Genomic DNA, 57,671 nt, shown 5'->3' on the forward strand with positions numbered 1-57,671 from the left:
GTGGCTGGCCAGCCTCCCCTGACCACCGCCTGAACTCACTCGGCTGGCGAGCAAGTTGCCGCCAGCCGAGCATCAGTCCAGGAACTCTGCGCGCGATTGGGCTCAATTGCGAGATCAAGCGGCGCACCGAGGTCGTCGGCATCTTGCCCGACGCTATCGTCCCTCGTAGGCGCGCTCCTGCTCGAGCAGAACGACGAATGGGCCGTCCAGCGCGCCAGATACATGACATTGGAAACCATCAGCCAAATGAGCGATGATCCGCTCATCAGCCTGCCAGCGGTGGCACGCTACTCGTCCCGGCCCCCATGCCGGAGAGCGCGGCGACCAAGCCGTCAGCTACACCACCACATCCTGGGACACGATCTGAGAATGGGTTTAGCCAAAGACTTGTCTCATGTTGCGCTCACATTCAATTGTCCGGATTGCTCCTATCCGGCAGTAAGGAAAGGTTCTACACTAAGAACGATCGCGCACTTCAGATGCCACGGGTGCAACGCCAAGGTGCGGATCACTTATCAGCAGAAGCTAGCAATCTTCGAAAAACACAGGCTATCGGCCGCCCAGGGGGCGTTGCGACAACTCAACTCTGCTTTGCGCTAAGCCTAGGCGGCTTCGCCTAAGGGTCAAGCGCGGCATTAAGCGGTGGCGGATGCGGCGGCCTATGCTGGCGCTTTGGAAAAGGTTTCGGGATCCGACACGCCAAAGATTGTCTCCGCAGCGACAGCGTCAGCGACCACGAACGGCTGGGGACCGTCGGGCGCTGGCAGCTCAAGGAACAAGTCGCTTTGCCAATCATTGGGTTCCAACGGGCCGAACGTAAACAGGTTTTCAACATGGGAGAAGACAAGTTGCGAGCGACTGAAGGAGGGCAGGTCCAAGTTTTAGCCGATGAACCGGCATTGCGCAGGCACAGGCGCGCGAGCTGACCGAAATGATCGCACCGACTATGCATCAAGATCGAGAGCACATACACGACCAGAGCAACGGAACCACGGCTGGTTGGCTGTCGAGGGCGGTGTCAGCTTCTTCCTGTTCCTCCCACATTGTGATGCCCACCCGGCTTTCGTGACCGCTATCGTCTAACCCATTTGCCGTCGGTCTCTCTCTCGAAATCCTTGTCGCCCTGTCTGCTCGGATCACCGGACCCCCGAGCAGGCGGCTCGGAAGCCAGCCAGGACGATTGTGTCGCCATCGTTCTTGTCCATGGCGCCAGCAGTGTTTTCCGCTGCACTCATCTTCCAAGTTTCTAATGCAAGATTTTGAATGAGCGTGTCGCTCACAATCGGTGACGGAATGTAGAAAGCCCGCGCCTCCGGAGAGACGACGTGAGCTGCGAGCTGACTCTGCGGAGGCACGGAAGCTGAAGTCTAGTCAGAACGAGCCGAGAAGCCGCAATCGTCCGGCTAAAAACCGAATCGAATATCGGCCCAGCAGCATAACCATGGAACCTTTCGAAGCCGCATGCCTTGTCCCTTCCTTATAGAAGGAGATGCGAAATGAGCCTTGATATAGGAAAGGTCGCCATAGCGTTGCTTGGCCTGCTTGCCTACAAGAATAGGGACAAGATCGGCGAGTTGATCGCTGGTAGGAAATCGACAGATCCCAATGCTAGCGCTGGCTCCCCTGGCGGCCTCGGCGACATCCTGGACCGTCTCAGAAATGCGGGTGCGGGCGATCAGGTTGATTCGTGGGTAAGTAAAGGATCAAACCGGCCCGTTCAGCGCGATCAGGTTGAGAAAGCAATCGACCCGCAAACATTGAGCGATCTGGCTGAGCAAACCGGATTGTCCCATGACGAACTTCTCGACCGGCTCACAAGAGAATTGCCCGACGCGGTGGACAAGCTTACGCCCGACGGCCAAATGCCCGCGGGCAACGGTCCAGATCTCTTGGACGAGGTACCAGGAGCTGGCCGTACTTAGCGCCATCTGCGACAGAGCAGGCTGAAACTAGGAGACGCCGGCTTCGGGGCCACCGACCTGGCAGCAATGTGTGAGGGAGAAGTTGCTGGCCTTCACCGCGCGGGTTCCAAGGCCTATCGCAAAAAGTCCCGCCGTACATGCCAGGACGGCGGGACCGATCGGAGCGCCTTTGCACCGGGCATGGGGGATGCGGGGGCGGAATTGCCCGGTGCGCGCGTACCGTTCAGGAACGTTAGGCTCTCACCGGCAGTGCGTCCACCAACCGACGGTTGGAGCGACAACGAAGAAGATGTCGATAGCCGTTCGTCATCATCCAGCGGGGGCGCGCAAGATCGGCCCGACTTGGCGCGTCGGCGGGCGCAGTGGACCGGGCCGCCGCCCGATGCTCACAGACGGGCCGATCAATGGCTTCCGGCTCTATGGAAGGTGCTCTTGCCGACCCTCAAGCCGGGCGACATCGTCGTCATGGCCGTCCGGCACGCCGTCAGCAACGCCGGCGCCAAGCTCTTCTTCCTGCCGAAATACTCGCCAGACCTGATCCGATCGAGATGCTCCTCGCCAAACCAAACACGTGCTGAGAACGGCCGCCAGACGCAACACCGACGCCGTCTGCGAGCATCGGGAAAATCCACGACACTCTCACATCAAAGGAATGCGCCAACTCCTTCACCGAGGCCGAGTATGCCGCAACCTAATCATCACGCTCTAAGCACGGCATGGGTTATGGCCGAGTCCGTCACGCGAACTCAATCCTCCCTGAATGCCCGTTGGATTTGATCTGCCAGAGGTTTTACGAGGTAAGACAGCATTGTGCGGCTGCCGGTCGAGAAGAACACCTCGACAGGCATACCGGGCGACAAGGTCAGGCCCTTCAGCCTTGTAAGCTCTGTGCGCGGCAGGCTGACACGCACAGTATAGAAGCTCGCGCCGTTTCGCTCATCGATGCTGAGATCGGGGGAGATCTCACTGACGACACCATTCAGCTCAGGCGTTATCCGCTGGTTGAAGGCCGAAAGTCGCAACGTTGCGCTCTGCCTTGGCATCAGCTGATCGATGTCTTGCGGTGCCACACGCGCCTCGACCGTCAGATCGTCTGTCACAGGGACAATCTGCATGATGAGCTCTCCCGCGGATATGACGCCGCCGACCGTATGCACGCCAAGCTGATGGACCACGCCAGTTTGCGGGCTGCGTATATCGATACGCTTGAGCTGATCTTCGGCCGAGACCTTTTGCTCGACCAACTCGGCGAGCTTTGCCTGGACGTCACGGAGCTCGGCTGCCACCTCGCTGCGCAAATCCTGGCCGATCTGAATGATCTGCAAGCGGATTTCGGATGTATGGCCCTTCGATTGCGCGATTGCGGCAGTCAGCTTCCCATGTTCGCCTTCAAGCCGGACTGCGTCACGCTCAAGTGTCGTTATGCGATCGATTGAAACCAGCTTGCGTTCCCAGAGCTTGCGCATGCCGTCGAGCTCAAGCCCGATCAATTTGATTTCCTGGCTTTTAGCATCCCTTTGCTCGCTCAAGCCGGCGACTTCTTCGGCGAGCTGAGCAATGCGCTCTCTCAACTGAGCCTTCTGGCCAGCGCGTGCCTGGCGACGAAATTCGAACAAGGACTGCTCGCCGGCCATCGCACGCCGGATCTCAGGATCGTCCTGCCGCGACGTCAGCGAAGATGGGAAGGCGATGGTGTCCGTGCCATCGCGCTCGGCTTCGAGGCGGGCCAGACGGGCCTCGAATTCGTCCAAGCTCTTGGTGACCATGGCTAAATCGGCCCGGGTCACGGTTTCATCGAGACGGATCAAAACCTGGCCCGCCTTCACGGCGTCGCCTTCTCGCACGAGGATCTGACCGACCACTCCACCCGTTGGATGCTGCACCTTTTTAACGCTGGAATCGACGACCAGCCTTCCCGAAGCAATGACGGCTCCAGAAAGCTCCGTGACCGCGGCCAGGCTTCCGGCCCCGCCAACCAGGAGCATGCAAACCGCGAGGCCGCCGAACAGATAGCGTCGAATGGTCCGGTCGATCGCCGATGCCGCGTGTTGCGTCATCAGTGTGTCGCCTCCTCAGGGCCGGAGACGACCTTCAGGGGAACGCCGCCCGAACGGGTTACCTTGCTCAAGACCTCATTCTTGGGGCCAAACGCCTGGACACGGCCGTTAGCCATGACGAGTACCTGATCCAGGCTTGCAAGCGCGCTCGGCCGATGGGCGACCACGACAGCAATGCCGCCTCGCGCCCGCACGCCCTCAATTGCCGCCGCCAGCGCGGCCTCCCCTTCGGAATCGAGGTTGGAATTGGGCTCGTCCAAGATAACGAGGAACGGATCGCCATAGAGTGCCCGTGCGAGCGCAACCCGCTGTCGCTGGCCCGCCGAAAGCGCCGACCCGGCCTCGCCGATCCGCGTTTCGTAGCCTTCCGGCAGATGGACGACAAGGTCATGAACGCCGGCCGCGCGCGCAGCCGCCAGTATCTTGTCCGAAGAGGCTTGAGGTTCGAAACGTGCGATGTTCTCGGCAATGGTGCCATCGAACAGTTGCACATCCTGCGGCAGATAGCCGACATGGTTGCCCAGCTCTTGCGGCAACCACTGGTCGAGCGTTGCTCCGTCCAGCCTGACGGTCCCGCGGGCTGGAAGCCATATCCCGGCTATTGCTCGGACAAGCGATGATTTTCCGGACGCACTCGGTCCGACAATGCCAAGGCCGGCACCCCTTTCTAGCGCGAACCCGACATCCTGCACAACCACACGACGCTCGCCGGGTGGCGTGACACAGATGCTTTCTACCGCAAGAGCAGATACAGGTGCCGACAGCGAGACACTCGCGGCAATTTCAGGAAGCAGGGCCAAAAGCTGGCTCAGCCGGGTCCATGCCTGGCGAGCACTGACGAAACCCTTCCAATGGGCGATAGCCAGTTCGACCGGTGCGAGCGCCCGGCTCATCATAATCGAACTAGCGATCATAATACCGGCTGTCGCTTCTTGATGAATGACCAGATAGGCGCCGATCGCCAGTATACCCGACTGCAGCATCATGCGCAGGATCTTCGAGATCGTGCCGAGCGTCCCAGCCAGATCGCTGGCTCTTGCGTTCGTGTTGAGAAAGTCGGCGTTGACGCTTGACCAGCGCTCGGCAATGCGCGCGCCAAAGCCCATCGCCTGCAGAGCCTCTGCATTGCGACGCGTCGCCTCCGCAAGCGTATTGCGCGCTGCCGCCTGGCTGTTTGCCCTCTTCGCAGGCTCCCTGGTGCGAACTTCGGCAAGCACAGTCAGGCTAGAGAGAATGATAGCGCCTGCCAGCGCCGTCATGCCGATCCAGAGATGGAACAGGAAGCATATTGCCAGATACAGCGGCATCCAGGGCAGGTCGAAAAGCGCAGTCGGACCAGTGCTCGACAGAAACGAACGCACCTGGTCAAGATCCCGCAACGACTGAAGGCCGTCGCCTGGGAGCTTGGTGCGCAAGGGCAAACGCATAAGGGCGGTATAGACTTGCCCGCTCAATCGCGCATCCAAAGCCATCCCGATGCGCACAAGCAACCGCGACCGGATAAGCTCAAGAACGCCTTGGAAAATGAACAGCATGCCGGCAAATACGGCAAGCCCGACAAGCGTCGGCACACTGCGGCCGGGTACGACCCGATCATAGACCTGCAGCATGAAGAACGAGCCGGTCAGCGCCAGAACATTGACGACGCCGCTCATCAGGGCAATTCCAGCGAACGCGCGCCGGAAAGAAGCCAAAACCGCAGCGAGGGTTGTTCGTGGCGGCTCGGACGAATGGGAATGCGACATCGCCTTCACATCGGTTCAAGTTCAGTCCCGGGCGCAAAGATCGTGCCCGCAATCAGGCGTGGTTACGACATCTCCATACCGCAGCCAGCGTCAGGTTTTGCGCCTAGATATGCCAATCGTTCAGCGCGTACGCGTGGATGTAGTCGATCTGCATTTCCGCAGGTGTCGCAAGCCCGTCGGCGGGCGCTCCCGCGAGGCCACCAACCGCCAGATCGACCAGCATATACATGGGGTCGTGCATATCGGAAGGCGTTGCGGCACGAGCAACTTCGACGTCGTCGAAATACCAGACGAGTTCGTCTTCTGTCCACAGCACTCCGTAAGTGTGGAACCCTTCGGTATCTGCGGCATAGGCCGTCGAGGACACTGTCGTATGAGTTCCCGTCTCGTTGGAGTGGCTTGTCAGAATGAGCTTGTTTGGATCCTGACCGAGCATTTCCACGACGTCCAGTTCCGGTGGCCAGGAGCCGTCAGCCGGGAGAAGCCAGAAGGCCGGCCATACACCTTGCTTTTCGGGCATGTCAGCCCGAATTTCGAAATAGCCGTAGGTTTGTGCGAAGGACTCATAGGTCGTCAGCAAACCTGACGTGTATTTGTAATCGTTTATGTAGGGCTGGATTGCCGCGGGAGCCCGGGCGGCGGTAATCGAGAGAACACCGTCCTCAACGCTGAACGGGCTGACGGAACGCGTCGGGGCATAGTTGGTATCGATATACCATTGAAGCTCCTTGTTGCTCGTGAGCGAGCTGCCGTTCGCGGCGCCCCACCAGAAGTTCGAGTCCCAGGTGCCGCTCGAGCCATTCCACAGGTCGAGCGTGTTGAACTCGTCCGAGAAGGTGAGTTCCAGATGCGACCTGTCTAGGGCCAGATCGAACTGGCCTGGGTTGAACTGGTCGATGGTCTTATTGGCGAAAACGAGAAACTCGTCATCGGACAGGTTAAGTCTGACGTTCGCCCCCGACTGGACCATGTTGGCGTGCACATCCTCGAAGGAGGTGAAGCCGAAGCTCCCGACGCGCGCGGTATCATCGGCGCCAAAGTCGAGGATCAGGTCACTGCCGTTGCCGGGGGTCACGACGAAAATGTCCGCACCGGATCCGCCCTTGAGAACGTCATCGCCCTGCAATCCGTCGAGCGTCTGTTGGCCGGAGCCGCCGGTAATGATGTTGTTTAGCTCGTTTCCGAAAGCATAGTGTTTGTCGCCGGTGACCGTCAGGTTCTCGAAATTCGCTGGGAGCTTGTAACTCATCCAGGTCGAGATGGTGTCGACACCCTCGTTGGGCAGCTCGACCGCCTTGTTTTTGGAGGAATACAGATAATAGATGTCATCGCCCTTGCCGCCGTACATCGTCACGGTGACGCTACCGTCGGCGTACATTGAGTCGTTGTAGATGCTGCCATAAAGTGTCGGGCCGGAATTCGTCGCCGAATACCACTTTACGGAGGATCCGCTGTAGGGGAGTGGAACACCCTTGGCGTTCAGTACGTTGGCCATTTTGGTCCTTTCTCCTCTTTCTCGCCTCGATATCGGGCCTAACACCTATTGAGAGCAAAAGGAGCCATTACCATTTAGCCTTCGAGTTTGGAGGGTTACCAAAAGCTTAATATTCAGCGGAGCCACTTGCCGCGGGGGCCGCCTCACCCCTTCAAGGGCACAAGGCGTGGCACCCGGCGCCTGCCGCTCTCCTTCGGCCGGTCGCAATCTTAGACGTATGGCCGTTGCGCACGACGCAAGCTTGTTGTCAGGTGCATGACGCGGTGCGTCAAATGCAGCTTTGGCGATGGCGGGCGCGCTGCATTGTTGATATTGTCCGCACGGAACAGGCGCGCAAATGACACCGGATTCAGAAAAGGCCGAGGCGGTCGAGCAGTTGCTTGATACACCTGACCTTGCAACCGCACTGGAAAGCGAACAGTTCAAAAAATTCCTTGACCAGGTGCCGATCGCCATTGCCGTTGCGAACCTGGCCGCTGAGGAGCGCGTAGTCTACGCCAACCCGGAATTCGAGAAACTGTCAGGCCTGACGGCCGCCAGGCTCACACGAGCAAACTGGGCAGCCCTTTTGGGCAAAGGCCTCCACGAGCAGAAGAACCGGCCACTTGCCGAGGCCGTGGTCGAGGAAACCGATTTTGTCGGCACCTACAGGCTGGAACGCAACGAGGATAAGCCGACGATCGTCGACGTTTATTCCAATGTGATCGAGGACGACAACGGCAAGATGTGCTTCCGGCTGGTGGCGCTGGTCGACGTATCGGCCCATGGCGAGGCGGGAGATGAGCGCTCGGTTGAGGAGCTTGTCAGCGAGAAAGACACACTGCTGCGCGAACTGCAGCACCGGGTAAAGAACAACCTGCAGATGATCACCGCACTGATCCGGCTGGAAAGCCGCAACGCGACCGAGGCCGACCGGAGACGGTTTGAGCGGCTTGCCGGTCGCGTCGACGCTCTGGCGATCCTCTACCAGACGCTAACGGCCGACGAGCCGAAAGAGGAGGTCGATCTTGGCGTCTATCTCAGCCAGATCGCGTCCGCGGTGATGAGCTCGCATGCAGTCGAGGGGATCCGCCTGGATATGAAGGTGGATACATATCCCGTGTCAATAAACGTCGCCATGCCGGCGGGACTGGTCGTCAACGAATTGCTGACCAATTCACTAAAGCATGCGTTCCGGGGGCGCGACGGCGGCACGATAACACTGCACAGCGTCGTCGATGGCGACGGCTGCCGGGTTATAGTGGCGGACGACGGAATCGGCCTGCCGGAAGGCGAGACGTGGCCCAAGCCAGGCAAGCTCGGAGCGCTGATCGCGCGCTCGCTGACCGAGAACGCCAAGGCGCAGTTCGCAGTCGACTCTAGCGCCAGCAAAGGGACGAAGGTGACCATCATCTTCAAACGATCGGCGGCAGCAAGCTAAACGATTGCCGTCGAACATGGCAGGCTGGCGGCTGGCTTCATGTCGCGGCTTTGGGCAGGTGCCTGCAAATAGGCCCGGACGCGCCTCGCGGCCTGCTTCACATGGTCGAAATCTTCAATCGAAGAGCCGCCAGCTGCATTCCGCGGGAGAAGCAGGATGGAGTAAGCCGGGCGTTTCCCTCGCTTGGCTGGTCCAGCGTGACCGGCTTCAAGACAGCGGCAGGTAGCGCAGCGAATATTCTCCAATCAGCTCCATTGTTCGCCAACAAGACTGCTTGTTCGCGCAACACCATTTTTCCGGACTTACGCAGCCCGGGACCTGAGCGGAATTTACACCATTGCGGTCGATTGGCCGATGCTCGCCAAGCCTTGACAATTGTTCTATGCTCTCCTTGGCACGCTTGGTGGTGATTGCGACACGGAAGGCTGTTGTCCTGTGGGGGGTTCGATGTTCGAAGTCGTCGGAGACTGGCGGAAAACGGGCTCGAGAAGCTGGTTAGCCCTAAACACCCTTGGCTTGATCATCGCGCTGTCGGTGCTGTTTTTACCCGGACTGGAAAGCGCGAATGCACAGACGAACTGGACACTTGATCCAACCGCTTCGGTGCTCACCTACCAGTCGGTCAAGAAGAACACGATCGTTGAAACCAACAAGATCAGGAACATCGCCGGCACCCTTTCTTCGACGGGTGAGGCCAAAATCACATTCGACCTCAATTCAGTCGATACCGGCGTCGACCTTCGAAACGTCCGCATGCGGTTCCTTTTCTTCGAGACATTCAAGTATCCGGCCGCCGAACTGACCGCAAAAGTGGACCCTGCGGCGTTTGCCGATCTTGCGACGAAGCGAAGGATGAAGGCAGTGCTTCCATTCCGACTCAACCTGCACGGGGTCGACAAGGATCTCGAGGCCAATGTCGTCGTGACCTTGATCAGCGACAGCATGGTTTCCGTCGCTTCGGAAGCCCCCGTCGCCGTGCATGTCGAGGACTTCGGACTGCTGCCGAATGTCGACAAGCTGCAGCAGGCCGCCAATGTGGCCAACATTGTTCCGACCGCTTCGGTATCGTTCGATTTCGTGTTCAACGCCGATGGTAGCAAGCCCGCGGCCGTCCAGACCGTCGCGGCAAGCACCGCCGACGTCGGGCCTGTTGCCACTGATGCTGCGAAGGCGAACTTCAGCGACGAGGAGTGCCTCAACCGGTTCGAGGTGCTCTCTCGCACCGGAGCCATCTATTTTCGGCCGGCGAGCGCACGGCTCGACACCCAAAGCCGTCCGCTACTGGAGGAGGTCGTTGGCGTCGTCGGCAAGTGCCCGGGCCTGAAGGTGGAGGTTTCCGGCCACACCGACTCCGATGGGTCGTCCGCCGCCAACAAGCTCCTGTCGGAGCGGAGGGCCCAGGCCGTAGCTGACGCCATTGTTGCCGCAGGTATTGCTCGCACGCAGATCATGGCGATCGGTTATGGCGAGGAGCGGCCGGTTACTGGCAACGACACGCCGAAGAACAAGGCGCTCAATCGGCGGATAGAGTTTTCCGCCACCAAGCTCGTCAACTGAGGAAGGGCCTTTGTTCCGGCGGGGCTTCGATCTGATTGCTTGGTTTATTGGTGTCCTAGGCGCGATCGGGCTGGTGATGCTCTCGCTGTTGTTGACCTTGACGGCGGCCAACGCCGAACGTCGTGCTGCTCTGGTCCTTGGCAACTCCCAGTATCAGCATGCGCCGGCGCTGACCAACCCGGTACACGACGCGCAGGCTGTTGCCGAACGTCTCAAAAGCCTGGATTTTGAAGTCGTCTCCGGGTTCGATCTGACCAAATTGCAGACCCAGACGACCATTGCGCAGTTCGCAAAGCAGGTTCGCGGCGCCGACATTGCCCTTTTCTTTTACGCCGGCCACGGCTTGCAGGTTTCAGGCAGCAACTACCTGCTTCCGGTCGATGCCGCACTGGAAGACGAGACCTCGCTCGACTTCGAAGCGGTGCCGGTGGATTTCGTTTTGCGGCAAATGTCGCGCGAGACCAGCATAAGGCTGATTTTTCTCGACGCCTGTCGCGACAATCCCTTGGCCGAGGTGTTGGCAAAGACCGCAGGCGTCAAGGGAGCGAGAAGTGGCCTTGCCGAAATCCCGATCGAGAATGGCGGCACTGGCACGCTGGTCGCCTTTTCCACCAGTCCCAATCAGGTCGCCTATGACGGATCGAGCGAACACTCGCCGTTCACGTCGGCGCTGCTTGCCCATATCGGGGCCTCGAACGTCTCCATCACCGACGCAATGAACAGGGTTACCGCCGACGTGTTCAAAGCAACGGCCGGCAAACAGCGCCCGTGGATCAATGTCTCGCTCACCACCGAGGTCGTGCTGCACAAGGTGGATCTGAACGCGCCACTGATCGTCGGTGAGGCGACCGCTCCGCAACAACCGCAAGGCGCCTCGGGCGGGCGCAACGCCGCCGCAAATCCGTCTGGGGCTGACGATGCCCAGCTTGCGCTCAATGTGCTGCGTCAGAAAATCCCGAGACTGGCTTCGGACGAGCCGATCTTTTTCGACCAACCTGTCGATTTCGGAGATCCAGCAATCGACGGCAAGAGTATCGCCGAGCTGATCACAGGCAAACCACTCTTCACTCCCGTGGAAGGGCTCGACAAGGCGGTGTGGGAGGGCAAGCACTGCAACGGCTGTCATGAGTGGAATGAGGATCGGCTATGCGAACAGGCGAAAAATTTCGCCGCCAACGATGTCTCCGTTCTACGCCTGCAACATCCGCTTGGGACACGCTTCAAGGTGGCGCTGGCCAAATGGGCGCAAGGCGGCTGCAAGTGAGATCTGGGCCCTTCGGTTCGAAAACCCTGGTCAAACAAGACCATGGAGCTGCGTCTATTGGAATGGTTCGGGTCTAATACGCATCAGCCGATTGGCGCTGCGCCTCGATCTCGGCCAACTGCAGGCCCATTTCGACAAAGGCGGAGAGAACGGCAAAGCGGTCCGCCAGTGCGACGCGCGCCAGCCCTGCTAGAACACCGGCATTGACTGCATGGGCGGCAGGATGTCGCTGCAAGGCCGTTGGCGCGGCTGCGCCGACGACAGATCCGGCAACGCCAAAACCATTGTCACGCCATTCCGCAGCCAAGGCAATCCAGGCGCCCGGCGTAGCCGGCGGGGTTGCCGCAGCCTCGCTTACTGCGGCGCGGTGGCGGGGACTGTCCGGTTCGCTGACCCAGTCGCGAACAAGCGCGAGCAGCTCTTGATCTGTCTTATCGAGCAGCTCGCTCAGATGCCCCAGGCATTCATGGGCCCACCAGACCGCAGCCCGATCAGGAAGCAGGTAGGCACAAAACGTGATCGCCTCTTCGGGAATGGGCCCGGCGAGGAGATCGCGGCAAAACTCGATCGAACGCTGCTCGGTTGGAAGGGCTCTCATGTCTCTGGCGACAGCGGGACAAGCCACAAAAAGATCCCGTGCCGTTTTGAATCGGAGCCCATTGGCCATGACGCCACGCCTTCATCGAGGACCAGTCGGTACTCAAGCCCCCGGCGTGGCGCCGGTCAAGTCTCAACTCGTGGGGACGGGAGATCGGCCGACACAGCCAGGCTCGGCGTTTATTGACAGACAAACGCGTGGGAATGTGGTATATTCACGGTTGGTAATATCGGATGCTCAACAGGAGTAACCGCTATGCGGTGGGCCAGTTCACCCTTGGTGTTGGCGGTCGTGGCTTTCTCGACCCATGTTTCCGCCGACCCTGTCCAGAAATCAGAAGACATCGTCAAGTTTTTTGCTGGCGCGGCCGACCTCGGCAAGTCTCGGGGGATTTGTGTCGGCACGGAGGAGCAGTGTAAGAGCAAGACCAAGGCAAAAGAGGGGCCGGCCGACAAATCCAGTCTCGACATGCTGATCAATTTCGGGCTGGATTCGGCCGAACTCGACGCGACCGCACGCGCTGAACTCGAGGAGTATGCCAAGGCCCTGAAGGACAGCCGGATCAGTACTTTCCACTTCGTCGTCGAAGGCTACACCGACGCTTCCGGTCCGGCGCACTACAATGAGCGGCTGTCGCAGCGACGAGCGCAATCGGTGACGTCCTTCCTCACATCCAGTGGCATCGAGGCTGACCGCATCAACGCGATCGGGTTGGGCGAAGCGCATCCGCGTAGCCCGAATCCATACGACGCCGTCAACCGCCGCGTGGAAATGCGTATAAAGGCCGAGTAGCGTACGGATGCCGCCTGAAACTGTGCAGCAGTGCGTCAGGAACTGAGTGGCAAGCGCAGCGGCAGTCAGGCGAATAGGCTTGGAACGACCCCGGTCAGTTCTTGAGCACGCCGCCCACCACCACACCGGAGCCGAAGAGCAACGCCTTGGTCAGGAAGTCGTTATCCTTGGGCGGCGGAGGATCGTCCCGCCGCCCCACGGTCTTGCGGAAGCGCCGTTTCTGAACGACCTGCTGTTGTTTGCGGGGTTTCTGCGCCACCGGCCGCTGGGTGCGGACCTTCTGCGCAACCTGCTTTTTCGGCTGCGTCGTACGGGCTTGATCGGCAGTATATCCGGCACGCACGGCTTCCATCGTCGGATCTGTCCGAACCACGAGGAATGCAAGTTGCTCGCGCGGCAGATAGGTGGTCGGCCGGAAGACCATTCTTGGCTTGCCAGATGCCGATCGCCCGGCGGGTCTGCGGACCTATGTTTCCGTCGATGCGGCCAAGTTCGTTGCCCAACCCCTCGATGCGCAGTTGCAGGTCGATGCGGCTTTGGCGGTCAAGACCGATCGCACTTTCTGTCAATTCGGTGCCCGCTGTTTGCTTACCTGGTCCGAAACGCCGACCGATGTGCGCACCGCAAATCCGAGCTGGCATTCGCCTGGTCCTCATCGCGCGCCGCGATCTGTTAGTTTTAGGCTTTGGGCGTGTTCAACTTATCGATGCTCAGCGGCTCCACAGTGGCGAAGCGACCGTTCGGAAACTGGTCGATAATGAGCATTAACCCAACGATGGGGTGGTGATGACCAATGCGCGAAATTCGAATATCGGCGGGCTGGCCGCCTTCGCGACGGGCATCGTGTCGTTTCTTTCGCCCTGCATGCTGCCGCTGGTGCCGGGCTATGTTTCGTATGTCGTCGCCGGTCTCGCAAGGGATGCGGCGCCGGTCGGAAGGCCCGCTTATCGGCGGCGGGATCGAGCCTCCATTTCGTGCGCGATCGTACCGCTTGAGTATCCGTCGTCGCTATTCTATATGATGCGTGATGATTGATGCGCGCCAAGGAGGGCGATATGAGAACGACACTGGCGATCGATGACGATGTCCTGGTCGCGGCCAAGGCCATGGCCCGGCAGCAGGATCGCAGCCTCGGCGAGGTCATCACCGATCTCGCCCGGCGCTCGCTGCGCCGGCCTCAAGCCGGCGGCGAGCGCAACGGGATTCCTCTACTGTCGCCTCGGCCGGATGCACCTCCTGTCACGCTTGAGACGGTCAATGCCTTGCGAGACGAACTGCCTTGACGTTCCTGCTCGATGTCAATGTGCTGATCGCACTGATAGATCCTGGCCACGTCGCCCATGACGACGCGCATGGCTGGTTCGAAGTGACCGGTAACGCCGCATGGGCTACGTGTCCCATCACCGAAAACGGCGTCTTGCGCATCGTCGGCAACCAAAGATATCCTAATTGTCCCGGTTCGCCCGCCATCGTTGCGCAAATCGTTACCAAGTTGCGGGCTCTGCACGGGCACAGCTTCTGGCCCGACGATGTGACCCTGGTTGGCTCCGGCGACATCGATGCAGCGAAAATCCTGACCTCGGCACAGGTCACCGATACCTATCTTCTTGCGCTCGCCAAGGCGCATGGCGGCCAACTTGCGAGCTTTGACCGCAAGCTGTCGGGGGCGGCGGTGAAGGCCGGGAAGACTACACTGCACCTGATCCCCACAAGGTAGACCGCGGGGCTCTTTCTGTCAGGGTACATACCGGCAAAGGATCAGCCGTTGGTGGCCTTAGCCGGCGTGAAGGACAGCTTCTTCGAGGCGGAGATCTTGATGGTCGCGCCCGTCGACGGGTTGCGGCCCTCGCGTTCAGGTGTTTCCTTCACCTTGAACTTGCCGACACCGGGCAGGCTCGGCTCAGCACCGCCATCGGCCGCATCAGCGATCGCCTTGAATTCTCTCGGTGCCGGACGCTTCTACTCGAAAATAGCCGGCCATTCTTGCAGAACGTGACGAATACAACCGCCGTGGCGTACGTGATCTTGGCCACGGTTCGATAGTGCGCAGACCAGAAAAACATCTGCCAACAAGGTCGAAGTACAGCACTCGTTGGACCGAAAACCGGTCGTCTGCGTGCACCCAAGCGGTTACGATTTGCCGGGGCCATGCACAGGCTCAAAGCGCATTCTGAACAGAGCTCAGCATCGCCGTGATCACCTGTTTGTACTTTGCGAACTCGGGCGATGTCTGCCGGACCTCCATGGTGGTCGTCGTCTGCTGGCCCGCCGTGGTTGTGGCTGGGCTCAGCTTGCGACCCATCTTTCTTTCGGCCCAGTCCGCGACATAGCTGGCGGTCTTGCCCGTCAGAAAGGGATTGGCCTGAATGACGGCTGACCCGAGCACGGCGCTCAATTGCGCCGAACCCGATGCCGACAGCACCTGATGCGCGCCCTCCATGCCGAGAAAGTGGCAGAGATAGAGCCGGCCGGCTGTGATCTGGTGGCCGCGCGCCCGAAGATAGGCTTCGCCTTCTCGCGCCAGATTGCGAACCATCTCGCGCGAGATCGTGGCGTCGTATCGCAGGGCGAGCAGGTCGGCAGTCGAGAGTGTGCGTGCAAGTTCGGGGCGGTAAGTGTTCATCATCCGGATCCAGGTCTTTGTGATGAATTGGCCGGCGCCGGTCGCTGAAGAATTTGGGTTCTTGGCACGGGCGCTGCCGCCACTTTCGACATGAACGATACGGTCGGTGAGCGTTTCCACGGCGGAAAGATCCGAAGCGACCGCGGTAACCGTGCCCAGTGGGTCGATCGCCGCGCCATTCTGATAGAGTTCGAAATGCAAATGCGGTCCGGTCGAAAGGCCGGTCGTGCCGATATAGCCAATGATGTCGCCAGCCTTCAACTTGGTGCCGACGCCGCCCTCGATTGCGAATTTCTGCATATGAGCGTAGCGCGTCTCGCGCCCGTTTCCGTGCGAAATCTTGACCAGATTGCCGTAGCCGCCCCCATCGCCCTGGAAGCTAATTTCGCCATCAAAGGCGGCTGCGATCGGCGTGCCGACCGGCGCCGCCCAATCGACGCCCTTGTGGATGCGAACGGTGCCTAGAATTGGATGCTTGCGCGGCCCGAAGGTCGAGGTCAAGACCCCGTTGACCGGTGTGACCATGCCGTTGGTGACCGTCAGCGAGCGGACCTGATCGTCGCCTGTCACGCATGCAAACTGGCCATCACCCTGCTGGAAGACGAAACAGTCGAGACTTTTTGTCGTGCCCTGGACACCAACATACAGCACGCGGCCGGCGCCTTCGTCCTTGCCGCGCGGCGTCTGAGAATAGATCAGCACAAGACGCTGGTCCTCGCTTGCAAAGGCATCCAGATCCTGTCCTCTCGACAGATACATGATGGCTTCGCCGATCACGCCGGTTGGAACGCTGTTGCGTGCCGCAGTCGAGTAGATCGCGTCGAGCAGACGATACTGCCTTTTGTGGCCGCCTTCTGCCGGCGCGCCCGAGTAGTTGAACAGGTCTTCGCGTACCCAAGGGTCAACGCCCGATACCAACACGCCCGCGGCATTACGCGTCAGCGTCCCGACAAAAACGTTCTTGGCGTAGATCGACACCTGCATAAGGGACATTGTTGTCGTCTCGCGGTTGGGTCGGTATCCACGCAGGGCGACGACATAACCCGGTTCCAGGCCGTCCCGGCTAAAGAGCGCCTTCAGGGCCTCGCCTGCCAGCCTGGCGTCCTCGGCGGAGAAATGCGCATCGAGCGCAACGCTGTCCAGACTGCGACTGTTGAGGATCTTCACGAAAGTGTCTTCGGTGGCCTCGAACCGCTGATATTCATTCTTGACAGTTGCGACGCTGGTGTTGTTTTCGATCTGGGTCTTCTGGAATGCGGGAAGGGCTGCGTCGCCTGCATCGATTGTTTCACCCCAGCCGGCTTCGGGATCGTCGGTGTCGGCCTGTTGATCCGAAGCCGGCGCGGGCTCACCCGCGCCAGGAGATGGCTCAAGATCGTTCTGCAGATCGCTGGAGGGCGCGGGGGCGGTCTTTCGTTGCGCCTGGAAGAATGCAAAATCCTCCTGCGTCGACGGTATCGTCGTCATGAATTTTTCGCTGGCGCTAAGCATGACGTCGGACAGGATCTCGATCTGTGGCGAAACCCCTGCCGGGTCGAGTTCTGCCGGACGCGGAATCACGCGGCCTTTCGTTGCTGCGCCGTTATCGGGTGCGAGCGTGATCCACATAGGGTCCCCCGCCAGGCCGATAATCGCAGGCACATAGACAGATGCATCGGCCGGCACATCGTCGGCTCCTTCTACCGCGCGCAACTCCTCGTCTTCGTCGCCAAATGACCAATAGTCCGCGGTGAGGTAGAAGCCGACGGCGATCGAACACAGGAAAATCAAGGCCAAGCCTGCAATAAGCCTGCGCCAAAGCGTGCGCCGGCGAAGGGCGGCGCGCGCCTGCTTTTTCGCCTTGAAGCTGGTGTCGATCGCGTGCGTCACGGAGTGCTTCCGGTCAGGAAAAACGTCCACCGCACCTGTTCAAGTGTGTCGACTTCAACAAATCGCGCCGCCATATGGCCGCGCTGCCAGCACTCGTCGATGCCGCGTATCGAGAACCGTCGACGCTCGATGCACATTTCGGTCGACCCGGTCAGGATCGCGTGGCCAAAAACGTCCGTGGCGTAGATGTAGATGTAGCGGTTCGTCAGTTCCTCGCGAATGACGTTCACGCACTGATTTGCGCCGATGGTCCACCAGCCATCGGTCTGGTCGGCATTGTCGATTGTCTGGCCGATAGCGAGGTTGACGAGGTCGAGTGTCTGATTGCAGACCGTGAATTCGGCGCGCGCTTCATTGCATGAGAGCACGGCCAGGAGTGCCGCGCCCGAAACGACCGCAAGCCTCATGCGGCCTGTCAAGATAAGCAAGGCTCGAAACCGATCGCGCTGCTTTACGGGCAGGCCGTCAGACGAGCGGGGCAAACGCGAGCGGCAGAGTTCCATTGCACGCCATACTACCCGCCGAGCCGGAAATATTTGGCACTGGCCGAGAACTGAGATCCGTTGGTCTCGATTTCTTTGAGAATTTTGGGCAACAGTTGCGAGGCCGGCATTGGCGTAGAGAACGCAGCCGCCTGAATGTCCTGGGGGCCGGTGATCACCATAATGATCTGCGGTACGGCCTTGCCTGCAGCCCTGTCGGCGGCCCCGAGGCCGATCGGGATGCTGAAGGTGGCCTTGTCCGACTGTACGACCATGCGGTCGTCGAGGTTGAACATCATGCCTTTGTGGTCGATCAACAGCACGCTGGAAATGAGCCCGCCATGCGTCACCAGCGTGCCGCTGATCGGCGTACCGTTAGGCACCGATGTTCGATCGAGAACCAGCTGCGGCTTGACGACTGCAGTCTGGCCCAAAAAGCGCAGGAAGTTGGTGACTTCGCACTGGGGCGGCTCGATGAGGCGCACGCTTATGTCCGGTTCAACGTGGAACTTTGCCTGGAAATCAGTCAACATTTGTTCGAATGGATGAACCGCCGTTCCAAATCCTTCGATGGCCGCCGTCTTGTCGGTTATCGACGTGACGGCCGCATAGAAACAGTCGCCGCCGCTGAAGTCGCGAACCCACGAGACCCGTTGCGCTACGTCGTCGATCACCGGAGGAACTTCCGGCTTGGGCACGTTCAAGGCGACCGTGGCCTGGTCTGGCTGTCTGGCGGCCGGCTGGTCGGCCTGCTGGTCCTTTGCGCTCATCGCATCTGCCTGGCCTGCAGCCGGCTCGGGAAAGGGCGCGGCCGATTTCGCCTCCGCCGGCTGGTTTGCCTGTCGTTCAGGCTTTTGGCTCACCGTGACATCGGGCTGGGGGGCTGGCGGCGTTAAAGCTTTTTCGGCTGGTGGAGCGATTGGAGCGATCTTGCCAAGCGGGGGAGGCGTTTTCGGGCTGTCGCCGGCCGCGATGTCGGGCTGAACTGCCGGCGACATTTTTTCGGCCGGCGGCTGTGCCGCGCTTGCTGACGATTTCGGTGTTTCCCTGGCTTGCAGGGGGATCTTGGCGGGCTCTGCCGGCTGCGGCTTTTGGCTGTCGGCGACGTCGGGCTGCGGCGCTGGCGGGGTTGACGTTTTTTCGGCTGGCGTTGGAGCTGGAACGAGCTTGTCAGGCGGCGGAAGTGTTGTCGGGCTGGCGTTGGCAGCGGTATCGGGCTGAATTGCCGGCGCTACGTTTTCGGCCGGCGGCAGCGCTGTGCTAGCTGATGGCTTCGGGGCTTCCCCGGTTTGTGGGAGTATCTTGGGCGACTCTGGCGGTTGCGGCTTTTGAGGCGCAGCCGCCTCTGCCTGATTTTTAGTTGGCGATGCGGTGGTCTGCGTTCGCGGCTGCGCGGGTGGAGCTAGCTCTGGCGGCTTAGGAGCGTTCGCAACATTATCCGTCGCGACCGGCTTTGATGCCTCTGGTGCGGGCTCAGATGGTTCTGGGGCGGACAGCGATGTGGTGCCGGCGCTCGGCGTGGTAGGCGTCATAAAACCGCTAATATAGAGGCCGGCACCCGCGGCGAGAGACAGCGTCGCGAAGGCAGAAATCGCGATGGTTCGGGTCTTTGTGGATTTTCCAGGCCCGCCACGTGCGACCGCGCGTGGCGGGCTGGCGACTGCTGAAGGCCGCGGTTCCGACAGCAGCGCAGGACGGACATGTGGGACGAAGCGCTGCCCACCGGAAGCTGCCGTCAAAGGCGCGTTGCGCCCCAAATCATAGGAAGGCTGGGCCTTGGGCTCAGGCGCAAGGGTTTGCCCCGCTCGTGGCAAACCCGGCCGATCGCGGGTCGGGATGAACGTTGGTGGCGTTGTGCCTTCGTCCTCGTCACGCGTCATTCTGGCGATTTCCGCCATGCTCGCCGGGCGGTCTCGCGGATCCGGCTGCAGCATGGCTTCAACAATGCCACGAAAATCGTCGTCGATGTCGGACAGGTCGGGCACAGTCCGGCGCTTTTCGATGATCTCGAATTGGGACCCGCTCATGTCGATCGGCTTGCCGCGCAGAACGGCAACCAGCACCAGCCCCAGGCTGTAGATGTCGGATTGCTCGCTGACATCGCCGCTGTACAGCCCAAGCTGTTCGGGCGAAACGTAGTTGTACTTTCCCGCGAATTTTCCGCCGATCAGGGTCTCCCCGCCGACGGTCGCCGATCGCGCAATACCGAAATCGATGATCTTGGCGTGGTCGACTCTACCCCCTGGCAAGATGATGTTATCGGGCGAGAGGTCGCGGTGAATTGCTCCCGCTTGATGCACGGCGCTCAGACCCGACGTGAGGCGATGGCAGAGCTTGCGTACCTCTTCAGTTGGCATCGGGCCACGTCGCATGATGTCGTATAGCGACTCGCCGTCGACAAATTCCATGGCAAGGTAGGGACGGCCGATGCCTGGATCGATGGTGAAGACGTGATATCGCACGACCGCATCATGCGACAGGTGATTGAGGATTGACGCTTCCTTGCGGAACAAGGACAAGATCGTCGGGTCGCGGGCAAATTCGGGCAGGACGATCTTGATCGCGACGTGGTCGCCAGTCTGGATGTTGTGGCCACGGTAGACCTCGCCCATGCCACCGAATGCGATCCGCTCGTCAAGTTCGTAGATGCCGCTGAGTTGCGTGCCGACGGCGGTATTGGCCAGCTGCGGCGATATTCGCGTCTTGTCGTCGGCGCTCATCAGCCTCAACCCTCCGCTCTGGACAGATCAGGGTAGGGGGGGTGTCCGTTGTGCCCGTTTGCGAACTTCACCAGCACAATGGTGACATTGTCTGTTCCGCCCCGCGCCAGCACCATTTGCAGCAGATTTTCGCAAGCCGCCTGAGGCGTCGCAGACACCACCACGGCCCCGATCTCGGCGTCGGTCAAATGCGCCGTCAGCCCATCGGTGCACAACACGAAGATGTCTCCCGGCATAATTTCGCCTTGCTGGAAATCGATGACGATTTCGTCGCTGACGCCGACGGCATGCGTGATGACATTGCGGCGCGGCCAGGTGAGCGCCTCTGCTGCGCTGATCATACCGCGGTCGAGAAGTTCCTGAACTTCGGTGTGGTCCCTCGAGATCTGCGAGATCGAGGCATTACGGACCAGATAAACCCGGCTGTCGCCCGCCCACAGGCAGGCAAATCGCCCATCCATCGCCAACAGGGCGGCAACGGTGGAGCCGATGGTTATGCCGCGAGATTCGGAGATCCTGCGGATCTCGGCGTTGGCGCGGCTCAGCCTGTCTTCGAAGCGCGCACGAAGATCCGGGGCGGAACTGGCAATGCCGATCGTGGCCAGATGATCGACAATGCTGGCTGAAGCGACCTCTCCGGCTTCATGTCCACCCATTCCGTCGGCCACCACCCACAGGCCGGTTCGTGGCTCGACTAGATAGTTGTCTTCATTGTGCTCACGGACACAGCCATTGTGGCTCACGCCGAAGCTTTCAAAGGAAAGGGCGACATCGCTCACCTTGCCACCAAGCGCTTCTCAAAGCGTCCTCTGCGGCGCACCTTCAGGCGCTCGCTGCTGCCACTTTGCCACAGCCTGGAATATTAAAGTATCGAAATTTAGCTTTGAGCCCGTGACGCGGGATCGCAGCAGCTTTGGCGCCCTAGTTGCACCAGGTGAGGCTCAAATCCTCTCAAAACGCCTTCGGGCAGCTGAATGCAGAAAGTGCGGGAAGGAGGAAGGGGCTGGGTCCGGAACCGGTCTGGATCGTATAGCTGACGTCGCGTCCGCCGATTACGAAGCGCGCCTCAACAGAGCCGTCCTTGCTGGTGATCGTCGCCTTGTCCAGCAACCGCTTGAGCGACCACGGCCCTTCGAACCTGATTGCGGATTCACGGCCCGGCATTTCCGGCATCAGCCTCAGACTGGCGGATGTCGAGGCCGCACCGGTCGGCCAGGACACAGTGCTTGGCGTGTTACCCGCCTGGTTGCTCTGGACGATCTGGCCGTCGACGTCGAGCACCGCAGTATCTGCATCACCGTTCAGCGAGAACGGGGTAAAGGTCAGGTTGACCGACGGCATTGACCCGCCCGAAGGGAAAAATGCGCCGCGGATTTCCGCAGCCAGCTGAAAGTTTTTCAGCGTCGACTTCGACAGGTCGCGTCCAAAGCGCGCATTCTGTTTCCAGCTCCAGTCCTGGCCGCTCATGTCGATCAAGGAAGCAAGGTTTTGTGCGAAGAACCGATCCATCAGCCCGCCCGGAGAGAACAACTTGGCGAAGTCCGCCATCGCAATATCCTTGGCACCATCGCCGGCGAAGGGGTAGCGGCCGTTGACCGCCTCCTCGCAGGGCTGCGTGACGGCCTGGTCGAGCATCTCGTTCAAATTCGTCAACGAAATTTCAGCCGCGTTGCCCTCAAATTCGTCTGCGGTTGCGTTGACTATTCTGCCGAGTTGCTTGGGCAGGCGCGATGCATTGGCGCGAAGGGTGGCTATCTGCAGCTGCAGGTTGGCGTTGACATTTTCCCTCTGCGAAGGGACCTCGGTTGCCAGTTGCAGGCTCTGGTGGATATCGCGAAAATTCTGGGTCAGCGCATCGATCGGTCGGTGTCCAAAAGGCCCGCTTACCAGAGCCTGGAAGGACCTGAACTGCGCTTCGATGTTTGCCCCAGGGCTCTGGGTTTGAAATTTCGCGGACCCGGTACCAGCACGGCTTTGCGATTTTGCGGAGCTAATTTGAATGCCGATGCGAGCCAGGCCCTTGGCCATATCTGCGGCGTCCTGGGACTGGCGCATAACGGTCCCAGCTTGCATGCCAATGCCCGAGTCTTCGCCGGAGACAGAGTCGCGCGCCAGGGCTGTTTCCTCGGCAATCGCAGTAAAAAGCTGTTCGATCGGCGAGCTTGGTGAGGCAACGGCGGAAAGCGCGACATAGTGCGGCTTGTCGTTCAGCATGGCTTTGAATTTCAAGCCATCGAGAACGCTGTTCCATGCGGCTGCAAACTCCTTGCCGTAGCGGTCGAGAAGTTCGGGGCCGAGTTTGAGCAACCCCTGATCGATGCCGCCTTGCTCGCCGCCACCGCCCAGAACCCACTGGTCGTCGTCGAGTGTCTGCGCAATGCGCGAAAGCTGTCCGAGATAGAAGTTGTTGAATCCGGCATGGGTGTAGAGACCGGGAATACGAAGCTTCGACAGATCGCCGCCATCGACGCGCTCGAACACAAGCTGCGCTTCGGTTCCAGCTTTTTGAGAGACAGCAAAATCGTCCAGCGCAGCCGCATACACCGCCGACTTGATCAATGCTGACGCGCGATCCGCAAGGCTCATACGTCCGAGCGAACGCTGAGCGGCTTCGACAAGCGGCTGGTTGAGTTCGAAAACTGGATCATAGGCATCGTCCAACGCAAGCATGGCGCGTAAGTGCTTTTCGAGCTGCGCGCGTCCTTCGCGGTTGCTCTCGCCCGGATACCGGTGCTGTTCCCAATCCTGCTTCATCCAGGAGATGATCAATGGGTCATCGACCTTAGGTGCCTTGCCGCCGAGCATCAGGTAAATCTTGAGCGGTTCGTAAAGCGCGGCGGGATCAGCCATCGTCGCCTGGACTGTCCGCTGCGCCTGAATAAGCAGACGCGACCGCAACATTCGTTCCAGTGCTTGCCGGTAGGCCGTTGTCGATGCCGAAAGAAGCCTTTCCCGCTGGCTAAGGCCGACCGTTTCCGCGATCGGTGTCGGTAAGTCACTGGTTTCGAAACCGGCCGGCATGTTGCGCAATTCGTCGAGCGGCCCGATGACGTTTTCAAGGTCGACATCGGTGACCGTCGTGCTTTTGAGCAGGGCGTCCGCTGTCTCGTGATATTGGCTCATCGCCTGCGTCGTGGAGGCGATCAGCGAGCGGTTGGCCATGAAGCTCATCCCGAGCGCGCCAAGGGCTATGGCTGTGATCAAGGCTATGATGCCAAAGCCGCCATATCTGAGGGCCGCTGCCCGCCTCTCGGTCGCTCGGTCATAGGAAACCCATCCGGATTCGGCGAAAATGACATCAGTCAGGAGGTCGTGCAAAAAGAAGCTCTTGCCGGTCCCGGACAGATGGGGGCGGGAATTGTTGCCGAAACTGCGGCCGATTGCGCCCAACACCTGATCGATCGGCGTTCCCTCTTGGGTCCCCGACGAGAAGTAGAGCCCACGCAAGCTGACATTCACCTGGCTGCGGACCGGATCGAACAGGCTGGTCACGAAACCGGCAATTCGGCCCTTGAGCGCGTAAAACTGGGCCGGAAAGCCAAAGATCGATATGCGCGAGACCGGATCAGGCTCTTCCTGCAGGCGGTCAGCTATCTCGTCCGCCAATCGGTTCGCCAGTGCATCGAATTCGGCCGGAGCCTCACGGGCCATGTTCTTGTTGCGGTCGGTGGTCTGGAATGTTGCGCCCCAGACCTTGCGCCTGCGGGGCTCCTCGAAACTGCCGAAATACTCCATGAAGCCGGAAACAAGATCGGCCTTGGTGAAAAGCAGGTACACCGGAAACTGGATTTTCAGCGTCTCGTGAATCTCCCTCAGGCGACTGCGTATTTCAACGACATGGCCGTCCAGCTGCTGGTCATCGAGGCTGATGAGATCGGCAAGGCTGATGGCCAGGATAACCCCGTTGATCGGTTGTCTGGTGCGGTATTTCTTGAGCAGTGACAAAAACGCAAGCCAGCTCTTGCTGTCGCTTCCAGCATTGGAATCCTGCGTGGTGTAGCGTCCCGCCGTGTCGATCAGCACGGCCTCTTCGGTAAACCACCAGTCGCAGGAGCGGGTGCCGCCAACACCGGCCACCGGCTGAGCGTCTCCTGAACCGGCAAGCGGAAAATTCAGACCCGAATTGACCAGTGCCGTCGTCTTGCCGGCGCCCGGCGGGCCAATGACGATGTACCAGGGAATGTCATAGAGGAAACTGCGCTTGCCGCTCGATCGCTTGAGTGTTGCGATGGCCTCACTCATGCGCGCCTCGAGCACCGGTGAATCGTCATTGCCCCCGTCGTTGCGGGCAACGACCGTCTCGAGCGCTTTTTGTGCCTTTCTCATCTGCCAGACGCGCACTGCGTAAACGAGGGCCGCGGTCGCCACGATCGTGCCGATGATTGTCGCGCGCAACCAGACAGGTCCCAGCGGCCGGATATCGGCGAAGCGGATCAAAGGTCCAGCAAACCAGATCGCCGCCGCGAAACCGGCCAACGCGGCCGTGCTGAATATCCGCGGCAGCCAACGCATCATGGGCGTTTCCGACCGGCGGTGTTCACAGCGTTTCCTCCTTGGGGATCATCACGTCGACACGGCGGTTCTTGGCGCGGCCCTCGGACGTCGCATTGTCGGCAATTGGCTCATCTTCGCCCTTGCCGTCGGCGGTTATTCGCGAGGGATCGCCAAGTTTCTCGGCGATCATTGTTTCAACAGCCTTCGCGCGGGCGACCGAAAGATCAAAGTTGGATTTCAACGTGCTTGATTTCCGTGGCTTCACATTGTCCGTGTGGCCAACGATCCTGATTGGACCTGGCTCGTGCTCAAGGGCTGCGGCAATCTGTGCGGCCAGTGGCAAAAACTCGGGCTTCACTTCGGTCTTGCCTGGCTGAAACAACAATTGATTGTTGATCTCCACTACGATGAAGTCGCCTTTTGTGCCGATGGTCATCCCGCCGCGCTCGACTTGCGTGGACAGTGCTGAGCGGATGCGGTCGATCTGCTCGGTTGCAGCAGGCGAGGCGGCTGTCACCGGTTTGGCAAGTGGGGGTACCACACTGGCGCGCTCGATCGTCACAGGCGTCGAGGGATTGAGCGCCAGCAATTGTCTGGCTGCAGCATCGCCTTCATCGGTCATGAACGCCCGCAACGTGAAGAACGCGGCCGTCACCAGGGCTGACGCCGCTGCAGCAACACCCCAGAGCGGCAGGCGGGTCGAAGACGGCACCATCATAGCGGCCATGCCTTGCCAGCGGGGGGAGATGTCCTCTCCGGCGCGGGCCCTGAAGTAGCGAAGCGTCTCGTAGACGTCGCGCCGCACACGTTCGAGACTGGTATCGTCGCGCGCCAGGCCACGATACTGGCCCTCAAATCCCAGGGATAGGCAGACATGCATCAGCTCGAGCAGGTCTAAGTGTGGCTCAGGATTGGCCAGCACCTTGTTCAGTGCTTCGTAAAAGCTGGCGCCGGTGGGCTCGATGTGAAAGAACCGCGACAGCATACTGTGCTGTGCCCAGGTATCCTCGCCGGGCCAAGGCAGGTTGCCCACAAGATCGTCGGCCGTTTCGCAAAGGGCAAACTTCGCGATCCGCGCATCCTCTTCGGGAACCCCTGACTTCTCCAGCGTCCAGTCGAACCTCTCGATCGCATCGGCGATATGTTCGGCCAATGGCGCCGCCTGTCTTTCGACCGGCACGAGCCTGAGATGCCCGAACAGGACGAGCAACGGTGCTGACGCAGCGAGGATCGGATTTGCCGTCGAATATTTTACCGTGTCTGCGGCGCCGAGCAGCACCTCCTGCTGAATGGTCGGCCTTGACCCGGCTGCCTCGGCTCCGGCGGCTGTACCGGACGATGCTCCCTGATAAAGAATGGTTCCGGATGTCCAGTCCGGCGGCATATGCCGACCTATGTCAGGATCGAAAACTGTCGGTTCCTTGACATCCGAGGGCGCGACGGTCTTCGCGATCAGTTCGTTTGCGGCTGGTTTCGCATTCTGCCCGAGCCGTGGGCGGATGACGGTCTTGCCCACCGGGCCGAAAGGATCGTCCTTCGAGCTCATCGCCGATATGCCGCTGCCATGCAGTGTCCGCGCTCGCGTGCGAGAGGCGCCAGATCTTTCCTGGCAGGATAGGACAGGCAATGGTCCTTCCGGCAAGGCGGTCCGGAGCTACAAGAAACTATGGCGCCGCAATATGACATCTGCCGCAGACCCCCAGGTCAATCAGGCTTACCCGCTTGGCGAACTGTCGTATGCGATCGTAGTCTCAGATGTTGTCGATTGGAACATGATGCGGTGCGCCGACGCGCTTTTCTTCGTCAGCTAAAGCGCCGCAGTTTGTTTTGCCGTCTATTTTTGCTTGTCAGCTTTTGCATACGCTTCGCTGAAATAGGCCAAGAATATATCCAGCATGCCGTTTTCGTGTGCTTCCTCCATGCTCCTCCACGTCCCGACAAAAGCGTCCCATGCTTGGGTCTTCTTCGAGGTAAACGATGTCGGCGGGAGCTTTTTGCCGATCGCTTCCGGCGAAAGGTCGTCAAGCAGTCGCGAGAGCGCTGCTTGCATGGCGGCATAGGTGGCAAATTCGTGCGCCTTGAGATCGCGGAACGCGTCCTCGACGCTGTGCCTGGCATCGAGATAGCCGGCCCTGCGCCGTGCGAACATGATTTCGAGTATGTCGTCGGTGCCCGGGACAAATTTGAGGGGATTGTTTTCAGCGGAGCTTATCATCGTTCGGTGTGGGCTCTTGGCCAATGTCTTTGCAGCCGCACGTGCCTTCAGCAGCATGGCCAGTTGCTCGACCACCGTGCGAAGCACTGCGCCGATTTCGGCAGCGACTTCATGCGGATCACGCAATTGCAACAATTCCGGCGAGATGCCTGCGCCGATTGCAATTTCCCGCAGCACCTCGTCTGTCGTCGAGGGGACGGCCCTAGGCAGCGACGATGTCGATGGCGGTGCTTGCCCGAGCCATCGCTCTGCCGAACTGAAGAGAGGCTCGCCTCCGGAATCAAGCAGCCGATCGGCCGCGACCGGCATGTGTCGTTGCGTCGAACCTCGGTCGGCCTCCGGATGACTTGGCGTTGCATGCTCGTCGTCAATCGATACAAAGATGACGTAGCGGCCGACCAGGAGCCTGTCGCCGTGGTCTAGCCGGCGCGGACCGGTGATGCGTTGGCTCGATCCATTGATGAAAGTGCCATTGCGCGAAATGTCGTGCAGCCAAAACGCGCCTGCCTCGTATCGGATTTGGCAATGCCGGCCTGAGATGAACTTGTCGGGATCAGGCAAGATCCAGTCGCAATGTTCGCGGCCGATTTTGAAGCTGCGATTACGCGATCGGTAGCCAGGCGCCACGCCGGTGGGCAGGGCATCGACATTGCTGATCTGCAGACTGATTAACATGCGAAATCGCCTGTGTGATCGCTGGCGGCCTTGCCGACACGATACTCCATGTTTTTAGCGTGGCTAATCCCAAAATACGCATCACAGTATTCGTGGTCCGCTTTGGCCTGCACAACAAACATGTGGTACGCTCGAAATGGACTGGCAACCATCAGGGTTTCATGTGATTTCGAGTTCCTGATTAGGATATTCAAATCCACTGGGCCGGCCGCCAGGCCGAGGAGGGGCACGACCCATGCCAAGTGAACAACGTGCCACGGTTGTGCAAACGCCAGTTGGCGCTGAACTGTTGACCTTTACACATCTCGTCGGGCGCGATGAGATCAGTCGTTGTCTGGCCTATACGGTCGGGTTCGTGAGCCCCAGCCACGATATCGATCCGCTGGAGATGCTGGGTGGCCCCGTCTCGATCGAAGGTGAAGCCGACCCCCAGCGCTGGTTCAGCGGCATCGTGTCGGAGTTTCGCCTCACCCGGATCGAGGATCGACTGGCCTATTACGAAGCAGTCGTCAGGCCATGGCTCTGGTTTCTCGGCAATACTACCGACTGCCGTATTTTCCAAAACATGAGCGTCATCGAAATCGTCGAAGAGGTTTTCTCGAGATACAGCACGGCAAAATTCGAGAAACGCCTGCAAGGTTCCTATCCGCCGCGCGAATATTGCGTGCAATATGATGAGACCGATCTGGACTTCGTGCAGCGGCTGCTCGAGCACGAGGGCATCTTGTATTTCTTCGAGCATGGTGAGGGCAAGCACACGCTTGTGCTCGCCGATGCCATGAACAAGCTCAAGCCGGCGCCGGGCTATGAAAAAGTGCCGTACCACTTTGAGGGGCAGGGCTCCCGGCGCGATGTCGAATACATTACCGAATGGATTCCGGGGAGTTCGGTGCGGCCGGGCGCCTATGTCCATACCGACTATGATTTCAAGAAGCCGGGCGCTGACCTGATGGTCAAATCCGCCCAGCCGTTCAATCACAAGCTGGCCGCAGGCGAGAATTACCGTCAGCCCGGCGCCCACCTGGAAGTCGGCCGCGGTGATAGCCTGGCGGCGATCCGGCGCGAGGAAATCCAAGCGGTGCACCAGCGCATTGCTGCAGTCGGCACCGTGCGCGGCCTGTATTCCGGCTGCACGTTCAAGCTGGACGGTTTTCCGCGCGAAGACCAGAACCAGGAGTATCTGGTGGTCAGCGCCGAATACAGGCTGTTCGATCCGGGCTACAGAGCCCTTGCCGATGTCGAAAGCGAAAACTTCAAGGTGATCCTCGGCGTGGCGCCGACCGCCTTGGCCTATCGCCCGCCGCGGGTCACGACACGGCCGATCATGCGCGGCCCGCAGACGGCGACGGTGGTCGGCCCGTCCGGCGAGGAAATATTCACCGACAAATATGCACGGGTGAAGGTGCAGTTCCACTGGGACCGTCTCGGCAAGAAGGACCAGAACAGCTCCTGCTTCGTGCGGGTCTCGCAGACCTGGGCCGGCAGCGGCTGGGGTTTCATCCAGATCCCGCGCATCGGCCAGGAGGTGATCGTCGACTTCATCGAAGGCGACCCGGATCTGCCGATCATCACCGGCCGGGTCTACAACGCCTCGCAGATGCCGCCCTACGGACTGCCGGGCAGCGCCACGCAATCCGGCTGGAAATCCGACTCGTCGAAAGGCGGCGGCGGCTACAACGAGCTGATGTTCGAAGACAAGGCCGGCTCCGAACTGGTCAATTTCCAGGCGCAGAAGGACCACAACCTTCTGATCAAGAACGACCGCACCAAGCTGGTGCAGCACGACCAGTCCGACCGTATCGACCACGACGCCAAGCACTCCGTCGGCCACAACCTCGACGAGGACGTCGGCAACAACAAGACGGTCAAGGTCGGCGTCGACCAGACGACGGATATCGGCTCGAACGATACCGAGACGGTTGGTATCAACCGCTCGCTGACGGTTGGTTCGAACGAGACCATCGGTATTGGGTCCAATTCGACGGAGACGATCGGCGCAAATCACACCCAGACGGTCGCGATCGTCCAGACGATCACCGTTGGCGCGGCGCGTGTCGATACAGTGGGTGCCTCGGAGACGCGCAGCGTCGGCGCGGTCCAGACGAATACGATCGGGGCGACACGGTCGGTGACCGTAGGTTCGGCGCAAAGCCACGACATCGGGGCTTCCGATAGCTGGAACATCGCGGCCGGGCAGACCGTCAATGTCGGTGCCGATCAGAGCGTCACGGTTGGCAGCGCCCAGACTTTCAGCATCGGTGCGGCACGCAGCGCGAGCATTGCCGCGGACGACTCCACAAGCGTCGGGGGCGCCCATACGCTGGGTATCGCAAAGGGTAGCGGGATCAGCATCGGCGAGGACAGTACCATCAAGGTCGGCAAGAAACTGGTGATTGACGCAGGTGACGAGATTTTGATCCAGACCGGATCGGCGAAGATCATGATGAAAAAGGACGGCACGATCGCGATCGAGGGCAAGGATATTTCTGTCAAGGCTTCCGGCAAGATCAACATCAAGGCATCGGGCGACATCACCATGAAGGGCTCGAAGATCCACGAGAATTGAGGGCGAAGATGGTTGAAGTCAGTGAGCGCATTGAGGGGGTTGTCATCGGTGTCTTCCTTGGTTTCGGCGAGGACGCACCTTTGGTGGTGTTTCCGGGTAATCCGGACGAAACGGCCTTGCCGGCGCGTAGCCTGTGCGAACTCTCATCGGATATGATCGGCAGGGAGGTCGCCCTGCTCTTCCAGGGAGGCGATCCGCGCAAGCCGCTGATCGTTGGACGCATCGTCGACCCAGTACGCGCGGCGGCCACTCACCATGTCATGCGCGACGGCGACCATGTGCGGATCACCGCCAACGACAGACTCGAGCTGCGTTGCGGCAAGGCGACAATCATCATGGAGAGCGATGGCCGCATCACAATCCGCGGCGGTCATATCATCAGCCACGCCAGCGGCGCGCAGCGCATTCGCGGTGGCTCGATCAACCTGAATTGATGGCCGTCTCCTGATGGCGTCGGTGAGCGCTCAGCTTATCGCGTCGCCGCAACGCATAGCGGTTGAGGTGGTGCGCCAGCATGTGGAGCAGGCGGCGTTTCTGTGGGCGCAGCGCGACACCTGGTCCCTGGAGGATCCGCCCGACGAGGCCGTGATCGCCGAGATTGGGCAGCGCCTCGAGATCAACCTCGACGGCCTTCGTATCGCCGGTAGCGCGGCATGGCCGTTCGTGGATCGCCAGCTTGCGGACTTCCCGGACAAGGGCGAGTTCTTCGTCGCCGGCTGGATGGCGATTGAGCAGGAGGACGCAAAGCGGGTCGACAGCACGATCGAGGCGGGGCGGCAAGCTGGGGAACGCCGAGGTCTGGTCGGTGCATTTTCCTGGCACAAGCCACAGAAGATCGGGAAACTCGTGCGGGACTGGCTGGGTGCGCATGATGCGCTTCTGCGCTACCTCGGCGTTGCCGCCTGCGTCGCACATGGTGTCGATCCGAAGCGGTTGCTTGAGCGTCTCGTCCGCGACCCGGATTCGGACACACGTGCACTCAGCCTGCGACTGGCTGGAAAGCTGAAACGCACGGATCTTGCGCAGGAGATGGAGGCTGCGATGCAGGCGGAAGACGATGCCGTGCGGCTTTGGGCGGGGTGGGCGTTGACGGAACTCGGCTCTGGCGATCTAGCGCGAGCCGAGCTGCGCAGCTCTGCGGTGGCCGGCGGCTCCGATGCGCTGAGCGCCTTACGCGCCGCTGTCAAGGCGGGACCCGAAAAGGAGGTGCGCGCCTGGCTGGGCGGGCTAATGAAATCATCACAGACGGCCCCGATCGCGGTGCGGGGCATCGGCATGCTGGGCGATCGCGCGGTTCTGCCCTGGCTTATTGAGCGGATGAGGGAACCGGCCCTGGCCGTCGCAGCAGGCTCGTCGTTTCTGGAGTTATTTCCCGTGGCGCGGGAGGAAACAAAGCTTTTCGCCAACGACGCGGCACAGATCGGACCAAATTTCGCGGAACACTTCGGCGATGATCAGCCCGCTCTGCTGCTGGCCGACAAGGTTGAGACTTGGGCCAAGACCAATGCCCGGCCGATTGCTAGGGCGGGATGAGATGTCCGGCAAAGTATCGGCGTCCAGGCAGATAGTTCGCTGCCGCGTTGGATTCGGTGAATGTTTCAAGCGCGGCCATTATCGCGAGTCGATCGGCGGAACCCCCTCTGAAGAAGGACGTGCAGTCAATTCCCGTGTACGCTTCAAAGCGGTGCCGGTAATTGTAGAAGGCGGGAGCGACTTCTTGTGATATCTGATCCTGAAGCTGCCGAACAAAGCTCTCCATTGTCCAGACGTTCGCTTCGAAAATGAAGACGTCGTCGTTGGCCAGCTTCGACCTGGTATTACGGTAGGCTTCTTCCGTTCTGTGGACGAATTCCGGAGTACCCTCGGCCAAAAGGCGAAGTTGCTCTTCCACGTTTTTGAGCCCTGGAATCTCGGCAAGTACCTGGTCGACGTCCTTGAATGGAAAAATGTCGGCATAGCTCTCCAACTCACCTCCCGGTTTTTCGAGCAAGTCGCATATGCTGAAGCCGATTACCTCATGGTCGCGCGCTTCCTCGGCATTCTCCCAGGCACGCAACATGTCGCCAATCAGCCAAATCTGACCGGCAAGCGCGGCGCCTTCCGCGGCGTACATCCGGACCCCTGGATCAACACTTCGCAAGGCCTGCTGCAGCAGGACCAGATCTGACTGCGGAGCCAGGTCGCCCGTCAGCATGAGTGAAACGCGAGAGAGCGCGGGGGTGTCCTTGTCATCATAATAACGGCTCAGGATCTGGGCGTGAGAATGGTCACCTTGCCTGGCCAGTTCCACCACAGTGGCCAGAACGATCCAGGGATTTCGATCTCCCAGCGCCGCAGGACCAAGCAATCCGCTCGGAGGTGTCTGTGCAAAGTTGAGACCACGAAACCTCCAGTCGAACGTCCCGTAGAGAAATGAAGGAAGATCTGCATTCGCCATTAGATCACCGCTCTCGGTATTCCGGGACTGTGTTCAGAAGTGCACTTTGCGATGGAAGTCGACAAGCGCGCTCTGTGCCTTCGCGAGCGCCGATTCGTACTTTGAGCACTTTGCGCTGACTCCCTGGTGATTCCCCGCGCCAACGGGGCACCCCCCTGCGCCGAGCGCGGTTTTGTGCCCGATTATCGCTACGTTGGTGCCATCCTTTGCAGCATGAATCTTCTTTGCCTGTGCAAGGATTGAGGGGCCGGCGGGGCCATACTGACCGGTCGTGTTATAATGATCCTCGGGCGTTAGCGGGGAATCTTGCGCGGTAAACTCTTCACGCGAGTTCTTTGCGCTCTTGATTATATAATGGCGGCCGCACGCGTCATTAGGATTGTCTTCAGGAATAGCTGCCTCACAGTCATCCTTTTTTGCTTCTTCCCGAATTTTCTCCATGGAGTCTATCGCGGCCTGGGCTCGTTCAACGATATCCTTTCCCACCGGATTGCCGGTCGCCTTTCTATTCTGAGCCAAATTCGGCTTGTAGAACTCTGCCGCAGTAATGTTGTTACCCTTCTTCTGCTCCGGATTATGTACCGGCCCCTTGCAGCAAGGGCAGATTCCCTTGTCCAACAGGGCATCCTGGTCGGCGGGGCTCATTGTCTCAATGGTTGCAAGAGGCGCCGTGGTCGTCGCCGAGGATGCATGGTTGCTCGTCGTGATGTCGAAATGCCGACAGACATTTTTGCCTTCGAACATCACGTCCATGCACCAGGCCTGGAAATAGGTCTTGCCCGTAATCTGGTGCGTCACGACGTTTGCGCCGAATGTGCGGGTCGCTGCTTCATCACCCAGCACGGATTCCTTGTAGTACGACTTCTGTGCCAGCGCTGCGCCTTTGCCGCCGATTTTCACCGTGGATGAAGCAGATTTGAGATTGTTGGAGAATGAGGTGTCCGGATAGGGGATCGGGATCGGCCCGGCCGGCGGCGAGGGCGGCGACATGCACACGTCAGGGAAGCGCGCGATTGACTTGTTCATGCCGTTCTCGGCGGCGATCTCCCACATTCCGGCAAAGACGTTCTTTGTCATCTTCGCTCCCCTCAGGCCGAAACCACGGCGGCAGCCCGGCCGCCGAATGCCATCGAACTACCATGCAAAGCCGCGAGGTTGCCGGGCGCATAGCCGCGCTTGAATGCTTGCTCGGCCCAGGCAAACTGGATCAGTCCAGCCGCCGCTCCGCAATCGCCCATGCAGTCGGCGGCATGCCACACGGGCTGCTCCGGTCGCGTCTGGCGCATGTTGCGAAGCTGCGCCAGAACAAGTTCCTCGAAGGCGTAGGACTCGCCCGCGACATCGCTGAGACGGAACGCGATTTCGTGCATCTGCACGCCGGCCTCGGCGAGCGCCGCTTTCACTGCCGCGCCAAGTCCATCCGCCCGGAATGGTTCCTCGTTGCTGGGGGTTGCCGTTTCGATAGCGAGGCCCAGCCCTCGCAGCCGCAAAGCCCCCTCGACGATCGGACGTTTGCTGACGACCAGAATGCAGGCCGCCTCGCCGGGGAGGAGGCCATCCGTCACGTCGCTCGTCTTCAATCGCATCCGGTCGTCGAGCCAACTGAGCGAGCGCGCGTCGATCAGGCTGTCGATCGCCATGACGAGGCAGGCATCCGCGTCGCGTTCATCCAACAGCTTGCGCGCCTGTTCTATCGCGACAAAAGCCGAAATTTGGCCATGGGTGATCTGGAATGTGCGTGATCCCACCAACGGCGCTCCGCCGGGCACAGCAAGCCCGGACAGAATGCCATTTATGCGGGCGCCGGCCATGCCGGCATCGCGCATGCACAGGAGGAACGGCATCTCGCCCCACGGGAGCAGGGCCGCAACCTTTTCATCTATATGTTCGACAGCGAACCGGGCCAGCGCCTGGAGGCGGCTGCGGCCGCGCGTCTCGGGCAGAATTGCGTCGACCACAGCGCCGCGAAGCGGCTGACCGCCGTTGTCCCGGTACGGCAACTCCTCGAACACGGCGATCTTCGCCCGCATCGCGGCAATGGCACTTGCCGGGGTGTAGCCGACCGGACAGACGAGGCTGATGCAGGAGATAGCGGTCATCTTTTCCTGCGCGTTGCGGCTAGCGCCGCCACGGCTTCCTTCAACCCGGCGTAATGCGGCTTGGCGTTGATCCGCTTCGGCTCTCTGCCCACCTGCACCTGCTGCAGTTTCACGAATTTTCGCGGCAACTTTACGCCCACCCGTCCGACTAGAACGATCCTCCCCGCATGCGGCATTATGTTGAGCGTGTCCGGCGCCGCCACCTTGTGCTCGGTCCTGTCGTTGAACATGAACCGTACCGGTACCGACATCGCCGGCAGCTTCACCTTGAACTTGCCGCTCTCGTTCATGCCCAGGCAGCCGAAGACCATGCCTTCGCCAAGCTTGTCCAGCCATTGGTCCTCGGGCGCCGCCTGAAAGTAGCGGTCGTCGAAATCCTGCGGCAGGAATGGCAGGACGTTCTCCATCCAGTGCTTGTCATAGGTGCCGGCATAGCGCGCGCGTTCTTTCGCAAAGCGCGGCACCGGCCCGAAGCCGATAGGGCGCGGCCGGTCGTTCCAGATGCGCATCCGCGATTGCGGGTGCTCGACACAGGGCAGCGGCGTGCCGTCGATGTTGCCCTGGCCGGCAAGGTAGCCGCTGCCGATCGGGTTGACGGCGTCGCTTCGATGCTGCGCTGGATCGGGATCGGTCCGGTCTGTGCCGCCGAAGGCGAGGTGCCACGCCAGCGGCATTGACGTGAAGGGGTGGGGCCGTGAAGCCTGGATGCCGAGCCCGCCTCGGAACCAGCGCCTTTGTCCGCTGACCACCGCGCGCTTGTCCAGTCCCGGGCCAACCAATCGCACCTCGATCGCTTCCGCCTGCCGCCCTTTCGGGGCGACGGCCATCGCGTCGAGCAGAACCTCGCATTTCGGCTTGACGGGGGCAAAGTCGGTCTCGACGCGAATGGAGGTGACTTCCGGATCGCCATAGTGGGTGTCGGCATAGACGAAGGGCGACTGCTCCTTACTGGGCGTGCAGTTTCCGTCGGCATCGACATCGAACGTGGCACGAATGACAGCCACACAATGTTTCACGCAATGCTTGTCCTGGTAGGGAAAGGTCTCGGCGAGAAACGGCGTGGTGTTCTGGCTGACGAACATCAGCTGGTCTCCCAGCTTGCCGCAAAGATCTGCTCCAGCGTCGCTTGCGGTGACCTCGGATCAATGTCGAAAATGTCCGAATGCGAAGTCCACATCACCATATCGCCGATCACCTCTTCACCCGGTTCGACGGTTGGCACGGGCAGGGCGCCCAGCGCTGTATCCAGTTCGTCAGGCGTCAGCTCGCCCCGCTGGGCGGCAAAGGCAGTCTCTTCAATCCCGGCAAACCACGCATCGGCGCGAGCCAGTTGAACGGAAGCCTCAGGAAGCTGCGCGACGACGCTCAACGGAAACTGCCTGCCAACCCTATCGACGCTCTGCAAGATAATGCCCGCCGACGCGCCGACAAAGCCCGGACCCGTTAGGAACCGTAGCGCCGTGCCGCGCGGCCAGGTTTCCGAGCCCATCAGCGGCACGATGTGCTGCGCCAGCCAGCGGTCCCAGACGCGCACAAAATCCCCGGGCAGCCGCCGCGTGACGAAATCGCCGGTGGCAGGCATCTTGCCGTAAAAGCCGGGCAGGATCATATCTGCGGCGGACATGAAAATTTCTTGAACATTTGCAGGTTGTACGGGTTTTCGACGCTGGCGGCCTTGAGCTGGAAATCGGCGTACATGCCTTGGGTGCCAAGGCGCAGGCTGTAGACGTCCGACAGCGAGGTGCCTGTGAAGCGACCGCTGCGCAACATTCTCAGCCACGCCCAGCTGCCGGTCTCGTTGAGCAAGATTTCGGGCGAGCCATCGATCGGCTGGAAGGCCAGCGAGATGACGCCTGTGCCGTCCTTGCCGGGCCACGTCATCGGCTGCGGCCTTGTTGCATTGTTATAATAGACGAGGTTCTGGCCATCGAGATTGAGCGTCACGCGCGCGACATTGGGCGACAGATCCTTCGGTTCGAGCGTGAAGCTCATCAGCGGGCCTGTACCGCCCGGAAAGAGATCATCGCGGATCCGCCTTGCCTGCTCGAACGCGGCCAGAGCCGGGGGGTCGAGGCCGAAATCAGCGCGCCATTTCCATGGCTGCGCCGACGTGTCGACATAGCTGATCAGGTGGTCGTTGATGAAGGTGTCGATCAGTCCTGCCGGTCCGAACAGGCGGGCGAAGTCGCGGATATTGACGTCGACGGCGCTGTCCGGGCTGAAAGGATAGCGGTTGTTGAGTGCTGCCTGGCAGAACGGCAGGATGTCGGCGCGCCAGATGGCGTTGAGCTCCGAGGTGACCGCCTTCTGCGTCAGGCCGCTGGTATCGCCGGCAATGCCGCCCAACCAATCGTCGATCGGGTCGGGCAGGATCTGCGCCTGTCTGGCAACCGCTCCAGTCAGTTCGGCGAGGCCGCCCTGCTTCTTGATGGCGTCCTGAGGATCGGGATTGGCCGTCACCGTCTGCAGCACGTTGGACAGTGCGGTGAGCGCGACGATGGCGGCGTCGAGCGCCGGCGGCTGGCCCTCGACCTCGGCAACGGCACCCTTGAGCGGTTTGAAATGCTCGGCCACCAGACTGCCGGTAAGATCCACTTCGTCGGCGGAGCCCGCACGCGGCAAAAGCTTTGCTCCGGTTTTTACGATCTTGCCAAGCTTGCCCAGCTTGCCGAGCAGTTTCGAGCCACCTGCCGCCGCGGCCTTGTCGTTTGTCGGCGCTTCATCGGATCGCGTAAGCTCGGTCTCCTGGACCACCGCGGTAACCAGGCGCTTCAGCGCGGAGTCGGCGCTTGAAAGATCCTTGAGGTTCTCACTGGCGACGTTGAGGTCGGTCAATGGCGCGAGCCTCATGTCGCGCAGGAAGCTGTCCCATTGCGCGATATAGTCGTCGTAATAAAGCTTCAGAATATCCTCTGACAGCGCCGACACCGAGGCTTCGGAATTTTCCGAGCAACCGCCGGCGAACACCGCCCGGTCGAGTGCTGCCTGGGCGGCGACATCCTCGACCCGGTCGAGAATGGCGTCATGGAAGCCGGCATAGGTGAATGCTCCCGAAATGCCGACCCGAAGCGTCTTGTCGGAACGCCGCGCAAAGACCTTGGCGCCGTTGGGGCCGGCGAAGTTGGCAGGAATCCATTCCTTGAGCGCAGCCACCGCCGGGTCGGCCAGCAGCTGCTTGTAGGCACGCGCCGGCAAGGAAATCGTGCAGACGGTTTTCAGTGCCTCTGCAACCAGTGCCTGGTCCGGGGCGATATAACTGGCGTCAACCGCCATGCGACGGATCGCGGCAAGCTGGTGCTCTTCGGCGTCAGCTGTCGGAAAGGGGGCAGCCGCGGCGAATTCAGGCAGACTGTTGACCCACCAGCTCTGGGCGAAGTCTGGATCCATCTGAGAAAGGCCGGTCATCATGCGATAGGTCTTCAGCGCGCCAAGCATGAAGTCCGGATCGCGGATCTGCCGCCACATCGTCGCTTCGAGCAGCGCCACCATGTGCGGCTCGAGAACGTTACGCAAAGCATGGTCGTAAGTGTCGGTCTGTGCCCGCACCAGTTCCGCCGAGGCTGATGGCCCCAGCAAATCCTGTGCTGCGCCAGGCGGCGGGGTGCGGGCATTTGCGACCTCATCCATCGCACCGAGGGCGACATCGATGGCAGGCTGTTCTACGGATGCCGGGTTTGCCGCGGCCGAGGTCAGTGGCGTTTGCAGCGCCTCGAACTGGCTTGCCTGGGCCGTGATCGCGTTGCGGTTGTCGTAGTAGGACCAGGTGAATAGGCCGCTGACCAGCAGGGCGGCTGCGGCACATGCGGCGGCCGCGCCACGCCAGATCCAGGCGCGGCGGCGTTGCGCCAGCGGATCGAAGGTGCCTAGGCCGGCTTCCTTGAAGATGACTTCTGTAAGCAGGTTCTTTAGGAAGAAGCTGCGTTTTTCGACACGCGGCGCGGCCAACGCCCGGCGCGGCGGAAGGCCGAAGGAGGCAGACAGCGCTGCGGTCAGCCGATCGATGGGCGCCCCTTCCTGGGTCGCCGACGTCAGATAAAGGCCACGCAGCCAAGCGGCCTCCTCATACCGGCTTTCGCCGAACATCGCCTCGATCAGTACCTGGATCGGCTCGGACAGGCTGGCGAGTTGGGCGGGAAACCTGAAGATTTCGGCGCGGGCAGCAAGCTTGTCTTCGTCCTCCAGCCGGGGCACCAGCCGCCGCTCGAGCTCGGTTGCTAACATCGCGATTTCCCGCTCGATGGTCTTTGCATCGACATGCGCGTCGAGTGCGAACGTAGTCCCCCAGACCTGCTCGCGCCCAGCCGTCGACAAACCGCCGAAGAATGCCTCGAACCCCTTGATCAGGTCGGCTTTGGTCAGCATCAGATAGACCGGAAGGCGGATTTCGAGGCGATCGTTGAGCTCGGCCAGCCGACGGCGGATCTTGCGGCCATGCGCCTTGATGGCGTCGTCGCCCTCCGAAAGCACATCGATCGAAAGCGCGACGATCACACCGTTGAGCGCCCGACGGCCCCGGTGCTTCTTCAAAAGGTCGAGGAAGCCCAGCCACTCCACTGCGTCGACGTCGGGTTGGCTCTCCTGTTGGACATAGCGGCCTGCAGTGTCGATCAGAACCGCACTCTCCGAAAAGAACCAGTCGCAATTGCGCGTGCCGCCGACCCCCTGCAGGTCGTCGGTCAGGTCGATCGGAAAATTCAACCCCGACTGGCGCAAGGCCGTGGTCTTGCCGGTGGCCGGCGGTCCGACGATCACGTACCAGGGCATCTCGCGCAGGAACTTGCGACCACCCAGTTTGCGGCGCTTCAACTCGGCCATGACCTCGCCGAACTTGGCTCCGACGGCAGCGACATTCTCTTCGCCGGGGCTGAGTGGCTTCTCTACCGCCGGCGCGGCGATTTCGGCGACGAACATACGGTTGGCACGGATCGCCCGACGCTGGGCAGCGATCAGCCAGATCAGCCAGAAGATGACCAGCAGCGCGATGATGACGATGCGCACATTGTCGGAGGCGAAAGGGTCGTAGGGTCCGACCCTGACGATCGGCCCGAATACCCAGATCACAAAGGAAAGCAGCGTGATGCCAATCAGTGTCCACAGCCAGCGCGATGTCAGGACCGCCCAGAGGAAGCGCAGGATGAACATCTCACAGCCTCTTTTCGACCAGCACCTCAACGCGCCGGTTCAGGGCCCGGCCCTCGCGCGTGCCGTCATCGGCCACTGGATCCGTCGCTGCCCGGCCCTCGGAATGGACGCGTTCCTGCGGCACTCCGTTTTGTATCAGCATGTCGGCAATGGTCTGGGCGCGAGCCTCTGACAGTCGCTGGTTGGTCGACAGCGGATTGGTTCTTTGCAGAGGAACCCCGTCCGTATGTCCGACCACAGTGATGTTGCCGATCAGGTCACGATTGGCCAGGATCACCTTGGCGATCGAGCCGATCAGCGGCTCGAATCCCTCGGTCAGTGTTGGCCGCGACGACTGGAACAGTTCCGGGTTGGAGGCCTGGATGACCAGCTTGGCCAGCGAAACGCTCTCCATGCCGCTCAGAGCCGATCTGAGATTGCCCGGCGCGCCGGCCTCAAATTCGGGCAGCAGCGCGAAATCCACAGTCTCCGGCGGCGGGACATCGGCGGTTGGCGATACGCGGCTGATGTCGCCACGGGTCGGCGGCGGCAATGCGCGGACCAGCGCTGAAAGCTCCACCGCCTGGCTGCTTAGTCCCATCGAGAGCCCGACATAGGTCGCGGTGGCGATGACCGCCGCGGCCAAGGCCATCACCCAGATCGGAACGATGAAGCGCTGCGGCTCGTCGGATGCGATGACGCCTTTCCAGTTCGGCGACAGCGGTCCATTCTCGGCGTCGGCATCGCGCAGGAAACGTGCCGCGGCCACACGAACGGCATTGAGCGAGCGATCGCCCGACCGGCCGGGCACGCGATACTTGCCGCGAAAACCGAGTGCCAGGCAGTCATACTGAAGTTCCAGCAATTCGCGATCGCGGTTCGGATGGCGTTCCAGTTCGTCGAGCCGTGTGAAGAACTGCGTGCCGGCGTCGACGTCGCCGCGCAACATGACCACAAGCGGCTGACGCGGCCATGCGCTGGCCCCGCCCCAGGGCGTGTTCAGGGCCAGATCGTCGAGCAAGGCCGCCACCACCCATGCTGCCTGATCGGCCCGCTCCATCGATGACCCCGCCGCCATTGCCGTGTCGCGTGCCCGAACCAGTTCTTCGAGCAGCCGTGTGCGTAACACTTCCGGAATCTCTGGTGGCAGCGCGCTTTCAAGCTCAGGCGCAAACTCGAGCAGGGGCGCAAAGGCGTTGACAAGGCCGTTCGGGTGGGTGCGCGAGCGTTTAACCGGCCCGCCCGGCAAGGATGCCGCCATCGGTCGCGGCATCGGCGTGCCGGTCAGCCTGATGCGAGTGCGTTCGCGATCCTCCGACAGTCCGAAAGGATCATCCCGGCTCATGGTTTCACCTGTTCACCGAATAGCAGTCCACCTGCGGTTCGCTCGGCAGTACACCCGAAACGCCAATAACGAAGCCTGGGGCACCGAGCAGCGATGCCCAGTGCTCGCTTTTCTGGTCGAGCTCAAGGCACAGCCGATCGCCGTCGTAAGGAATCTCGCGCGGTTGCGAATGAAGCGGTTTCAGCGGGATGCCGGGCAGGCGGGACTTCCACAGGCCCTCGAACTCATCAGCCGAGCCCACGGTCGCCTGGTTGACGAATATCTTGCGTAGCGCGTCCTCCGACAGTTCCGAACCGACCCGGATGACGATCCGGCTGGCCACCAGCAGCTTCGGATTGTCGATGCGGATTTTCCAAACATTGGTCGAATGGCGCATGACGGGCAGCGCACGCGATTTCGGCTCGATGTAACGCAGGCTCAGGATCAGTGAGCGCAATGCATCCGCCAGCGCCGAAAACGGTGGGCCGGGCGCCATGTGATCGTAAGCCGGCAGCTCGCCCAGTCGCCGCGCGCTCGAGCCGTAGGTCGCCATCGAGCCGGCAAGCCCGGCCAGTTCCAGGTAAAGTTCGGCCGGATGGAAGACATCCTGCGCCAGCATATGGGCCAGTCGCGGACGCGCCGCGTTGGCGAGGTTGAGCATCAACAGGTCTTCGACGCTGCGCCCTGGCCCGCCCATGACCATCTTGCCATGCGCCTCGGCGATCTGGTCGAGGCCTGTGACGACTTCCAGAAGCAGTTGCCGGTACCAGGCCACTGCACCGGTAACCAATGCCGGTGGCAGGAACGTCTCGTCCAGCGAAACGCCGCCATCGGCACGAACCCCCTTGATGTCGGCTATCGGCAGGGCGGTATAGCCGCCGACCGATTTGCCGGGTGCAAGCAACAGCGATTGCGGCCGGGCGATTTCGATTTCTTCGGGGTCTGAACCGCCCTGGACGGCATCGCGCACCGAAACGATCCGTCCATGATAGCGCGCACCGCTGGGCGGCGCATGCGCCGGATCGAAGCCAACGCCGCCGGCCGGCTCGAGCGGCAAGGCGACCAGCACCGGGCCGGCGCCTGTATCCGGGGTGACCGGCAGCGGACGCGGCGCGTCCATCAGATCCGGAATGGAGAAGGGGGTTCCGTCCGGGAAAATGCCTCGTGCAGACAGGATCGAGATCTGGCCGGCATCGAGCAATGCCTTATCCAGGGTCAATTGCTGAAAGCCGAACGTATGCAGCTGGCCGGCCCGCAACGCGCCGCGCACAGTCGCCTCGAAGAAACGATCCTGCTGCTGGAAATGCTGGGTCCGCAGAAAAAGGCCCTCGGACCACAGCACCCTGTTTGCATCGCTCATCCGGCTACTCTCTGCATCGAGCTCTCCTTGCCTTGGCCGTCAGGCGGAAATGCCGCCGCTGCCGAGTGTGACATTGATCGTAAAGTTTGATCCGGGCGAAACCGATTTGGTCGTCCGCCAGTTTCGCCCGCCAGGCTCACGGATAAGTGCAACGAAGCCCAGGGCCGTCGCATCCGGTTCAACTGTAATGGTCTTGGTCGCGGTTTTTCCAGGCCCGACGGCAATCTGGTCGGACCCGATGAGATCGCCTGCCAGTGGCGAGCCGGCATCCCCCTGCAAGGCAAAGTAGTCGGCGGAGTTGAACTTACCGGTGCTGCGCAGCCGCATGACCAGCACCGTCACTGGCCGGTCGCCGCCGCCTGGTCCAGGGTTCATGCCGGCCGCTCCTGTCAGCTTCACGGTGATGACCGACGGTTTTGGCGGCCCGGCGCTTTGACAGGCCGTAAGCAGCCCGGTCGCACCCAAGGCAACGATAAATTCGCGTCGATCGATCATGTCTTACTCCTCATCATATGCATCCCGAAAATCGGCGCCGATTTCGCCGAGAAAGCTCTTTTCCGCGCTCTCGGCGATTTCACGATGGCGTTTCTGGTAGAGCTCCCACAGCTTGGCGCCGCGCCCGCCCGACAACAGCGTGCCGATCGCGGAACTCGATTTCAGCTCTTCTTCGATGGCTGCCGGCTCAAAACGGTCGACCATCCGCCGCAAGGCAGCCTGCACGCCGCGCCAGGCGCGCACGTGATGCTGTGCCAGATCGCGAACCGCATCCGCGATAGCCGCTTCGCCGGCGAGAAATCCGGGGCTACGTTCGGCGATAAGCGTCACGATTGCGTCGTCGACAGTCGGCAGAAACTTGAGTGGATTGACCTCGGAGGCTCCGACCATTGTCTGGGCAACGCGGGCATTTCCCTTTTCTTCGGCACGCTTGCGCAGCAGCTGCATCAATCCTTCCATCATAAGCCGGTATTCGCGGCCGAACTTTTCCATCTCAGCGACGGCGTCGCGCCCGGGAAAATCGGCTTCCGCGACGCCCATGCCGCGCAGGAATGCGGTGCGAAGCGCCATGTCGGCGTGCTGCCTCGCAGGCGGCTGGCGGGCGGGGCTGGCGGCTGCGCCTGCCCGCATTGGGGGAGGGGCATCTGCCGCTCGCACGGGCACTTCCAAGGGATTGCCCGATTGCAGTGGGTGGGCGTCGCGCTCGCGCTGACCGGTCGAGCCCGCATCTCTTCCCGGGCTGGGCGCCGCGGCTGGACCAAAACCGAAGTCGTCATTGAATTCCGGCAGCTTTGCCGTCGCGGGCTCCGTTGCGCCTTTAGGGGACGACATAGGGTCGAGGCCGAATGGGTCCGCGTGGCTGGGGGTGCTGTCTGGTTCCAGGTAGGCGTCGGCGCTTTTTGACAGGGGCGTTGAAACCGGATCGAGGCTGAACGGGTCGTCGAAAGCAGGCGAGCTTCGCTGTCTGGAATTGGCGCGTTCAAACGCACCCGGGATCGGCTGCTCGAACGGGTTAGGCAGCTCGGCTGGACGTGGCCGCTGCGGCTCTTCTTCCATGGCGGCTGAAAAGAAATCGTCCCGGCCGATGCTGACCGGTGCCCGAGACGCCGGCCGCGAGCGCTCCGGAACTGGCGCTGCGGCTGCTGCAGATGTGGCTTGAGGGCTCGACGTCTGCAGATCGACATACACGATGTAGTCGCCCAGTCTCAGCCGCATTCCATTGCGAAGGCGCGTCGACTTGCCGGCACCGAGCGGCCTGTCGGAGTCGTCTATGAACAATCCGCTGCTCGAGGTATCGGTGACGAAATATCCGTCGCGCCCACCAGTGATCCTGCAATGGGCGCGTGAAACGAACATGTCGGGATCGTCGATCTGCCAGCCGGCGTCCGCGCTGCGGCCGATCACCAGTTCCCCCTCGTCAAGCCAGGCCTGCCGTACCGCCTGGGTGCGTGGCCCTTGCTCCAGCGTCAGCAGCAGACTCATGCCGCGACCTCCGCCCCTTCCTGCCGCCAGCCGACTAATGTCCGCAGCTGCATGTCGTCAGCATCGCCCCTTTCAGCGGGCCGCGCAAGCCACGCGGTCCGGGCGAGTTGCACGGTTCCAATACGCGGCGGCGGAACGGCATCGCGCGCCAGCACGATGCGCAGATCGACGTCGAGCGATTCGCCAACCATGTCGCCAACGGCTTGCTTGAATAATTTGAGGCGTTGACCGCCCGGCAGGAACGCCTTGAAGTCCTCATAGCCCAGTGGGCCGACGCGGAGCTCGAGCCTGCTTTGACGGTTGAAGACGCGCGGACCGATCGTCGCTCCCCGACCAAGCCCCGCGTAGGCTTTGCCAAGGCGGGTCTGAAGCGCGGCTGGTATGGTTATCCAGGCAGCGATGAACTCCCTGATCTGGACCGGCACCTTGAACGCCTCTGCCAGAAATAGCGTCAGCCGCTCAGGGCCGTCGACCTGATTGGCAAGCGAAGCGGCCTGGCGCAGCTTCACGGCATCCAGATCGGCGTTCTGGGTGCCGGGAAGCCCTATCCCTGCCATGGCTTCAAGCATGGCGCGAACGCGCCCACCGACCGCGCGTTCGACCTGAACCGCCGGATGCGCATCCGCCCACGCTCTATAATACAGGGCGATCATACGGTGCTGAAGAATGTTGACGAAGTCGATGAACGTCGTGTCGCTGGTCTGCTGTGAATCGGCGCCGCTGAACCAGCGCTGCGACAGACGATCGAGCACCCAGCGCGTCAAATGCAAAGGCATCGGACCTTCAGGTCCCATCAGCCCGATGTTGGCGACTGTAACCCGGGCGGGGACCTTGTCCTTCGCTTCGCGGAATTCTGCCAGGTCCTTGGCGGAAAAGCTGAGACGGACATGCTGCCCGAGCCGCGAGGGTTCGCGCTCCGGCGGGCCGGAATAGCCGAACAGCCCGCCTCTCCGTTCGAGCCGGCGCAACAGCTCGAAGAAGTCGAACGCATCCGACAGCTCTTCGGACCGACCAGGCTTGTCTAGATCAGGTAGCGATTGCCGGGCGTCATCGGCCATGGCACATCCTCCTGCTTCTGCAGCAGCCATGTGCGAGTTCGCACAAAGCCGTTTATTCCGGCATGACGGGCAAACAGCCGTGCCAGCAGGGCCGAAAGCAGCAAGGTGCTCTGCCCCGCCAGGACCGATTGATCGACATGCAATGTCACCTCCGTGCCTCGTCCGAAGCACATCGGCCCATCGATCTGCAGTCGTTCGATGACCGACCGGGAATCGATGCGCACGATCGAGTGCACATTGCGGGCGAGGCTCGGGTCTCCCCTGTCGGCGTATAGCTCAAGCAGCGCATGCAGCGGATCGACGCCGCGACCTTCGTTTGCAAGGCTTAAGAAGTTGAGCGCGAGTTGCGATACAAGCCGCCAGGCGAGATTGTCGGCTCGCGATTCACCCGCCGCGCCCGACGGCAACGCTGCGGGGATGGCTGGGCGAGGCGGGCGCAATGCGCCGAGAAGCCGGATTGTTTCGACCGGATCGCCGGCTTCCAGCGTCAAGGTAGGGTTGTCGTCAAGGATCGGCAGATCGCGGTTGGTGCAGAGCGCCACGATGTCGACGCGCTTCAGCGGCCGGTTCGGCGGACTTTCCGCGGGGCGTGAAATCGCCAGGAAAACGTCGTCGCCCGTGTATGAAGTGCGGGTGAGGCCGTCGCGCCGTTCCTCCTCCGTCGGGCGGCGTGGGCGCCGTTCGGTGGAATAAACCCAACCGCTGCCGCGGTTCTGTCCCAGGCTGAAGAGCTCCGGGATTGCGGCGTCGCTCCCCTCACTGTCGGCGTCCTCGACGCGGATAACCCGATAGATTTCGAAGTCCCGCGCTCGCGTGCGGTCGGCATGCAGCACCTGCCGCGTCTTGCGCGGATCGAGCTCAACGACGTTGCACTCACGCTCGAACAGATTGATGATCGGCGTTGCGAAAAGTTCAAAATCGGCCGCCGTCAGATCGGCAAGTTCAGGCACCGGACGCCTAAAGATGAAGATGATCTCGAGCTCGGCTGTGCATCTGCGCACAATGGGCTGCAACCCCGAAATCCGAGCATAGTGAAAGCGCTCCGGCATCATGAAGTATTCGCGCAGAAGACGGTATCCTTCGAACGTCGGACGTGTACGAGGCATCAGCGCCTCGTCATCGCTGATGCCGACCATTTTAGGTACCGGCAACGCCGATATCGGGTTGGCCTTGCCTTCCGGTCGTGTACCAAGGGCCGAGCAGGCGCCGAAAATCGCGTCGAAAAGCAGCGGTGCCTTGGTGCGCGCGGCAAAATAGAGATCAAGCCGGTCGAGCGACAGTTCGTCGAGCTTGCCTTTTCCGGTACGAGCCAGCGTGATGCGAAGCGCCGCCTCGCCATCCACACCGCCGATCCGCGTGATGCCGGCTGCCACCAAGGCGCTGCGATCCTGAAAATAGCCGACCGAGGTGATGGCTATCGGCCACAGGGTAATGTCCTGGGCAGTCGTGAACGTGCAACGCGTCGACAGGCCAGGCTGGAGGCTGGAAACCAGACGCGTATTGCGCTTGACGACATGGCCCCCAATCATTGTCTGGACCTGCTGGCCGGGTTTGAGCACCACCATGGCCGTTGCCGGCGCCGGCGTCAGAAGATCGGGATAGAGAACATCAAGGACGGCGCGCGAGAAACGCGAGCGTTCCGCATCGACCTTGAGCCGGGTCCGCGCGGCCAAGAAAGCAACGCCGTCAAGCAGCCGCTCGACATAGGGGTCCGGACAGGGGACCGTGTCGAGTGAAAGGTTGCGCGCCACCGCCGGATGCATGTCGGCAAATTCTGCCGCGAGGGCACGGATATGGGTCAGTTCCTCCTCGTAATATTCTACGAAGACCCGGTCCATCTCAGGGTTCCCTAAATTCGGTCCGAGCCAAGCCGTTATCGAGATTGATCGTGGTGCGCAGGCGCATGCGTTCGGGCGTCGGCGTCATGATCAACACCGCATCTATCTCGATCTTCAGGCCCACGGTTTTGTCGCCAAGGGTTACCGTAACTTTTGTTGCACTGTCCTTGAGACGCGGCTCGAAGGTGGCAAGCACCGAGCGGATCTCGCGCGCAAGGGCCTCGCGATCAAAGTCGCGGGAGGAACGGCCCGAGAAGGAAGGCACGCCGTAATTGACGACGCTGCGACGCACCTCCGGAAAATCAGCGAGCCCCGGGGGGTTGTCCGCGGCCTGCTCGCTTTCAAGATCGGAAAGAAGCGGAATGGCCTCGAAGCGCTCGGTGTTGAACAAGGCCTCGACGTCGCGCCGCACGGCTTCCTTGAGCACACGAGCCGACACCACCACGCCGCGGCTTTCGATTTCAGCGCGGTGCTGGCTCTGAAAGGCCAGGCGATGCAGACGCCGCTTCTGGTCGGCCGTCAACTCCGCGTCCGCGTCGATGAGCCGCGCACTGGCCGCAACCAGATTGTCCAGCCGCTCCGCGCCAAGCTCGTCCTGCAAGGCCTGGCGCAGCCCGTCTATCTCGGAAGTCATACCCGGCAGATCGTTTACGAGGCGGTCCCATAGAGAGGGCTGGACTGCTTCGCGCTTTGCTCGCGAACTGCCGCTACCCAGCGACTTGTCCGCGCCGGGCCGCCGGGCCTCACTTGCCGACATAGACATCCATTTCGATTTCGTCGTTGTCGTCGTAGACGAACTTTATCTTCTTGTAGGCAAAGCTGACCTCTTCCTCGATCAGGTCCTCCTCATCCTCGGCCTGCGACATGTCGTATTCCATGATCGAGGCGTCGGTGAGTGTGACGACCAGGTAATCCTTGGTCTCGCCATCAATGGTCCGCCGTGCCGAAAACACGACTTCGTCCAGGGCCTTGTTTTCGAACAGCGCCTTTTTCAGGTAGGGCGAAGCCTTGTCATAGTGCTTGGTGAACTTGATCATACCCAAGGACACACGACCGCGACGCGAGAGCGAATTTGGATCATAGGGTGCGATCATCTTGTAATCGACGCCATGGATTTCGATTTCATCCTCATGGCCATCTCGAGTGCTTGGACCCTTGATATCCGGAACCTTTAGAAAGCCATCAATCTTCGTATTTGTGGGCATTTTCTTTCTCCACCGCTTTCAAAACCAAGATGTTGTTGCTGCAAATCAAGTCTTCACCGACGGAAGTTCCGAAACCAGTCGGAGCGAGGCATTGATACCCTCCAGCTGATAATGCGGGCGCAGATAGAAGCGGGCATTGTAGTAGCCGGGGCGCCCTTCCACGCTGTCCACCTGAACCTCGGCGGCGGCGAGCGGGCGCTTGGCGCGCGCCTTGTCGTCGGCAAAGGCCGGGTTGGCCAGCACATACCGGTTGATCCATTCGGTCAGCCAGATCTGCATGTCGGAGCGCTCCTTGAACGAGCCGACCTTGTCGCGCGCGATCGCCTTGAGGTAGTGGGCAAAGCGCGAGACCGGGAAAAGGTAGGGCAGGTTGGCGCTCAGCCGCTCGTTGGCCTGCGCATCGGGGTCGACCAGCCGTCCCGCCCTTGTCTCGTCGTCCTGCAGCGAATGGGCGCCAATGAAGGCGGCGAGATCGGTGTTCTTTCGATGCAGGATGGGCATCAGGCCGAGCTTGGCCAGCTCCGCCTCGCGCCGGTCGTCGATGGCGACCTCCGTTGGACATTTCATCGCTATGGAGCCATCATCGGTCGGGAAGCTGTGCACCGGCAGGTTGAGGACCGTGCCGCCATTTTCGACGCCGCGGATCTGCGTGCCCCAGCCATAGAGCTTGTGGCTGCGGTTTATATTCACGCCCATCGGGAAGGCTGCATTCATCCAGACATATTTGTTGTGATCGCCCTGCACTTCCTCCTCGAAGGTGAAGCTCTTCACCGGAACGGTATCCGTCCCATACGGCAGCCTTGCCAGAACGCGAGGCATGGTCAGGCCGATGTAGCGCGCGTCTTCGCTCTCGCGCAGTGACTGCCACGAGGCATAGGCCGGGTTTGAGACGATCTGCTGCAGGTCTTGCGGGTTCGGCAATTCCTGCCAGCTGTCCATACGGAACAGGCGCGGCGAGGCAGCTGCGATGAACGGCGTGTGTGCAGAGGCGCAGATCCCGGAGATGTTGCGCAAAAGACCGACATCGCGCGGGTGGTTGGAGAATTCGTAGGCGCCAATCACACAGCCGATAGGCTCGCCGCCAAGCATCGAATACTCGTCCGTATAGAGTTTCTTGAAGATCGGGCTCTGATCCCACATCTGGCCCTCATAATCTTCGAGCGTGTCGGCCAGCTGCTGCTTGGAAATGTTCATCACCCGGATCTTCAGCTTCTGATCCGTCTCGGTATTGTTGACGAGATACCACAGGCCGCGCCATGTGCCCTCGATTTCGCGCACTTCCGGCGCGTGCAGGATCTCGTTGACCTGTTCCGACAGCATCTTGTCGATCCCGGCGATCAGCGACTTGATCGACTTGATCGCATTGGACGAGATGGTGGTGGTATCGGACCGCGATTGCGCCGCAAGCGCGAGATTGCGCACGAGCTGCTGCAGCTTCTCGCTGTCGTCTTTCTTGACCTTGAAATCCTTCTCGAGGAGGTCGCTGAATTCGCCAAGGTCGATGGCTTCGGCCGCGGCGGTGACGGCGGCAGTCTTTTGCTGTTCGGCCATGGTCATTCCCCTGCCTTATCGTCGTCGGCCAGTGCCTGGCTGGCGATCCTGCCAAGAAGCGGCTCGTTATTGAGAAGTTGCGCAATGCGCTTTTCGGCGTCGACGCGACCGTCCATGAAGCCGAGAAGTTCCTCGAGCTGGCGACGCATTTTGAGGATTTCGGCCAATTGCGGAACTTGCTCGGCGATCTTGTCTGGTGCGAAATCGCCCATCTTGGTGAAGGTAAGATCAAGCGCCAGTTCCTCGTCGCGCTCGGCGCCCTCAGCCTGGGGCAGCGTATTCTTCACGCGGGCTTTCACGCGCGGTCCGAGCGCTTCCATGAAACGTGGGAACCGGTTCGCGTCGGTTTCGACAAAGGAGCGGTCCAGCACCGACTTCATCGCTTCCTTGGTCTGCGAAGCGCCCGAAAGGTCGGCCATCACGGCCATGACGAACGGCAGTTCGATTGTCGTCGGACTGCCGTAGGTTTCCACATCATAGGCGATCTGCACCCGCGGCGCTCGATTGCGTTCGATGACCTTCGCTTTGCTTTCGGCTGGCATGGCTTGCTACCTTTCATCCTTCTGGACCGTCTTCTTGGCATCGGGAACGCCGGCAAGAAGCCGGAATTCCTTCAATCCCGACGGGGCGAGATCTTCCATCAGTTCAACAAAATCCATATGCACCATCCGGCGTACACGGCGGGCGAGGTGCGGAATCGGACTGGACGGTTCGGTGCGGTCATAAAAGGCGACCACGAGGTCCAGGCATTTCACCACGTCGTCGCGCGAAGTAATCCGGTCGGGAAGTGCGGTGCTCGAGTCAGCGTAGCTAGCCACACTTGCCATAGTATCGGCTCCATGACCGTTTCGGGCAGGCATTACCGGTTCTGCAGGCGAAGCGGACGGCTTTACTGCGCCATTTGCCATCGCGCCGGCAGCCGAGTTGCGCTCGAGGGTTGTTAGCAAACGCTGCAGGAACCGTCTCAATTCCGGGATAGTGGTGCCGCCGCTGCCCTCAAGGTGAGCGTTGAGGGCTGTCTCGACGGCTTCCAGTGCCGCGACCGCTGCCCGCGCATTGGTAATGAGCGAATGCATTTCCTCATTGGCTTGGTCCGCCTGTGCCGCGCACCCGGCACGGACCCGGTTCAACAGTTGTCCGTGCGCACTGACAAGCGTTGCTTTTTCGGCCGCATTCAACCCTGACGCTGCTTCTTGCAGCATGACACGATCGTCGAGCGCAGCTTGTTCCAGGTCGCGTCCGCTGATCGGCCCGATCGAGCGTGGCGCAAAGAAAGTCATTTGCCGCAGGTTGGCCAGCAGCCCGTCCTGACCATTTTGAACGTCGAGCAGCGCGTTGATGCGGCGCAAGGCCGCTTCGCGAGGCGGCGTGTTGGGCCGCAGCGACGGGTGCATGGTTTCCCAATGCTGGTCGAATGTCCGCCCAATAAGCGTCAGACCCTGCGCCAACCCGGCCAGTCCCTGCTCGTTGGCCAGTGCGCGTGTGACAATGACAATCAGGCGCAGGTCGCGGCCACGCGCGCGCAATTCCTCGGCCTTGGTGAGTACTGCTGGCCAGTCGACGGGAATGGTGCTTTGCGAGACTGGCTTGTTGTTGCCATCATGGACAACCTTGACCTGAGGCTCTGTCAGGCGCTCCAGTTCATGAAACATCGGATCGTTGCGCAAATCTTCGCCGGACGGATTTTCACCGTCGAGCGGAGCAAGCCAGAGTGCGATATCTATCACACCGATCCCCCAGTGACTGGCCCTGAGGCCATGCCTGCCTTTACGTTATCACACGGCTGCACCTCACCACAATTCAGCGATCGCTGAAAAATTAACGAAAGCTAACTTAGCCGACTCTTGAGTGCTGAAATCGCTGGCGTAACTGCCGAACTCAGCATCCGAAAGCCATCGCATCGGGCCTGCCGGTCGCGTGGTTGTTTGTAGTCGGTGAGGCGAGACCTTTCACAAATGGCAGGACCCGGCGAAATCGGGCACCAAAGCCTTCGTTCATCACCGACTTTGTCAAGCGGCTGCTTATGTGGCAGGTTATCAACTTGCAGAATGCAGGAGCACGTTCGATGGAACAGCGCCGGTCATCGCAGAGCTTCAAGCGCAAGGAACTGGTCGGCAAGCTCAATCCTGTAGGCTTGCGGGCCTTCAAGGCTGCGGCAGACAGCGCCAAGCTGCGCGGCAACCCCTACGTCGAACTTGTCCACTTCATCGAACAACTTGTGCTCTCCGACCGCTCGGATGTGCAGATGATGATCGCCGATGCGGGAGTGGATGCGAGCCGGCTCGCGGCCGATATGACGCGCGCGGTGGACAAGCTGCCTTATGGCGCAACTTCGATCGAAGAGTTTTCCGACCATATCTTCCACGCCATCCAGGAGGCCTGGAATCTGGCAACACTGGAATTCGGACTGGAGGAGGTCCGCAGCGCACATGTTCTGCTTGCTTGCCTGAAGACACCGGTGCTGGAAGGCCTGCTGTCGAAGATCAGCGGCGAGTTCGACAAGATCGACGCCGACGCCGTCGTGGCGCGCTTCGCCGATGTCACGGAGGGCTCACTCGAAGCCGGCGCTGCGCCAACGGTCACCGCGACAGAGGCGCCGCGGCGGGCTCCGGGCGGGGATTCGGCACTGGCCAAATACGCCACCGACCTGACCCAGCGCGCCCGCGATGGAAAGATCGACCCGGTCGTCGGCCGCGATCCGGAGATCAGGCAGATTGTCGACATATTGATGCGACGCCGGCAGAACAATCCGATCCTGACCGGCGAGGCGGGCGTCGGCAAGACTGCAGTCGTGGAGGGTTTTGCTCAGCGCATCGCCAAAGGCGATGTGCCGCCCCCACTGCAGGGAGTGAGCGTGCGCATGCTCGACGTCGGATTGATGCAGGCAGGCGCTAGCGTAAAGGGTGAATTCGAAAAACGGCTGAAGGCCGTAATCGACGAAGTCCAATCCTCTGAAGCGCCGGTCATCCTCTTCATCGATGAGGCCCACACCCTGATCGGCGCCGGTGGTGCTGCCGGAACCGGCGACGCTGCCAATCTGCTCAAGCCGGCGCTGGCACGCGGCGAGCTTCGCACGATAGCGGCCACGACCTGGGCGGAATACAAGCAGCACATCGAGAAAGACCCGGCACTGACCCGCCGCTTCCAGGTGGTAAAGATCGACGAGCCTTCGGAACCGGTAGCCATCCTCATGTTGCGCGGCGTGGCCGGCGTCCTCGAACAGCACCACAAGGTTCAGATATTGGATGAGGCGATCGACGCGGCAGTCGGCCTATCACATCGCTACATCCCGGCGCGGCAGCTGCCGGACAAGGCGGTCAGCCTTCTCGACACCGCCTGCGCGCGTGTCGCGGTATCGCAGCACGCCACGCCGGCCGAGGTCGAGGACATCATGCGCCGCCGCCAGGCGCTGGAGGTCGAGCGCGGCATTATCGGCCGCGAGGCTGCAATCGGCATCGAAGTGGCCGAGCGACAGGCACGAGTCGAGGCCGGGCTTGCCGAGACCGAACGCACGCTCGCAGCCGCGCAGCAGCGCTGGGAGCGCGAAAAGGCGCTGGTGGCCGAGATACTCGAATTGCGTGCCAGGCTCCGCGGCGACGGCGTGCCGCTCGATGCCGTGGAAGGGCAGGAGGCCGCCACGGAGACAGAGAGCGGGGAGGTGCCGGAGACCGAACTGTCCAATGCCGGGACGAAGGTTCCGGCGGCAGGTGGTCCTCCGCCTCCCGATCCGGCTGCCGATCTCGCTCGGCTGCGCGAACTGATGAGCGAACTGGCCGAGGCGCAAGGCGAAACACCGCTGATCCTGCCATCGGTCGACCGCAACGCCGTGGCGGCCGTGGTTCAGGACTGGACGGGCATCCCGACGGGGCGGATGCTGTCGAGTCAGACGGAGAAGGCGCTGCGGCTCGCGGTCACTCTGTCCGAGCGCGTTGTCGGACAGGATCACGCCATGGAGATGATCGCCAAGCGCGTGCAGACCAGCCGCGCCGGTCTCGGCGCTCCGGAAAAGCCAGTGGGTGTATTCCTGCTTTGCGGCCCCTCGGGCGTCGGCAAGACCGAAACCGCTTTGGCACTGGCCGAAACGCTTTACGGCGGAGAGCAGAACCTGATCTCGATCAACATGTCCGAATTCCAGGAGGCGCATACGGTCTCTACCTTGAAGGGCGCGCCGCCCGGATATGTCGGCTATGGCAAAGGCGGAATTCTCACCGAGGCGGTACGGCGCAAGCCCTATTCGGTGATCCTGCTCGACGAAGTCGAGAAGGCGCATCCGGACGTGCACGAAATCTTCTTCCAGGTCTTCGATAAAGGGATGATGGACGACAGTGAAGGTCGACGGATCGATTTCAAGAACACGCTGATCCTTCTCACGTCGAATGTCGGCTCCGAAGTCATCATGGACCGGACAAGGAATGGCGCGGTACGGGCAGGGCTCGACGAACTGGACACTGCGTTACGCAGCCCGTTGCTGAAGGTCTTCCCAGCGGCCTTTCTTGGCCGGGTGGTGACCATCCCTTACTTTCCGCTTTCCGATTCGATGATCGAAGCGATCACCCGTCATCAATTTGCTAGGATTGCTCGCCGGCTGCGTGCAACCAACGACGCGGAATTGGTAATCGGCGACGGTGTCATGGATCTGGTCAAGACCCGCTGCACGGAAATTGAATCGGGCGGCAGGATGATTGACGCAATTCTGACCAACACGCTCCTCCCGGAGTTGAGCCGCGGCGTGCTGAACCGGTCGCTCGCTGGTGAAAAGATGACAAAGGTCACGGTTGGCGCCTCAGGCCAAGGGTTTACCTATTCCTTCGAATAGGAGCGCGAATATTATGGCGGCTCCTTCCTCAGCTGTGGCGTTAATCGCTCGTGCGGCAGCAGGCCAACACCAGCCATCTTTGCTGGCAAGCGAAGTGGGTCTAAATGAAGTCGGTCTAAATAATGCCGCGAACGGATCCGATATGGCCGATCCACAGCTCTCAGTCCGTAGCGGCAAGGCGCGTAATCTTGCGCGCCGGCTGGCTCGCCGTGAAAACCGCACGATTACGGATGTGGTCGAGCGCGCGCTCGAATTCTACGACCTCCGCGAGGCCGGTCGTGAGCCTGCTTCGGCCTTCTATCGGCGTCTTTCAGCGCAATCTGGTACAGACATTGATCTTGAAGCAGTGATTCATGAGACCGGATCAGCCCGCTGAACGGCTGGAGCAAGGTTGCCCGACCGGCGCAGGCGTTTCGCAAACCGCATCTCTGACTGAAGAAGCTGCTCTGGCTTGCCGAGACATTATACGTGCAGAGTTCTGAAGCCTCTGGAACGCCGGTAAGCAGGGCAGGGGCTGTTCTTCCCTTTTGCATGGCTGGGCCTCAGTCCGGCAATATTCCTCGTCATCTCGGCCGGATCGTGGCTCCTAGGCGAGAAATTCCCAATGCACCTGGTGGCGCGCTCATCAACGCCGGCGTCAGCGCGAAAGCCGATTTTCATCGTCAATCCTTTGAGCTGACCCGCCTCGGTGATCACGCCAAGCGCTCCTTGCAGCTTCACCGCAGGGCGCCGCGGCCGACGCTGCCCTTTTTTCAAGAAACCAATTAGGCTCGCTGGGCTTGCGAGACAGCGAAAGGTTGCCTGATCTGAAACAGATACCCGACGTGAAACAATTGAGACTGCTCGGCGTCCTCGCAGCGGCGGTGATCGGTCTATATGTCTGCTATCTGCTGGCGTGGCCTTTTTTGCCGGCACTGACCTGGGCGCTCGTCCTGGCAATCATCCTGGCTCCGGCTCATCGATGGGTTGAGAGACGGGTCGGAAATCGAAACCTGGCCGCATTGATATCTGTAAGCGTTGCTGCGATTGCCGTCGGCCTGCCGCTGGTACTCGTCGCCCAACAGCTCGTTCGCGAAGCGGTAAACGGAGCCAATTATCTGGAGGAGGTCGTCCGTGGTTGGGACGCAGACGGCTTCATGTCTGACTATCCCACCCTTTCGACCATTGCCCAATGGATTGAGAACCAATTCGATCCGGCCGGTTCGGTCGCCGCATTCGTACAATGGCTGACGGGACAAAGCACATCGCTGTTGCGTGGGTCCATCTATCAGGTCGCGATGTTCGGCCTGACATTTTATCTGCTGTTCTATTTTCTGCGGGATCGCCAACACGGCCTGCAAGCCGTCGCGGGGCTTTCGCCCCTGCGCGCTCCCGAGACAGCGCACATCTTGTCCCGCTTTGCAGAGACCGTTCATGCGACACTGCTCGGCACCGTGTTCGTCGCCGCCGTCCAGGGAACATTAGGTGGCCTGATGTTCTGGTGGCTCGGTCTGCCCACGCCGGTATTTTGGGGCCTTGTCATGGGACTTCTTGCCATCGTGCCTGTGCTCGGGGCATTCGTGATCTGGGTGCCCGCGGCGGTCTATCTCGCTCTGGAGGGGGCTTGGGCCAGCGCGGCGATATTGACCGTCTGGGGCGGCGTCATTGTCGGTGGCATCGACAATCTGCTCTATCCGATGCTTGTCGGGAACAGGTTGCGCCTCCACACCGTGGTGGCCTTTATCGGCTCGGTCGGCGGCATTGTCTTGTTCGGAGCATCCGGCCTTGTTCTCGGCCCCGCGGTGATCGCCATCACCGTAAGCCTCATTGATGTGCTGAAGAATCGATTGACAGACCCGCCCAAGGCGACGCCGGCGCGCCCTGCTGAGCTACCGCATCAGTCCGGGACGGATTGAAGACGAAGACAAGATCAAGCGCGCGGAAAGGGCGCTGGCCTTCGAGTGGTAGCACGAAACCTGAACAACCTCTGGGCAGACATTTTAATCACGGCAAGCAAATCAGCCAGGCTGCTGGATCGCGGCGAGCTTCCAGTCCCCGCCGTTCTGGCGCATGAAGGTCCACAGTTCGGTCGTCTCCGTCGGCTGATCGGCCTGGCCCTCAACGATCTTGCCGCTTATGCGATCGCGGGTCACGTCGCGAGATTCATATCGCAAAGCAGCCGTCGCGAAGTTGCGGTCACCCTCCCGCCAACTTTCCGCAATATCGGCCTCCAGCAGGCCCACATCCGATACCTCGTTCCTGAGGCCCTTTTTGGCGTTATCGGCAAGTTCCTCGAACAGATAGGAGACCATTTCTGGCGTTGCCAACCGGCGCAAGGCGGCATGGTCCTCGCGCCCGAATGCTTCCTGAACTTCCGTCAGCCGTTGCTGGAACGTGTCGAGGTCGGTTTTG

The 57,671-nt window shown here is 61.0% G+C and carries 44 protein-coding genes and 4 pseudogenes (1 of these 48 running past the window's edge); 15 read left to right on the plus strand and 33 right to left on the minus strand.

What is annotated here, in order from left to right:
- Positions 1–101: 101 nt before the first annotated feature.
- Both NKJ32_RS25105 and NKJ32_RS25110 read left to right on the plus strand, forming a co-directional pair.
- A pseudogene (locus NKJ32_RS25105) lies at positions 102–285 on the plus strand (IS256 family transposase); the annotation flags it as partial.
- A gap of 1,211 nt (positions 286–1,496) precedes the next feature.
- Complete coding sequence (locus NKJ32_RS25110) at positions 1,497–1,922, plus strand: YidB family protein (protein ID WP_352592850.1); 426 nt, start codon at positions 1,497–1,499, stop codon at positions 1,920–1,922.
- A 746-nt stretch (positions 1,923–2,668) separates the two neighbouring features.
- Here the strand turns inward: NKJ32_RS25110 and NKJ32_RS25120 are convergent.
- The 3 genes from NKJ32_RS25120 to eglC all read right to left on the minus strand — a co-directional run bounded on the left by NKJ32_RS25120 (position 2,669) and on the right by eglC (position 7,219).
- Positions 2,669–3,979: an HlyD family type I secretion periplasmic adaptor subunit gene (locus NKJ32_RS25120; protein WP_352829179.1), complete on the minus strand. Its 1,311-nt coding sequence runs from the start codon at positions 3,977–3,979 to the stop codon at positions 2,669–2,671.
- Entirely contained in the window at positions 3,979–5,724 is a 1,746-nt protein-coding gene (locus NKJ32_RS25125) for a type I secretion system permease/ATPase (RefSeq protein WP_352829181.1), read from the minus strand. Before NKJ32_RS25125 ends, NKJ32_RS25120 begins: the two co-directional genes overlap by 1 nt.
- A gap of 103 nt (positions 5,725–5,827) precedes the next feature.
- Positions 5,828–7,219 (minus strand): endo-1,3-1,4-beta-glycanase EglC, encoded by a 1,392-nt coding sequence (gene eglC, locus NKJ32_RS25130; protein WP_352592841.1) that lies wholly within the window; start codon positions 7,217–7,219, stop codon positions 5,828–5,830.
- Positions 7,220–7,556: 337 nt separating this feature from the next.
- On the opposite strand from eglC, the gene NKJ32_RS25135 reads away from it, so the two are divergent.
- The 3 genes from NKJ32_RS25135 to NKJ32_RS25145 all read left to right on the plus strand — a co-directional run bounded on the left by NKJ32_RS25135 (position 7,557) and on the right by NKJ32_RS25145 (position 11,460).
- Complete coding sequence (locus NKJ32_RS25135; RefSeq protein ID WP_352592838.1) at positions 7,557–8,639, plus strand: histidine kinase dimerization/phosphoacceptor domain -containing protein; 1,083 nt, start codon at positions 7,557–7,559, stop codon at positions 8,637–8,639.
- A 447-nt stretch (positions 8,640–9,086) separates the two neighbouring features.
- Positions 9,087–10,196 carry an OmpA family protein gene (locus NKJ32_RS25140; protein ID WP_352592835.1) on the plus strand — a complete coding sequence of 370 codons (1,110 nt, stop codon included), beginning with the start codon at positions 9,087–9,089 and terminating at the stop codon, positions 10,194–10,196.
- A 10-nt stretch (positions 10,197–10,206) separates the two neighbouring features.
- Positions 10,207–11,460, plus strand: a complete 1,254-nt coding sequence (locus NKJ32_RS25145; protein ID WP_352592832.1) for a caspase family protein — start codon at positions 10,207–10,209, stop codon at positions 11,458–11,460.
- A 73-nt stretch (positions 11,461–11,533) separates the two neighbouring features.
- Here the strand turns inward: NKJ32_RS25145 and NKJ32_RS25150 are convergent, their stop codons facing one another.
- Entirely contained in the window at positions 11,534–12,127 is a 594-nt protein-coding gene (locus tag NKJ32_RS25150; RefSeq protein ID WP_031212167.1) for a DUF6931 family protein, read from the minus strand.
- 186 nt (positions 12,128–12,313) lie between these two features.
- Here NKJ32_RS25150 and NKJ32_RS25155 point away from each other — a divergent pair, with 186 nt between their 5' ends.
- A complete protein-coding gene (locus NKJ32_RS25155; protein WP_031212166.1) occupies positions 12,314–12,850 on the plus strand; it encodes an OmpA family protein in 537 nt (178 codons plus the stop codon).
- Positions 12,851–12,944: 94 nt separating this feature from the next.
- On the opposite strand, the gene NKJ32_RS25160 is transcribed toward NKJ32_RS25155, so the two are convergent.
- Positions 12,945–13,274 carry a hypothetical protein gene (locus tag NKJ32_RS25160; protein ID WP_352786614.1) on the minus strand — a complete coding sequence of 110 codons (330 nt, stop codon included), beginning with the start codon at positions 13,272–13,274 and terminating at the stop codon, positions 12,945–12,947.
- A gap of 43 nt (positions 13,275–13,317) precedes the next feature.
- Positions 13,318–13,506: pseudogene (locus NKJ32_RS25165) on the minus strand (hypothetical protein); the annotation flags it as partial.
- A 130-nt stretch (positions 13,507–13,636) separates the two neighbouring features.
- On the opposite strand from NKJ32_RS25165, the gene NKJ32_RS35555 reads away from it, so the two are divergent.
- Genes NKJ32_RS35555 through NKJ32_RS25180 form a run of 3 tightly spaced genes read left to right on the plus strand, consistent with a single transcriptional unit; the run spans position 13,637 to position 14,567 of the window.
- Complete coding sequence (locus NKJ32_RS35555) at positions 13,637–13,885, plus strand: hypothetical protein (RefSeq protein WP_502897451.1); 249 nt, start codon at positions 13,637–13,639, stop codon at positions 13,883–13,885.
- Positions 13,886–13,905: 20 nt separating this feature from the next.
- Positions 13,906–14,133 carry a CopG family transcriptional regulator gene (locus tag NKJ32_RS25175; RefSeq protein WP_352569963.1) on the plus strand — a complete coding sequence of 76 codons (228 nt, stop codon included), beginning with the start codon at positions 13,906–13,908 and terminating at the stop codon, positions 14,131–14,133.
- Positions 14,130–14,567: a TA system VapC family ribonuclease toxin gene (locus tag NKJ32_RS25180; protein WP_352786550.1), complete on the plus strand. Its 438-nt coding sequence runs from the start codon at positions 14,130–14,132 to the stop codon at positions 14,565–14,567. Before NKJ32_RS25175 ends, NKJ32_RS25180 begins: the two co-directional genes overlap by 4 nt.
- Before the next feature lie 41 nt (positions 14,568–14,608).
- On the opposite strand, the pseudogene NKJ32_RS25185 reads toward NKJ32_RS25180, so the two are convergent.
- From NKJ32_RS25185 to NKJ32_RS25225, 9 genes and pseudogenes are all read right to left on the minus strand, one after another.
- Positions 14,609–14,782 (minus strand): annotated as a pseudogene (locus NKJ32_RS25185) (HU family DNA-binding protein); the annotation flags it as partial.
- A gap of 226 nt (positions 14,783–15,008) precedes the next feature.
- Positions 15,009–17,342, minus strand: coding sequence for a M23 family metallopeptidase (locus NKJ32_RS25190; RefSeq protein WP_352825095.1), 2,334 nt, complete (start codon positions 17,340–17,342; stop codon positions 15,009–15,011).
- Positions 17,339–17,749: a DUF1036 domain-containing protein gene (locus NKJ32_RS25195; protein ID WP_352786548.1), complete on the minus strand. Its 411-nt coding sequence runs from the start codon at positions 17,747–17,749 to the stop codon at positions 17,339–17,341. Before NKJ32_RS25195 ends, NKJ32_RS25190 begins: the two co-directional genes overlap by 4 nt.
- A gap of 107 nt (positions 17,750–17,856) precedes the next feature.
- A complete protein-coding gene (locus NKJ32_RS25200) occupies positions 17,857–20,544 on the minus strand; it encodes a serine/threonine-protein kinase (protein ID WP_352829183.1) in 2,688 nt (895 codons plus the stop codon).
- A 5-nt stretch (positions 20,545–20,549) separates the two neighbouring features.
- Positions 20,550–21,323: a PP2C family protein-serine/threonine phosphatase gene (locus tag NKJ32_RS25205; protein WP_352452799.1), complete on the minus strand. Its 774-nt coding sequence runs from the start codon at positions 21,321–21,323 to the stop codon at positions 20,550–20,552.
- 172 nt (positions 21,324–21,495) lie between these two features.
- Positions 21,496–25,059, minus strand: coding sequence for a type VI secretion system membrane subunit TssM (gene tssM, locus NKJ32_RS25210; protein ID WP_352829184.1), 3,564 nt, complete (start codon positions 25,057–25,059; stop codon positions 21,496–21,498).
- Positions 25,060–25,081: 22 nt separating this feature from the next.
- Positions 25,082–26,584, minus strand: coding sequence for a type VI secretion system protein TssL, long form (gene tssL, locus NKJ32_RS25215; RefSeq protein WP_352825097.1), 1,503 nt, complete (start codon positions 26,582–26,584; stop codon positions 25,082–25,084).
- A 288-nt stretch (positions 26,585–26,872) separates the two neighbouring features.
- Entirely contained in the window at positions 26,873–27,562 is a 690-nt protein-coding gene (gene tagH / locus NKJ32_RS25220; RefSeq protein ID WP_352637790.1) for a type VI secretion system-associated FHA domain protein TagH, read from the minus strand.
- Between the two features lie 144 nt (positions 27,563–27,706).
- A pseudogene (locus NKJ32_RS25225) lies at positions 27,707–27,928 on the minus strand (FHA domain-containing protein); the annotation flags it as partial.
- A 235-nt stretch (positions 27,929–28,163) separates the two neighbouring features.
- Here NKJ32_RS25225 and NKJ32_RS25230 point away from each other — a divergent pair.
- Genes NKJ32_RS25230 through NKJ32_RS25240 form a run of 3 tightly spaced genes read left to right on the plus strand, consistent with a single transcriptional unit; the run spans position 28,164 to position 32,027 of the window.
- Positions 28,164–30,494: a type VI secretion system Vgr family protein gene (locus tag NKJ32_RS25230; RefSeq protein ID WP_352786545.1), complete on the plus strand. Its 2,331-nt coding sequence runs from the start codon at positions 28,164–28,166 to the stop codon at positions 30,492–30,494.
- Between the two features lie 8 nt (positions 30,495–30,502).
- Positions 30,503–30,928 (plus strand): DUF6484 domain-containing protein, encoded by a 426-nt coding sequence (locus tag NKJ32_RS25235; RefSeq protein ID WP_352786544.1) that lies wholly within the window; start codon positions 30,503–30,505, stop codon positions 30,926–30,928.
- A gap of 13 nt (positions 30,929–30,941) precedes the next feature.
- Entirely contained in the window at positions 30,942–32,027 is a 1,086-nt protein-coding gene (locus NKJ32_RS25240) for a HEAT repeat domain-containing protein (protein ID WP_352786543.1), read from the plus strand.
- Here NKJ32_RS25240 and NKJ32_RS25245 read toward each other — a convergent pair.
- From NKJ32_RS25245 to tssA, 17 genes are read right to left on the minus strand one after another with little or no spacing between them, the layout of a single operon-like run.
- Positions 32,014–32,931: a hypothetical protein gene (locus NKJ32_RS25245; RefSeq protein WP_352786542.1), complete on the minus strand. Its 918-nt coding sequence runs from the start codon at positions 32,929–32,931 to the stop codon at positions 32,014–32,016. The genes NKJ32_RS25240 and NKJ32_RS25245 overlap by 14 nt on opposite strands.
- A gap of 33 nt (positions 32,932–32,964) precedes the next feature.
- The gene (locus tag NKJ32_RS25250; RefSeq protein ID WP_352786541.1) at positions 32,965–34,008 is read right to left on the minus strand and encodes a PAAR-like domain-containing protein; all 1,044 of its coding nucleotides are present in this window, start codon (positions 34,006–34,008) and stop codon (positions 32,965–32,967) included.
- A gap of 11 nt (positions 34,009–34,019) precedes the next feature.
- Positions 34,020–35,030, minus strand: coding sequence for a hypothetical protein (locus tag NKJ32_RS25255; RefSeq protein WP_352786540.1), 1,011 nt, complete (start codon positions 35,028–35,030; stop codon positions 34,020–34,022).
- Complete coding sequence (locus tag NKJ32_RS25260; RefSeq protein WP_352637736.1) at positions 35,027–36,112, minus strand: DUF2169 family type VI secretion system accessory protein; 1,086 nt, start codon at positions 36,110–36,112, stop codon at positions 35,027–35,029. Before NKJ32_RS25260 ends, NKJ32_RS25255 begins: the two co-directional genes overlap by 4 nt.
- Positions 36,112–36,639 (minus strand): type VI secretion system-associated protein TagF, encoded by a 528-nt coding sequence (tagF, locus tag NKJ32_RS25265; protein ID WP_352825099.1) that lies wholly within the window; start codon positions 36,637–36,639, stop codon positions 36,112–36,114. The genes NKJ32_RS25260 and tagF overlap by 1 nt, the downstream gene beginning before the upstream one ends.
- The gene (tssM, locus tag NKJ32_RS25270; protein ID WP_352786538.1) at positions 36,636–40,172 is read right to left on the minus strand and encodes a type VI secretion system membrane subunit TssM; all 3,537 of its coding nucleotides are present in this window, start codon (positions 40,170–40,172) and stop codon (positions 36,636–36,638) included. Before tssM (NKJ32_RS25270) ends, tagF begins: the two co-directional genes overlap by 4 nt.
- Position 40,173: 1 nt before the next feature.
- Positions 40,174–41,496 carry a type IVB secretion system protein IcmH/DotU gene (icmH, locus tag NKJ32_RS25275; RefSeq protein ID WP_352829186.1) on the minus strand — a complete coding sequence of 441 codons (1,323 nt, stop codon included), beginning with the start codon at positions 41,494–41,496 and terminating at the stop codon, positions 40,174–40,176.
- Positions 41,497–41,500: 4 nt separating this feature from the next.
- Positions 41,501–42,835, minus strand: a complete 1,335-nt coding sequence (gene tssK, locus NKJ32_RS25280; RefSeq protein WP_352786536.1) for a type VI secretion system baseplate subunit TssK — start codon at positions 42,833–42,835, stop codon at positions 41,501–41,503.
- A 39-nt stretch (positions 42,836–42,874) separates the two neighbouring features.
- Entirely contained in the window at positions 42,875–43,330 is a 456-nt protein-coding gene (gene tssJ / locus NKJ32_RS25285) for a type VI secretion system lipoprotein TssJ (protein WP_352786535.1), read from the minus strand.
- 3 nt (positions 43,331–43,333) lie between these two features.
- Entirely contained in the window at positions 43,334–44,812 is a 1,479-nt protein-coding gene (gene tagH / locus NKJ32_RS25290; protein WP_352786534.1) for a type VI secretion system-associated FHA domain protein TagH, read from the minus strand.
- Complete coding sequence (gene tssG / locus NKJ32_RS25295; RefSeq protein WP_352786533.1) at positions 44,809–45,870, minus strand: type VI secretion system baseplate subunit TssG; 1,062 nt, start codon at positions 45,868–45,870, stop codon at positions 44,809–44,811. Before tssG ends, tagH (NKJ32_RS25290) begins: the two co-directional genes overlap by 4 nt.
- Complete coding sequence (tssF, locus tag NKJ32_RS25300) at positions 45,834–47,708, minus strand: type VI secretion system baseplate subunit TssF (RefSeq protein WP_352786532.1); 1,875 nt, start codon at positions 47,706–47,708, stop codon at positions 45,834–45,836. Before tssF ends, tssG begins: the two co-directional genes overlap by 37 nt.
- A 1-nt stretch (position 47,709) precedes the next feature.
- Positions 47,710–48,465 carry a type VI secretion system baseplate subunit TssE gene (tssE, locus tag NKJ32_RS25305; RefSeq protein WP_352786608.1) on the minus strand — a complete coding sequence of 252 codons (756 nt, stop codon included), beginning with the start codon at positions 48,463–48,465 and terminating at the stop codon, positions 47,710–47,712.
- Positions 48,452–48,913: an Hcp family type VI secretion system effector gene (locus NKJ32_RS25310; RefSeq protein ID WP_352592760.1), complete on the minus strand. Its 462-nt coding sequence runs from the start codon at positions 48,911–48,913 to the stop codon at positions 48,452–48,454. Before NKJ32_RS25310 ends, tssE begins: the two co-directional genes overlap by 14 nt.
- Positions 48,914–48,958: 45 nt before the next feature.
- Complete coding sequence (tssC, locus tag NKJ32_RS25315) at positions 48,959–50,464, minus strand: type VI secretion system contractile sheath large subunit (protein WP_352592757.1); 1,506 nt, start codon at positions 50,462–50,464, stop codon at positions 48,959–48,961.
- A gap of 2 nt (positions 50,465–50,466) precedes the next feature.
- Positions 50,467–51,006, minus strand: a complete 540-nt coding sequence (tssB, locus tag NKJ32_RS25320; RefSeq protein WP_352592754.1) for a type VI secretion system contractile sheath small subunit — start codon at positions 51,004–51,006, stop codon at positions 50,467–50,469.
- A 6-nt stretch (positions 51,007–51,012) separates the two neighbouring features.
- Positions 51,013–52,191 (minus strand): type VI secretion system protein TssA, encoded by a 1,179-nt coding sequence (tssA, locus tag NKJ32_RS25325; protein ID WP_352786531.1) that lies wholly within the window; start codon positions 52,189–52,191, stop codon positions 51,013–51,015.
- A gap of 338 nt (positions 52,192–52,529) precedes the next feature.
- Between tssA and tssH the strand changes: the two genes are divergently transcribed.
- The 3 genes from tssH to NKJ32_RS25340 all read left to right on the plus strand — a co-directional run bounded on the left by tssH (position 52,530) and on the right by NKJ32_RS25340 (position 57,175).
- On the plus strand, positions 52,530–55,280 hold the full coding sequence (gene tssH / locus NKJ32_RS25330; protein WP_352829188.1) for a type VI secretion system ATPase TssH: 2,751 nt from the start codon (positions 52,530–52,532) through the stop codon (positions 55,278–55,280).
- 142 nt (positions 55,281–55,422) lie between these two features.
- Positions 55,423–55,656: a type II toxin-antitoxin system VapB family antitoxin gene (locus NKJ32_RS25335; protein ID WP_352786607.1), complete on the plus strand. Its 234-nt coding sequence runs from the start codon at positions 55,423–55,425 to the stop codon at positions 55,654–55,656.
- A gap of 421 nt (positions 55,657–56,077) precedes the next feature.
- Entirely contained in the window at positions 56,078–57,175 is a 1,098-nt protein-coding gene (locus tag NKJ32_RS25340) for an AI-2E family transporter (RefSeq protein ID WP_352592742.1), read from the plus strand.
- A gap of 102 nt (positions 57,176–57,277) precedes the next feature.
- Here the strand turns inward: NKJ32_RS25340 and NKJ32_RS25345 are convergent, their stop codons facing one another.
- Positions 57,278–57,671, minus strand: partial view of a TIM44-like domain-containing protein gene (locus NKJ32_RS25345; RefSeq protein WP_352786606.1) — the final stretch only. Its footprint extends 596 nt past the window's final position; the window shows 394 of its 990 coding nt (coding positions 597–990); the start codon falls outside the window, past its right edge; its stop codon occupies positions 57,278–57,280.

Source organism: Mesorhizobium sp. M0159, assembly GCF_040322295.1.
Taxonomy (GTDB): Bacteria; Pseudomonadota; Alphaproteobacteria; order Rhizobiales; family Rhizobiaceae; genus Mesorhizobium.

Coding starts and splice junctions, on each gene's coding strand:
- NKJ32_RS25110 (WP_352592850.1), top strand. CDS start 1,497: ATGAGCCTTGATATAGGAAAGGTCGCCATAGCGTTGCTTGGCCTGCTT.
- NKJ32_RS25120 (WP_352829179.1), bottom strand. CDS start 3,979: ATGACGCAACACGCGGCATCGGCGATCGACCGGACCATTCGACGCTAT.
- NKJ32_RS25125 (WP_352829181.1), bottom strand. CDS start 5,724: ATGTCGCATTCCCATTCGTCCGAGCCGCCACGAACAACCCTCGCTGCG.
- eglC (WP_352592841.1), bottom strand. CDS start 7,219: ATGGCCAACGTACTGAACGCCAAGGGTGTTCCACTCCCCTACAGCGGA.
- NKJ32_RS25135 (WP_352592838.1), top strand. CDS start 7,557: ATGACACCGGATTCAGAAAAGGCCGAGGCGGTCGAGCAGTTGCTTGAT.
- NKJ32_RS25140 (WP_352592835.1), top strand. CDS start 9,087: ATGTTCGAAGTCGTCGGAGACTGGCGGAAAACGGGCTCGAGAAGCTGG.
- NKJ32_RS25150 (WP_031212167.1), bottom strand. CDS start 12,127: ATGGCCAATGGGCTCCGATTCAAAACGGCACGGGATCTTTTTGTGGCT.
- NKJ32_RS25155 (WP_031212166.1), top strand. CDS start 12,314: ATGCGGTGGGCCAGTTCACCCTTGGTGTTGGCGGTCGTGGCTTTCTCG.
- NKJ32_RS25160 (WP_352786614.1), bottom strand. CDS start 13,274: ATGGTCTTCCGGCCGACCACCTATCTGCCGCGCGAGCAACTTGCATTC.
- NKJ32_RS35555 (WP_502897451.1), top strand. CDS start 13,637: ATGACCAATGCGCGAAATTCGAATATCGGCGGGCTGGCCGCCTTCGCG.
- NKJ32_RS25175 (WP_352569963.1), top strand. CDS start 13,906: ATGAGAACGACACTGGCGATCGATGACGATGTCCTGGTCGCGGCCAAG.
- NKJ32_RS25195 (WP_352786548.1), bottom strand. CDS start 17,749: ATGAGGCTTGCGGTCGTTTCGGGCGCGGCACTCCTGGCCGTGCTCTCA.
- NKJ32_RS25200 (WP_352829183.1), bottom strand. CDS start 20,544: ATGAGCGCCGACGACAAGACGCGAATATCGCCGCAGCTGGCCAATACC.
- tssM (WP_352829184.1), bottom strand. CDS start 25,059: ATGATGCGTTGGCTGCCGCGGATATTCAGCACGGCCGCGTTGGCCGGT.
- tssL (WP_352825097.1), bottom strand. CDS start 26,584: ATGAGCTCGAAGGACGATCCTTTCGGCCCGGTGGGCAAGACCGTCATC.
- tagH (WP_352637790.1), bottom strand. CDS start 27,562: ATGCCGGTCGCGGCCGATCGGCTGCTTGATTCCGGAGGCGAGCCTCTC.
- NKJ32_RS25230 (WP_352786545.1), top strand. CDS start 28,164: ATGCCAAGTGAACAACGTGCCACGGTTGTGCAAACGCCAGTTGGCGCT.
- NKJ32_RS25235 (WP_352786544.1), top strand. CDS start 30,503: ATGGTTGAAGTCAGTGAGCGCATTGAGGGGGTTGTCATCGGTGTCTTC.
- NKJ32_RS25240 (WP_352786543.1), top strand. CDS start 30,942: ATGGCGTCGGTGAGCGCTCAGCTTATCGCGTCGCCGCAACGCATAGCG.
- NKJ32_RS25245 (WP_352786542.1), bottom strand. CDS start 32,931: ATGGCGAATGCAGATCTTCCTTCATTTCTCTACGGGACGTTCGACTGG.
- NKJ32_RS25250 (WP_352786541.1), bottom strand. CDS start 34,008: ATGACAAAGAACGTCTTTGCCGGAATGTGGGAGATCGCCGCCGAGAAC.
- NKJ32_RS25255 (WP_352786540.1), bottom strand. CDS start 35,030: ATGACCGCTATCTCCTGCATCAGCCTCGTCTGTCCGGTCGGCTACACC.
- NKJ32_RS25260 (WP_352637736.1), bottom strand. CDS start 36,112: ATGTTCGTCAGCCAGAACACCACGCCGTTTCTCGCCGAGACCTTTCCC.
- tagF (WP_352825099.1), bottom strand. CDS start 36,639: ATGATCCTGCCCGGCTTTTACGGCAAGATGCCTGCCACCGGCGATTTC.
- tssM (WP_352786538.1), bottom strand. CDS start 40,172: ATGTTCATCCTGCGCTTCCTCTGGGCGGTCCTGACATCGCGCTGGCTG.
- icmH (WP_352829186.1), bottom strand. CDS start 41,496: ATGAGCCGGGATGATCCTTTCGGACTGTCGGAGGATCGCGAACGCACT.
- tssK (WP_352786536.1), bottom strand. CDS start 42,835: ATGAGCGATGCAAACAGGGTGCTGTGGTCCGAGGGCCTTTTTCTGCGG.
- tssJ (WP_352786535.1), bottom strand. CDS start 43,330: ATGATCGATCGACGCGAATTTATCGTTGCCTTGGGTGCGACCGGGCTG.
- tagH (WP_352786534.1), bottom strand. CDS start 44,812: ATGAGTCTGCTGCTGACGCTGGAGCAAGGGCCACGCACCCAGGCGGTA.
- tssG (WP_352786533.1), bottom strand. CDS start 45,870: ATGGCCGATGACGCCCGGCAATCGCTACCTGATCTAGACAAGCCTGGT.
- tssF (WP_352786532.1), bottom strand. CDS start 47,708: ATGGACCGGGTCTTCGTAGAATATTACGAGGAGGAACTGACCCATATC.
- tssE (WP_352786608.1), bottom strand. CDS start 48,465: ATGTCGGCAAGTGAGGCCCGGCGGCCCGGCGCGGACAAGTCGCTGGGT.
- NKJ32_RS25310 (WP_352592760.1), bottom strand. CDS start 48,913: ATGCCCACAAATACGAAGATTGATGGCTTTCTAAAGGTTCCGGATATC.
- tssC (WP_352592757.1), bottom strand. CDS start 50,464: ATGGCCGAACAGCAAAAGACTGCCGCCGTCACCGCCGCGGCCGAAGCC.
- tssB (WP_352592754.1), bottom strand. CDS start 51,006: ATGCCAGCCGAAAGCAAAGCGAAGGTCATCGAACGCAATCGAGCGCCG.
- tssH (WP_352829188.1), top strand. CDS start 52,530: ATGGAACAGCGCCGGTCATCGCAGAGCTTCAAGCGCAAGGAACTGGTC.
- NKJ32_RS25335 (WP_352786607.1), top strand. CDS start 55,423: ATGGCCGATCCACAGCTCTCAGTCCGTAGCGGCAAGGCGCGTAATCTT.